The sequence below is a fragment of the Marinobacter sp. L-13 genome, from assembly GCF_056857715.1.
Genome location: NZ_JBSXNQ010000051.1, coordinates 1 through 56767 on the forward strand (window position 1 = coordinate 1; position 56767 = coordinate 56767).

Annotated in this window: 53 protein-coding genes (1 of these 53 cut by a window edge); 21 read left to right on the forward strand and 32 right to left on the reverse strand. The window is 59.4% G+C overall.

From position 1 onward, the window contains the following. Positions 1-336: 336 nt before the first annotated feature. Positions 337-1644, forward strand: coding sequence for an amino-acid N-acetyltransferase (gene argA / locus AC13DD_RS08915; protein WP_008173448.1), 1308 nt, complete (start codon positions 337-339; stop codon positions 1642-1644). Here argA and AC13DD_RS08920 read toward each other — a convergent pair. Then, a complete protein-coding gene (locus AC13DD_RS08920; protein WP_039881999.1) occupies positions 1618-2688 on the reverse strand; it encodes an aminopeptidase in 1071 nt (356 codons plus the stop codon). The two genes, argA and AC13DD_RS08920, sit on opposite strands and share 27 nt — an antisense overlap. A 171-nt stretch (positions 2689-2859) precedes the next feature. Between AC13DD_RS08920 and AC13DD_RS08925 the strand changes: the two genes are divergently transcribed. Together AC13DD_RS08925 and AC13DD_RS08930 are read left to right on the forward strand one after the other, a co-directional pair. Then, positions 2860-6621, forward strand: coding sequence for a DUF1631 family protein (locus AC13DD_RS08925; RefSeq protein ID WP_008173443.1), 3762 nt, complete (start codon positions 2860-2862; stop codon positions 6619-6621). A gap of 18 nt (positions 6622-6639) precedes the next feature. Further along, positions 6640-7506: a phosphoribulokinase gene (locus tag AC13DD_RS08930; RefSeq protein ID WP_008173441.1), complete on the forward strand. Its 867-nt coding sequence runs from the start codon at positions 6640-6642 to the stop codon at positions 7504-7506. A 5-nt stretch (positions 7507-7511) separates the two neighbouring features. On the opposite strand, the gene AC13DD_RS08935 is transcribed toward AC13DD_RS08930, so the two are convergent. The 3 genes from AC13DD_RS08935 to AC13DD_RS08945 form a co-directional block, all read right to left on the reverse strand. Further along, the gene (locus tag AC13DD_RS08935; RefSeq protein ID WP_008173439.1) at positions 7512-8360 is read right to left on the reverse strand and encodes a pirin family protein; all 849 of its coding nucleotides are present in this window, start codon (positions 8358-8360) and stop codon (positions 7512-7514) included. A 135-nt stretch (positions 8361-8495) separates the two neighbouring features. After that, positions 8496-9290: an adenosylmethionine decarboxylase gene (speD, locus tag AC13DD_RS08940; RefSeq protein WP_008173437.1), complete on the reverse strand. Its 795-nt coding sequence runs from the start codon at positions 9288-9290 to the stop codon at positions 8496-8498. 247 nt (positions 9291-9537) lie between these two features. Further along, a complete protein-coding gene (locus AC13DD_RS08945; RefSeq protein ID WP_008173433.1) occupies positions 9538-9960 on the reverse strand; it encodes an OsmC family protein in 423 nt (140 codons plus the stop codon). A 265-nt stretch (positions 9961-10225) separates the two neighbouring features. Here AC13DD_RS08945 and crp point away from each other — a divergent pair, with 265 nt between their 5' ends. Further along, positions 10226-10867, forward strand: coding sequence for a cAMP-activated global transcriptional regulator CRP (crp, locus tag AC13DD_RS08950; RefSeq protein ID WP_482902174.1), 642 nt, complete (start codon positions 10226-10228; stop codon positions 10865-10867). 82 nt (positions 10868-10949) lie between these two features. Here crp and modC read toward each other — a convergent pair whose 3' ends face one another. From modC to AC13DD_RS08980, 6 genes are all read right to left on the reverse strand, one after another. Further along, positions 10950-12032, reverse strand: coding sequence for a molybdenum ABC transporter ATP-binding protein (gene modC, locus AC13DD_RS08955; protein WP_482902175.1), 1083 nt, complete (start codon positions 12030-12032; stop codon positions 10950-10952). Continuing rightward, positions 12029-12709: a molybdate ABC transporter permease subunit gene (modB, locus tag AC13DD_RS08960; RefSeq protein ID WP_439531596.1), complete on the reverse strand. Its 681-nt coding sequence runs from the start codon at positions 12707-12709 to the stop codon at positions 12029-12031. Before modB ends, modC begins: the two co-directional genes overlap by 4 nt. Next, positions 12709-13512, reverse strand: a complete 804-nt coding sequence (modA, locus tag AC13DD_RS08965) for a molybdate ABC transporter substrate-binding protein (RefSeq protein WP_482902176.1) — start codon at positions 13510-13512, stop codon at positions 12709-12711. Before modA ends, modB begins: the two co-directional genes overlap by 1 nt. After that, on the reverse strand, positions 13496-14464 hold the full coding sequence (locus AC13DD_RS08970; protein WP_482902177.1) for a lysophospholipase: 969 nt from the start codon (positions 14462-14464) through the stop codon (positions 13496-13498). Before AC13DD_RS08970 ends, modA begins: the two co-directional genes overlap by 17 nt. Then, on the reverse strand, positions 14424-15410 hold the full coding sequence (locus tag AC13DD_RS08975) for a sterol desaturase family protein (RefSeq protein WP_053113162.1): 987 nt from the start codon (positions 15408-15410) through the stop codon (positions 14424-14426). Before AC13DD_RS08975 ends, AC13DD_RS08970 begins: the two co-directional genes overlap by 41 nt. 108 nt (positions 15411-15518) lie before the next feature. Continuing rightward, on the reverse strand, positions 15519-16265 hold the full coding sequence (locus tag AC13DD_RS08980; protein WP_053113161.1) for a glutathione S-transferase family protein: 747 nt from the start codon (positions 16263-16265) through the stop codon (positions 15519-15521). 140 nt (positions 16266-16405) lie between these two features. Between AC13DD_RS08980 and AC13DD_RS08985 the strand changes: the two genes are divergently transcribed. Continuing rightward, a complete protein-coding gene (locus AC13DD_RS08985) occupies positions 16406-17380 on the forward strand; it encodes an META domain-containing protein (RefSeq protein ID WP_273083404.1) in 975 nt (324 codons plus the stop codon). Here AC13DD_RS08985 and AC13DD_RS08990 read toward each other — a convergent pair. The 4 genes from AC13DD_RS08990 to AC13DD_RS09005 all read right to left on the reverse strand — a co-directional run bounded on the left by AC13DD_RS08990 (position 17356) and on the right by AC13DD_RS09005 (position 21447). Further along, positions 17356-18198 carry a substrate-binding periplasmic protein gene (locus AC13DD_RS08990; RefSeq protein WP_482931069.1) on the reverse strand — a complete coding sequence of 281 codons (843 nt, stop codon included), beginning with the start codon at positions 18196-18198 and terminating at the stop codon, positions 17356-17358. The genes AC13DD_RS08985 and AC13DD_RS08990 overlap by 25 nt on opposite strands. Before the next feature lie 82 nt (positions 18199-18280). Beyond that, on the reverse strand, positions 18281-19339 hold the full coding sequence (locus tag AC13DD_RS08995) for a quaternary amine ABC transporter ATP-binding protein (protein ID WP_482931070.1): 1059 nt from the start codon (positions 19337-19339) through the stop codon (positions 18281-18283). An 11-nt stretch (positions 19340-19350) separates the two neighbouring features. Beyond that, on the reverse strand, positions 19351-20385 hold the full coding sequence (locus AC13DD_RS09000; RefSeq protein WP_008173411.1) for an ABC transporter permease: 1035 nt from the start codon (positions 20383-20385) through the stop codon (positions 19351-19353). 96 nt (positions 20386-20481) lie between these two features. Further along, positions 20482-21447 (reverse strand): ABC transporter substrate-binding protein, encoded by a 966-nt coding sequence (locus AC13DD_RS09005; protein ID WP_008173409.1) that lies wholly within the window; start codon positions 21445-21447, stop codon positions 20482-20484. 299 nt (positions 21448-21746) lie between these two features. On the opposite strand from AC13DD_RS09005, the gene AC13DD_RS09010 reads away from it, so the two are divergent. The 4 genes from AC13DD_RS09010 (at position 21747) to AC13DD_RS09025 (ending at position 24980) form a co-directional block, all read left to right on the forward strand. Next, complete coding sequence (locus AC13DD_RS09010) at positions 21747-22847, forward strand: M14 family zinc carboxypeptidase (RefSeq protein WP_008173407.1); 1101 nt, start codon at positions 21747-21749, stop codon at positions 22845-22847. A 41-nt stretch (positions 22848-22888) separates the two neighbouring features. Continuing rightward, complete coding sequence (locus AC13DD_RS09015) at positions 22889-23623, forward strand: alpha/beta fold hydrolase (RefSeq protein ID WP_104270811.1); 735 nt, start codon at positions 22889-22891, stop codon at positions 23621-23623. A 91-nt stretch (positions 23624-23714) separates the two neighbouring features. Next, positions 23715-24332: a glutathione S-transferase family protein gene (locus AC13DD_RS09020; protein WP_474545921.1), complete on the forward strand. Its 618-nt coding sequence runs from the start codon at positions 23715-23717 to the stop codon at positions 24330-24332. 36 nt (positions 24333-24368) lie between these two features. Next, a complete protein-coding gene (locus AC13DD_RS09025; protein ID WP_424005971.1) occupies positions 24369-24980 on the forward strand; it encodes a DUF4202 domain-containing protein in 612 nt (203 codons plus the stop codon). Positions 24981-25133: 153 nt separating this feature from the next. Here AC13DD_RS09025 and trpC read toward each other — a convergent pair whose 3' ends face one another. From trpC to rpe, 6 genes are all read right to left on the reverse strand, one after another. Beyond that, positions 25134-25955 (reverse strand): indole-3-glycerol phosphate synthase TrpC, encoded by an 822-nt coding sequence (gene trpC, locus AC13DD_RS09030; RefSeq protein ID WP_053113156.1) that lies wholly within the window; start codon positions 25953-25955, stop codon positions 25134-25136. 166 nt (positions 25956-26121) lie between these two features. Next, positions 26122-27150, reverse strand: a complete 1029-nt coding sequence (gene trpD / locus AC13DD_RS09035; RefSeq protein WP_108018454.1) for an anthranilate phosphoribosyltransferase — start codon at positions 27148-27150, stop codon at positions 26122-26124. An 11-nt stretch (positions 27151-27161) separates the two neighbouring features. Further along, positions 27162-27743, reverse strand: a complete 582-nt coding sequence (locus tag AC13DD_RS09040; protein WP_008173393.1) for an aminodeoxychorismate/anthranilate synthase component II — start codon at positions 27741-27743, stop codon at positions 27162-27164. Positions 27744-27759: 16 nt separating this feature from the next. After that, positions 27760-29247 carry an anthranilate synthase component I gene (gene trpE / locus AC13DD_RS09045; RefSeq protein ID WP_039882005.1) on the reverse strand — a complete coding sequence of 496 codons (1488 nt, stop codon included), beginning with the start codon at positions 29245-29247 and terminating at the stop codon, positions 27760-27762. Positions 29248-29479: 232 nt separating this feature from the next. Next, a complete protein-coding gene (locus AC13DD_RS09050; RefSeq protein WP_008173387.1) occupies positions 29480-30169 on the reverse strand; it encodes a phosphoglycolate phosphatase in 690 nt (229 codons plus the stop codon). Then, positions 30166-30852, reverse strand: coding sequence for a ribulose-phosphate 3-epimerase (gene rpe, locus AC13DD_RS09055; protein WP_008173385.1), 687 nt, complete (start codon positions 30850-30852; stop codon positions 30166-30168). Before rpe ends, AC13DD_RS09050 begins: the two co-directional genes overlap by 4 nt. A gap of 117 nt (positions 30853-30969) precedes the next feature. Here rpe and AC13DD_RS09060 point away from each other — a divergent pair, with 117 nt between their 5' ends. After that, entirely contained in the window at positions 30970-31923 is a 954-nt protein-coding gene (locus AC13DD_RS09060; protein WP_008173383.1) for a DUF3530 family protein, read from the forward strand. On the opposite strand, the gene AC13DD_RS09065 is transcribed toward AC13DD_RS09060, so the two are convergent. The 3 genes from AC13DD_RS09065 to AC13DD_RS09075 are packed head-to-tail and all read right to left on the reverse strand — an operon-like array spanning position 31920 to position 34418. Then, positions 31920-32678: a DnaJ domain-containing protein gene (locus AC13DD_RS09065; RefSeq protein WP_039881998.1), complete on the reverse strand. Its 759-nt coding sequence runs from the start codon at positions 32676-32678 to the stop codon at positions 31920-31922. The genes AC13DD_RS09060 and AC13DD_RS09065 overlap by 4 nt on opposite strands. Beyond that, positions 32665-33363 carry an N-acetylmuramate alpha-1-phosphate uridylyltransferase MurU gene (gene murU / locus AC13DD_RS09070; protein ID WP_039881997.1) on the reverse strand — a complete coding sequence of 233 codons (699 nt, stop codon included), beginning with the start codon at positions 33361-33363 and terminating at the stop codon, positions 32665-32667. Before murU ends, AC13DD_RS09065 begins: the two co-directional genes overlap by 14 nt. Further along, entirely contained in the window at positions 33360-34418 is a 1059-nt protein-coding gene (locus AC13DD_RS09075) for an aminoglycoside phosphotransferase family protein (RefSeq protein ID WP_008173378.1), read from the reverse strand. The genes murU and AC13DD_RS09075 overlap by 4 nt, the downstream gene beginning before the upstream one ends. A gap of 243 nt (positions 34419-34661) precedes the next feature. On the opposite strand from AC13DD_RS09075, the gene AC13DD_RS09080 reads away from it, so the two are divergent. From AC13DD_RS09080 to slmA, 9 genes are all read left to right on the forward strand, one after another. Next, a complete protein-coding gene (locus tag AC13DD_RS09080) occupies positions 34662-36983 on the forward strand; it encodes an LPS-assembly protein LptD (RefSeq protein WP_482931082.1) in 2322 nt (773 codons plus the stop codon). Positions 36984-37047: 64 nt separating this feature from the next. Next, on the forward strand, positions 37048-38388 hold the full coding sequence (locus AC13DD_RS09085; protein ID WP_014578479.1) for a peptidylprolyl isomerase: 1341 nt from the start codon (positions 37048-37050) through the stop codon (positions 38386-38388). Beyond that, on the forward strand, positions 38388-39398 hold the full coding sequence (gene pdxA, locus AC13DD_RS09090) for a 4-hydroxythreonine-4-phosphate dehydrogenase PdxA (protein ID WP_104270819.1): 1011 nt from the start codon (positions 38388-38390) through the stop codon (positions 39396-39398). The genes AC13DD_RS09085 and pdxA overlap by 1 nt, the downstream gene beginning before the upstream one ends. Continuing rightward, on the forward strand, positions 39395-40225 hold the full coding sequence (gene rsmA, locus AC13DD_RS09095; protein ID WP_008173367.1) for a 16S rRNA (adenine(1518)-N(6)/adenine(1519)-N(6))-dimethyltransferase RsmA: 831 nt from the start codon (positions 39395-39397) through the stop codon (positions 40223-40225). Before pdxA ends, rsmA begins: the two co-directional genes overlap by 4 nt. Then, entirely contained in the window at positions 40218-41018 is an 801-nt protein-coding gene (locus tag AC13DD_RS09100; protein ID WP_092030489.1) for a symmetrical bis(5'-nucleosyl)-tetraphosphatase, read from the forward strand. Before rsmA ends, AC13DD_RS09100 begins: the two co-directional genes overlap by 8 nt. A 43-nt stretch (positions 41019-41061) precedes the next feature. Further along, on the forward strand, positions 41062-41421 hold the full coding sequence (locus AC13DD_RS09105) for a DUF423 domain-containing protein (RefSeq protein ID WP_092030488.1): 360 nt from the start codon (positions 41062-41064) through the stop codon (positions 41419-41421). Positions 41422-41447: 26 nt separating this feature from the next. Further along, positions 41448-41648, forward strand: coding sequence for a sulfur carrier protein ThiS (gene thiS / locus AC13DD_RS09110; RefSeq protein WP_064229836.1), 201 nt, complete (start codon positions 41448-41450; stop codon positions 41646-41648). A 72-nt stretch (positions 41649-41720) separates the two neighbouring features. Continuing rightward, on the forward strand, positions 41721-42530 hold the full coding sequence (locus tag AC13DD_RS09115; RefSeq protein WP_092030486.1) for a thiazole synthase: 810 nt from the start codon (positions 41721-41723) through the stop codon (positions 42528-42530). Between the two features lie 90 nt (positions 42531-42620). Next, positions 42621-43208 carry a nucleoid occlusion factor SlmA gene (gene slmA, locus AC13DD_RS09120; protein ID WP_008173360.1) on the forward strand — a complete coding sequence of 196 codons (588 nt, stop codon included), beginning with the start codon at positions 42621-42623 and terminating at the stop codon, positions 43206-43208. 407 nt (positions 43209-43615) lie between these two features. Here the strand turns inward: slmA and AC13DD_RS09125 are convergent, their stop codons facing one another. The 3 genes from AC13DD_RS09125 to AC13DD_RS09135 all read right to left on the reverse strand — a co-directional run bounded on the left by AC13DD_RS09125 (position 43616) and on the right by AC13DD_RS09135 (position 47204). After that, positions 43616-44440, reverse strand: a complete 825-nt coding sequence (locus tag AC13DD_RS09125) for an inositol monophosphatase family protein (protein WP_008173359.1) — start codon at positions 44438-44440, stop codon at positions 43616-43618. A 56-nt stretch (positions 44441-44496) separates the two neighbouring features. Beyond that, positions 44497-45792, reverse strand: coding sequence for a pyridoxal phosphate-dependent aminotransferase (locus tag AC13DD_RS09130; protein ID WP_008173357.1), 1296 nt, complete (start codon positions 45790-45792; stop codon positions 44497-44499). 113 nt (positions 45793-45905) lie between these two features. Then, positions 45906-47204, reverse strand: a complete 1299-nt coding sequence (locus tag AC13DD_RS09135) for a substrate-binding domain-containing protein (protein WP_227507831.1) — start codon at positions 47202-47204, stop codon at positions 45906-45908. Positions 47205-47493: 289 nt separating this feature from the next. Here AC13DD_RS09135 and AC13DD_RS09140 point away from each other — a divergent pair, with 289 nt between their 5' ends. Then, the gene (locus AC13DD_RS09140) at positions 47494-48093 is read left to right on the forward strand and encodes a response regulator transcription factor (protein ID WP_482931071.1); all 600 of its coding nucleotides are present in this window, start codon (positions 47494-47496) and stop codon (positions 48091-48093) included. On the opposite strand, the gene AC13DD_RS09145 is transcribed toward AC13DD_RS09140, so the two are convergent. The 6 genes from AC13DD_RS09145 to AC13DD_RS09170 all read right to left on the reverse strand — a co-directional run bounded on the left by AC13DD_RS09145 (position 48026) and on the right by AC13DD_RS09170 (position 56373). Continuing rightward, positions 48026-49420 (reverse strand): sensor histidine kinase, encoded by a 1395-nt coding sequence (locus tag AC13DD_RS09145; RefSeq protein ID WP_482931072.1) that lies wholly within the window; start codon positions 49418-49420, stop codon positions 48026-48028. The two genes, AC13DD_RS09140 and AC13DD_RS09145, sit on opposite strands and share 68 nt — an antisense overlap. A gap of 79 nt (positions 49421-49499) precedes the next feature. Continuing rightward, a complete protein-coding gene (locus tag AC13DD_RS09150) occupies positions 49500-50603 on the reverse strand; it encodes a lipase secretion chaperone (RefSeq protein WP_041646388.1) in 1104 nt (367 codons plus the stop codon). A 7-nt stretch (positions 50604-50610) separates the two neighbouring features. Continuing rightward, a complete protein-coding gene (locus AC13DD_RS09155) occupies positions 50611-51537 on the reverse strand; it encodes an esterase/lipase family protein (RefSeq protein ID WP_008173346.1) in 927 nt (308 codons plus the stop codon). A gap of 129 nt (positions 51538-51666) precedes the next feature. Continuing rightward, entirely contained in the window at positions 51667-51981 is a 315-nt protein-coding gene (locus tag AC13DD_RS09160) for a DUF3301 domain-containing protein (RefSeq protein ID WP_008173344.1), read from the reverse strand. Positions 51982-52183: 202 nt separating this feature from the next. Further along, positions 52184-55273: an efflux RND transporter permease subunit gene (locus AC13DD_RS09165; protein ID WP_482931073.1), complete on the reverse strand. Its 3090-nt coding sequence runs from the start codon at positions 55271-55273 to the stop codon at positions 52184-52186. Beyond that, the gene (locus AC13DD_RS09170; protein WP_008173339.1) at positions 55273-56373 is read right to left on the reverse strand and encodes an efflux RND transporter periplasmic adaptor subunit; all 1101 of its coding nucleotides are present in this window, start codon (positions 56371-56373) and stop codon (positions 55273-55275) included. Before AC13DD_RS09170 ends, AC13DD_RS09165 begins: the two co-directional genes overlap by 1 nt. Positions 56374-56599: 226 nt before the next feature. Between AC13DD_RS09170 and AC13DD_RS09175 the strand changes: the two genes are divergently transcribed. Continuing rightward, positions 56600-56767, forward strand: partial view of a J domain-containing protein gene (locus AC13DD_RS09175; protein WP_008173338.1) — the 5' portion only. Its footprint extends 339 nt past the window's final position; 168 of the gene's 507 nt are visible here — the first part of the coding sequence; the start codon lies at positions 56600-56602; its stop codon lies beyond the right edge, outside the window.

The window sequence follows — 56767 nt, forward strand, 5'->3', positions numbered from 1 at the left end:
GCGTGGAGACTCTTGTTATGGGTCCCGGATCCATCGATCAGGGGGACCAGCCCGATGAATTTATAGAGCTGTCCCAGCTTGATCCAACCGTTAAACTAGTGCGAGGGCTGATCCGACAGTTCTGTCTCTCAGTGTGGCGCAGGCACTTCCGACGCCTGCGGAGAGTCCTCGCGGGCAGGCTGTGCCAAAACCGTGGAGCGCCAGGGATGGCGCGACCGAGCCCTACAGGGACGTATTTACGGGCGTGTTTTGGCACACCCTCCTCGACAGGACTCGGCAAACTCCTCAAGATAAAGTACCTGCCTTTAGAAGATAACGAGAGACCAGGAGAAAGGTTTGAAATCAAACGACTGGCTGCATGGATTCCGCCATTCATCCCCTTACATCAACGCCCATCGCGGGCGGACGGTGGTATTGACCATTCCGGGGGATGCGATTGAACACGGGAATTTCATCAACATCATCCATGACATCGCGCTGCTGAGCAGTCTTGGTGTGCGGCTGGTCGTTGCCTTTGGAGCCCGCCCGCAAATCCAGACGCGGCTGGATGCTGCAGGAATCGAATCGTCGTTTTCAAAAGGTTTGCGGATTACGCCGCAAGAGCACCTCAGCATGGTGATGGAGGCCGTCGGTGGCCTGCGTGCCTACCTGGAGAGCCACCTTTCCATGGGTTTGGTGAATTCGCCGATGCATAATGCCCGTATCAGGGTAAGTGGCGGCAACTATGTGGCTGCCAAGCCCGTGGGTGTGCTCGACGGTATTGATTTTGGCCATACCGGCAAGGTGCGCCGGGTGGATGTGGCCGGGATCGAGAAACTGCTGGAGCTTGGTCACATTGTCCTGTTGCCGCCCATGGGCTATTCGCCCACCGGGGATGCCTTCAACCTCTCCTACGAGGATGTTGGCAGCCAGGTGGCAGCGGCACTGCAGGCCGAGAAGCTGATGGTGTTTATTGATGATCCCGGGTTACAGGAAGAGGACGGTACTTTGATCCGGGAGCTGTCGGCGCGCCAGGCGTCCGATCGTCTGGCGGCCGGTGCGGTGACCGGTCACGATGCCGACTTGCTGCGAGCTGCCTGTGATGCCTGTGTGAAGGGTGTGCGTCGCGCCCACATCATCAGCTATGTGGATGACGGCGCCCTGCTGAAGGAGCTCTTCACGCGGGATGGCGCCGGCACGTTGGTCAGTGGTGATCACTACGAGCAGTTCCGCCAGGCCCGGGTCGAGGACATCGGCGGGATTCTGGAGCTGATCCAGCCGCTGGAAGAGCAGGGCATTCTGGTTCGCCGCTCCCGGGAGATGCTGGAAACCGAGATTGACCGCTTTGTTGTGGCGGAGCGCGACGGCACTATCGTGGGCTGTGCCGCTCTGTACAGCTACCCTGAAGAGGGTGCCGGCGAGTTGTCCTGCTTCGCGGTAGACCCGACCTATCGCCGGGCCGGGCGGGGCGATGAGATTCTGGCAATGGTGGAGAAGCTGGCCAGGGGGCAGGGTATCCAGAAGCTGTTCGTGCTCACCACCCAGACGGAGCACTGGTTCCGGGAGCGGGGCTTCCAGCCTTCGACAGTGCAGGCCCTGCCCGGGCCGAAGCTGGCTGCCTATAACACCCAGCGGAACTCAAAGGTGTTCTTCAAACCGCTCTGACAGGGCGGCCAGATGTTCAGTCCTCTGGGGTTCCGGTTGCTCTGACAGCGTCTTGACGGCCTTGTAAAAGTCCGCAAAGTCGTAGCCTGCATTCCGAAGCATCTGACGGAACGCCGGTACGTGCTGGTTGTACTGACGAAACAGCGCCAGGTTGGCATTGTTCAGGCTGACTGGTACCGGTCCGAACGGGCCCGGTTCGGACCACTCTGCGGAAAGTTCCTGATAGGCAAGAGCCAGCTCTTGGTAAATGGCCGCCTTGCGATTCCGCAGTTGCTGGTCTGGCAAGACGTCCTGCTGAGCATAAAGAACGTCCAGCCGGGCACTGAAGTCTTCGACCAGGGAGAGCGTCTGGTTTCGGCGAGCCAGGCGGTCCAGTGCCTCCTCGAACTGGCCGGGTTTGCCCTGGTCCGATAGCCAGAGCCTGAGCCCTTCCAGCTCCACCGCGGTGGCAAAGCTTTCGTTAAATGCCGTGTCATCGGCGATGTAGACCACCCGGTGTGCCAGCTCATGGAACATCAGGGCGACCATGCGATCCTCCGCCAGTCGGGTAAAGCCGGTGTGCAGGGGGTCATCGAACCAGCCGAGGGTGGAATAGGCCGTCACGCCGCCGATAAACGTGTCGAAGCCCTTGTTGCGAAACTGCGACTCCTCGGCACGCGCATCCGCCAGGCTGTAGTATCCCCGGTAGGCCTGACAGCCGAGCACCGGATAGCACCAGCGGTGCGGTTCCAGGGAGAACTCCGGCACAGCCACCAGGTTCACCACTACCCAGGGTCTGTCGAGATCCACGTAGTCGCTGAAGGCTTCTCCCACCGGCAGGGCCAGTCGTTGACCGGCGAATTCCCGGGCCTGTTGCGCTACCGTGAGTTTTCCCCGAAGGTCCACCGGCGTTGAGGTGTCGGAGAGAATGTCGTCGACCGGTTCCGCCGACATCATCAGGGAGAGATGGCCACTGACAGCCTGCGAATAGTAGCCAATGGTCGAACAGCCGTTAAGCATTGTTACCAGTAGCAAAAGTAGATAGATCTGACTAAGCTGTTTCATGGGTCAGGATGTTATAGTGGATTGGTTTGCCTGTGGGGGCCAGGCCGCTATAGTACAATCATGGTCTCTATAGTAGCAGCCGGTGGCATCCGCCATCGTTTCAGGGACGTGAGCCGGTACCGGGCGCTGTGTTCGGTGATCGTTCCGGCTTTGCGAGATATCAGGTAGTTCATGGATCCGAGAGAACGTCGTAGCAGCCCCCGCCAACCAATCAAGCTTGCCGCCCAGATTGATCTGGGAACCGGTGAAGCCTGGCCGTGTCAGATCGCCGATTTCTGTGCGGAGGGTCTGTTCGTCCGCTATTCGGGTGAAACCTCGAAGAAGCTGGATCGGGCGTTTGCTTCCGGCATACCCCCAGAACTGGTGATACGTTTTCGGGGTCTGGATGGTGCGCGCCGCCACGAGCTTCATGTCAGTATTGTCCGTCGCATCGATGGCGCCATGGGGGTCAATTTCAGCAGGCCCAACCCGGTAGCCGTGGATGCCATGCTGCAGCAATGCGGGGGCTCCCGAAGTCAGGATCGCTCCTCGCTCCGCGCGCCCAGTGACCGCGTACAGTTTGTCCTGCACCAGTCCGCCAAGGCGGTGACCCAGTTTATCGAGCCGTTGATGGACGCCTGTTTCGTGCAAATGGTGGAGGGTCTCAAACTGGCGGCCCAGAGAGCGGTAAATGATCAGCAGGCCAATGAATACATGGATGCTTCGGGCCAGATTCAGGCCCGGCAACGGGTCATCTGGCATCAGATGGCTCGCAGCCTGGAATCACCACTTAAGCCCGCCCCCAAGGGGTTTCCGGGGTCCGAGCTGTCCGTGGTCGACAAGGGCGAATTCGAGGACTGGTTGACGATCCGGGTGATGGTAACTAAGGCGGATACCCAGTATCGGGGCGATCTGCTGCAGCTCAAGCTTCGCCTGGACAAACTTGGCATCGCGAACGCCACGGGACACCACAATCCCCTCGGGCCCTCCCTGGTCTGCGAAGCCTTCCATAATGGCCTCAGCCAGCTCAAGGCGACCCGGGAGGTGGAGAAAGTCTGTCTGCGGGTCTTTGAGCAGACCGTGTTGCAACAGCTGGGACCTCTTTACAAAGAACTCAACGATATTCTGATTCGTCACGGTGTTCTGCCGGACCTGGATCTCAGCAAGTATCTGAGCGAGCAGGCCGGGGCAAAGCCGGAGACACAACAAGAGCCCGCGGAGCCCGAGCCGGTTGCCGCGGAGAGTGCTGCTGCAGAGTCAAAGCCGAAGGCGGGTGCCGAAGACGCCGGACAGCCCCAGTCTCGTCGCAGAGCCGGCATGCTGGGGGGCGAGTTTCGGGGTTATGCCCAGGCGGCCCAGACTGCGTTCGCCACGGTGCGTAACCTGCTGAATACCCTGAGCGCGAGCCGTGTGGCCCGGGGCGATCCGGAGCCTTTGCCGTTCCAGCCCAATGCCAGGCCTCTGTCGTCCGGAGAATTCCAGCGAGAACTCCAGCAGCTGCAATCTCAGCCCGTGGATACTGGCGAGGAGCTGGCTCCCCTGAAGGAGCGGGTGGTAGAGAAAGTAAAGGCAAGCGGTGATAACCGGCTGGATGAAGAACAGCAGGAAACGGTCGATGTGGTCGACCGGTTTTTCAAATCGGTGGTGGAAAGCCCGAAGCTCAGCGAGTATGCCCAGCAGCGCATGCGGCAGCTGGAAGTGCCCGTTCTCAAAGTTGTCATGAGGGACCCTGCGTTCTTTGACGATCAGGATAGCCCGGTACGCGGGGTGATGAACCGTCTGGCCCAGCTAGGGGTAAAGGGCGGGCGCATCAATCCGGTGGTTCAGCGTCGCGTGGATGAGCTGGTAGAGCGCATTACAACGGACTTCGAGCAGGACACCGGGGTATTCGAGCAAACGGTCCAGGAACTGGACACCCTGATTGATCGCCAGAATCTTGTCTATCGCCGGAATGTCGAGCGAGTGACAGCGGCCGCAGAGGGGGCCCAGAAGGTAGCCGAGTCAAAAAAGGCTGTGGCCGATGTTCTGGACAACAAACTGGGTGGGCGCAAGGTGCCAAAGGCGGTAATCAGCCTGTTGGATGGTGGCTGGCGGGATCTGCTTTCGCTGACCTGGATCCGGCAGGGGCCTGACAGCCAGCTGTGGCATGATTACCTGGCCGTTATCGATTCGCTCCTATCCTTCGCTGATGATCCGAACAGCTCCATTAATCTGCCCGAGCTGCTGCGGGTAATCCAGGATGGTCTGGCCTCTATTTCCAGCAACCACATGCCTTCTTCGCAAATCCGGGACGAGCTCAAGCAGTTCCTGGTTCGCAGTCCGCAAAAAAGCCCCGAACTGGTTGAAGTGCCAGTGGCAAAACCGGAGCAACCGGATGCCAGAAAACTGTCCGACCGGGAGCAACGAAGTCTTCAGCGCTGGATCAACCGGGCGCAGAAATTGCGAACCGGCGACTGGCTTCGCGACCAGGAAAAACCGGACGAACCCCAGTACATTCGTCTGGTCTGGGTGGCCCGCGGTTTCAGCCGCTTTGTCTTTGTGAATCACCAGGGCATGCGAGTGGTGGAATTGGAGCTGGAGTCCCTGGCCCGGCAGATGCGAAAAGGCATCATCGTGCCTGATAGCCAGTATGAACGCCCGCTGGTGGACGAGAGTATCGATCGCATGGTCCGCAAGGTCTATGACCAGTTGTCCTGGGCCTCCACCCATGATGAATTGACCGGCCTTCTCGGGCGTCGCGAATTCGAGCGCATGCTCGATCAGCAGTTGGCCCGTCGGGAGGATGAGCGCTCCCTCGTGCGCCTGGATCTCCGCAGGTTCCGCCTGCTGAACGACACCGCCGGCTACCAGGCCGGTGATGAGACCCTGAAGCGGGTTGCCGATATCCTGCGCAGCCACGTCGGTGACGGTATGCCCGTGGCCAGACTTGCGGGCAATGAGTTTGCCATGCTGGTGCCGTCCGAGAGTGCCAGCGACGCGGCAAGAGATCTCATCCGGGCAGTGGAGGCCGCCGAGTTCAGTTTTGGTGGTCGCGACTACCGGCTCTCAGCCAGCGCCGGTGTGGTCCCCACGTTGCCGGCCCTGGTCAGTGCTGAACGCTGGTTACGGGCGTCGGAGCAGGCGCTTGCCGCGTCTCGCCAGCAGGGCCACGGGAAGGTTTCGGAGTATGCCCTGGACGCCGATGATCAGGCCCGTCAGGAGCAGATTGCCGCCAAGGTTGCCAGCCTCAGCGACCTGAACGAGGAGCGCATGCTGCTGCGCTGCCAGAAGATTATCCCTCTGCATGCCAAGTCCTCCATGGCTGCGCAGTATGAGGTGCTGATCAGCATGTACGATGACGAAGGCAACCTCATTACCGGTCGGGACTTCGTGCGCATGGCCGAGCGTTATGACCGAATGCAGGCCGTGGATCGCTGGGTTGTTGGCCACATGCTGGACTGGCTCAGGGAGCAGGCGCCGGACCCGAGGCATTTCGGCGGCGTCTGCATCAACCTGTCCGGCTATTCCATGAATGACCAGTCGCTGCTGGAGTTCATCTACGAAAAGCTGAGTGAGAAAGACGCGCCTATCGAGCGGCTGTGGTTCGAGATTACCGAGGCCTCGGCGATCAACGACGTCCAGTCAGTGGCAGACTTCATCATTGAGATGAAAGAGCTTGGCTGCCGGTTCTGTCTCGGCAACTTTGGCAGTGGCCCCAGTTCGTTCGAGTTCATGCGTTCGTTACCGGTAGACCTGATCAAGATCGACAGCGCCTTTACCGGCCAGCTGTCGACCAGCGAGACTGACCGGGCAATGGTGCGCTCAATGGTGGATATGGCCCACTACATGAACCGGGAAGTGATTGCCTCCCAGGTTGAATCCCGGGACGTTCTGGACATGCTCCGACAGCTGGGTGTGGACTACGCTCAGGGCTTCGTGGTCGAAAAACCCCGTCTGCTCGACAGCCTAACCTGATTCCGGCAACCTGCCTCTATGTCAAAACGTCATCCCATCATCGCGGTTACCGGTTCGTCCGGAGCGGGCACCACGACCACCGGCCAGATTTTCAGCCGGATGTTTGCCAGTGAGGGGCTGAACGCCGCAATGGTCAGCGGTGACAGTTTCCATCGCTACAACCGTGAACAGATGGCCAGGCTTGCGGCCAAGGGCCAGTTCGGTGAGCGCAACCACTTTGCGCTGGCCGCCAATCACATCGACAAGCTGGAAGCACTGTTCTACGACTACGGCCACACCGGCAACGGTCGGTATCGTCAATACGTTCACGATGAGGATCGCAGGCTGGTTGAAGCCGGGCACAAGCCCGGCACCTTCACGCCCTGGGGGCCTTTGCCCGCCGATACCGATCTGCTGTTCTACGAGGGGCTTCATGGGGGTGTGGTCAGCGAAACCTGCAATATTGCCCAGTATGTGGACCTGCTGATCGGTGTGGTTCCGATTGTGAATCTTGAATGGATCCAGAAGATCCACCGGGACACACACAAGCGGGGCTACAGCCAGGAGGCGGTGGTGGAAACCATCATCAACCGCATGGATGACTACGTGCACGACATCGTGCCCCAATTCTCGCACACCCACATCAATTTCCAGCGCATTCCCCTGGTCGATACTTCCAACCCCTTTGTCGTCCGGGAAGTTCCCACTGAGGACGAAAGCATGCTGGTGATCCGGTTCCGGGACCAGTCAGAGGTGGACTTTCCGTATCTGCTGCAGGTGATTGCAGGCAGCAGCCTGTCGCGACACGACACCCTGGTGGTTCCGGGCACAAAAATGCCGCTGGCCATGGACCTGATCGTACGGCCGATGGTGCAGCGGCTGATGGCAAGAAAGCCGTTTGCCTGAGGCCGTCAGGCCGTCAGGCGTCCATCCCGGTAATCCCGGAGCGTCTGTTCGATCTCTTCTCGGGTATTCATCACAAACGGACCATACTGGACCACCGGCTCGCCGATCGGTTTGCCGGCAATCAGCAGGAGTCGCGCTCCGGCTTGCCCGGCATGGAGTTCGATCTGGTCGCCGTCGTCGGAAAGAACGTTGGCGGCGCTTCGCTGCAGCGAGCTTTCCCCCAGGCTCGCGCTACCCTCGTAAAGATAGAGCATGGCGTTGTGGCCTTCCGGAAGGAGCAGTCTCAGGCTCCCATCGGATGCCAGGTGAATATCCGCGTAGATCGGCTGGGTGGTGCGATCGGGCATCGCCCCTGCATGGGCCTGGCCATCGATCTGTAATGAGCCGGCAATGAGCTTCAGTTTGCCACCGTCGAAGGCAAGCTCCGGAATCTCTTCCGGCTGGATGTCCCGGTAGCCGGCCTTCGTCATTTTTTCCGCCGCTGGCAGGTTCAGCCAGAGCTGAAAACCGCGCATCACGCCTTCTTCCTGCTGGGGCATCTCCGAATGGATGATGCCGCGACCGGCGGTCATCCATTGCACACCACCATTGCGCAGGTCGCCCCGGTTTCCGAGATGATCTTCATGCAGCATGTGCCCCTCGATCATATAGGTCACGGTTTCGAACCCCCGATGGGGGTGCGAGGGGAAGCCTGCGATATAGTCGGCGGCCTCGGCGGAACCAAACTCGTCCAGCATCAGGAACGGGTCAAGGCGAATGTTCTGTTGCTGGCCAATGGAACGCTTGATGCGCACGCCGGCACCGTCGGACGTTTCCAGGGCGGGTATGATCTGTTTCAGGGAGCGCAGGGTCATGATGTCCTCCTCTCGTTAGCTCTTGGCTCTATTTAAACGGGATGGGAGGAGAGAATAAAACGCAGAAATCTGGGGGGTGACATCAAAAAAACTGAAGGACCCGTGACGCCCCGGGCGGGGCGCCACAGGAGGCGATCATTCGACGTTGCGGGAATAGAAGATTTCCAGCATTTCCCGACGCAGACGGTCCTCGATGGACTGCGCTTCGGCGGGATCAAGATCACCGGCGTTCACCCCGAACACATAGTTATCGAGGTTGAAGTTCTTCAGCATCATCTTGGTGTGGAACAGGTTCTCCTGGTACACGTTCACATCGATCATCTGATACGCGTTCTGGGTATCTTCGGTCAGGTAGTTCTGGATCGAATTGATATCGTGATCAATGTAGTGCTTGGTGCCGTCCACATCACGGGTAAAGCCGCGAACCCGGTAGTCCACGGTAACGACATCAGAATCAAAGCTGTGGATCAGGTAGTTCAGCACTTTCAGCGGAGAGATCAGGCCACAGGTGGATACGTCGATGTCAGCGCGGAAGGTGCTCACGCCATCGTGGGGATGGCTTTCCGGGTAGGTGTGCACCGTGACGTGACTCTTGTCCAGGTGGGCCACGATGGTATCCGGCAGCGGTCCGGGAGACTCTTCGTTGTCGGGCTCTTCGCCATTGGTGAGCTCGTGCTCGGCGATCAGCATGGTGACAGATGCGCCATGGGGCTCGTAGTCCTGACGCGCGATGTTAAGAACGTTGGCGCCGATAATCTTGACGACGTCGGTCAGAATCTGGGTCAGGCGCTCGGCGTTGTACATCTCGTCGATGTAGTCGATATAGGCCTTGCGTTGTTCTTCGGTCTGCGCATAACAGATGTCGTAGATGTTAAAGCTCAGGGATTTGGTCAGGTTGTTGAAACCATGCAGCTGGAGTTTTGATTCCATGCTCAGCCCCTCCGGATCGTGGAGATGAATGACTGCAGAGCTGCATTGCTGAGCTCTGCCGAGGCCGCCACCGACTACTGACCGGGTTGTTCACCTTTTGCGCAGACCGGCGGAGAGGGTGCGTATTATGCACACCGCAAGTGACGTTGAATAGTATTCGCAATGACATTTTAGCATTCGTGATTTCCCCTGCATCCGGCCCGGGGAATCGGTCCATGAGCGGCCCTGGCGAGATTTCTCACACGTGTTATGACGCCTGGTGAACCTCGTAGCTGTGACTGATCTCGACGCCGGCCTTCTCAAGCATGATAGATGCGGAGCAGTACTTTTCTGCCGACAGGCCTACGGCCCGCTTGACCAGATTGTCTTTCAGGCTGTTTCCGGTTACTACGAAGTGCAGGTGAATGCGTGTAAACACCGCCGGAACCGCGTCGGCCCGCTCTGCTTCGAGCTCGGCGTGGCAAGCGGTCACGTCCTGGCGGCTTTTCTTCAGGATGCTCATGACGTCGAACGCCGAACAGCCTCCGAGCCCCATCAGCAGCATTTCCATGGGGCGCGGGCCCAGGTTCTCACCGCCGTGGTCTGGCGGGCCATCAAGCTGCACGCTGTGGCCACTGCCGCTGGTGGCTTTGAAACTGGCGTTGCCGGTCCAGTCTACGGTTGCTTTCATGGGACGACTCTCCGTTGTGATGACGCGGGACCAACTGGTGTGGTGGCCCCGATAAAGATGACCTGTGGCCGGATGCTAGCACAACCGGCTTCGCCAGGCAGGCCGATCTCGGATACATGTTGTATACTCTTTCCGGTTGCCCGCAACAGACCTTCTTGTTATAAGTTGCGCAGTTTTGCAGTAAAAAAGAACGAACCCGCAAGGAAAGCCGGGTGCATAACAAACATTGGGACCCGCCAGTATCTGAGGAGGCACGACTCGCATTATGGCCACTATCGTCAAGCCGGTTGAGCAGAAAACCAAGCATCTCGACTATTTCCTTTCGCAGTGCCATCGCCGCCGTTACCCAGCCAAGAGCACGATTATCTATGCCGGGGACAAGAGCGATTCCCTGTTCTACATCGTCAAAGGCTCGGTGACGGTTATCATTGAAGACGATGACGGTCGCGAGATGATCATGGCCTACCTGAACGCCGGTGACTTTTTCGGTGAAATGGGACTGTTCGACAGCATGGATTCCCGCAGCGCCTGGGTAAAGGCCAAGACCGAGTGCGAAGTGGCGGAGATCAGCTACACCAAATTCCGTGAGATTGCCCAGCAGGATCCCAGGGTTCTGTATTTCATTGGTGAGCAGATGGCTTCCCGCCTCCGCCAGACCACGCGCAAGGTGGGTGATCTCGCGTTCCTGGATGTGACCGGTCGAGTCGCCCGCACCCTGCTGGATCTCTGCAAGGAACCGGATGCCATGACCCACCCGGACGGCATGCAGATCAAGATTACCCGCCAGGAAATCGGCCGTATCGTGGGTTGTTCCCGGGAGATGGTTGGACGGGTTCTGAAGACCCTGGAAGATCAGGGCCTGGTTCGGGTCAAGGGCAAAACGATGGTGGTGTACGGCACCCGCTGAGTCTCCGGACAGCAGAGCATCGATGTAACCAGAAAGGCCGCTGATATCAGCGGCCTTTCTGGTTGGGGCAGGGGCGCCGGTGTCAGTCGGCCAGGGCCACGGACTTGATCTGCATCCACACCTGCCGGCCGGGTTCCAGAGCCAGCTGGTCAACAGCCCGGGTGGTCAGTCGGGACATGACCGGTGTGGGTCCGGCGAGCAGGCGGACGATACTGACGCCGGGGGTAACGTCCGGCTCAATCCGGTCAATGGTTGCCGGAACCAGGTTCTGGATGCTCTGGTCAGGGTTCTCTTCCAGAGCCAGGCTGATGTCCCGGGACAGCAACTGGATCCGGACCCGATCCCCGATTTTCATGCCGTTGTCCCGGCGCAGCCACAGGGAGCCACCGTCGAACTCAAAGCGCGCCAGGTGCCAGCGCTGATCCAGTTCTCTTATTGTCCCCTCCACAAGCACGCCCGCGTCGTCCTCGAGACGGAACGGGTTATCCATGCGTGCAAGTGTCTCCCGGGTCGGCCCGCTGGCTAACACCTTGCCGTCCTCCATGACCACCAGATGGTCAGCGAGCCTGGCCACCTCTGCGGTGGAGTGGGAGACATATACGATAGGGATGGCCAGGGCGTCCCGAAGACGCTCCAGATAGGGCAGGATGTCGTGTTTGCTGGCTTTGTCCAGGGCCGACATCGGTTCGTCCATAAGTAACAGCCGGGGACTGGTCAGCAGCGCGCGGGCTATCGCTACCCGCTGGCGCTCGCCCCCGGACAGGCCTGCGGGCATACGGTCCAGGTGGCCGCCGAGTCCCAGCCAGTTCACAGCCTCGTCAAACCCGATCTGCCGGTCCGTGGCCGGAATACGCTGGTAGCCGAATTCAAGATTCTTGCGCACGGTCAGATGGGGAAACAGGTGGGTTTCCTGGAATACATAGGCGAGGGGGCGTTTATGAACCGGGAGGAAAGTATCAGCGCTTTGCCAGTGTTCATCGAGAACGGTCATGGCTCCCTCTGCGCGGTGCAGGCCCGCCATACAGCGCAAAACAGTGGTCTTGCCGCAGCCGGAATGCCCGAACAGGGCGGTGATGCCCGTGCCGGGCAAGGTCAGGTCAACGTCCAGACCAAACCCGGGAAATGCGCAACGGAAGCGGGCAGAGATGCTTTTCTTTTCGCTCATCTCAGTGCTCCCGACCGGGCCTTACCGTTCAGTGCGTAGAGGATGACCAGAACCACGAAGGAGAACACCACCATGCCGGCAGAAAGCCAGTGGGCCTCGGTGTATTCGAGGGATTCCACGTGGTCATAGATGGCCACCGACAGGACCTTGGTCTCTCCGGGGATATTGCCCCCGATCATCAGAATCACGCCGAACTCGCCAATGGTATGGGCGAAGGTCAGTACGGCGGCAGTGAGGAACCCGTTGCGGGCAAGGGGCACGGCAACAAACAGGAAGCGATCCCAGGGCGCGGCGCGGAGCGTGGCAGCGACCTCGAGGAAACGGTCGCCAACCGACTCGAAGGCATTCTGCAGCGGTTGCACCGTAAACGGCAGGGAATAGATCACGGAAGCCACCACCAGACCCTCGAAGGTAAAGGGCAACAGCCCGATGCCGAGCGACTGGGTGACCTGGCCAACCCAGCCTTCCGGCCCCATCATCAGCAGCAGGTAAAAGCCAAGGACCGTTGGCGGCAGAACCAGAGGCAGCGCGACCACGGCCGCCACCGGCTGGCGCAGCCAGTGCCGGGTTCTGGCGAGCCACCAAGCGATGGGCGTGCCTATCAGCAACAGCAGCAGAGTGGTTGTCGTGGCCAGTTTCAGGGTCAGCCAGACTGGATCCCAGTAGGTTTCAAACATCAGTTGATCGCGTCATGTCCTTGGTCGTAACCATAGCTCCGGATGATGCCGATGGCCGTATCGGATTTCAGGAAATCCATCCAGGCGCGGGCTGCTTCATTACTGGCGCCCCGGTTCAGCAGGATGGCCTGCTGGTCGATGGGCTGGTAATAGGCCTGAGGGACCTGCCATAGGGTGCCGGCATCCTCGTCCCAGACTTTCACCTGGGAAGCGGCCACGAAACCGGCCTGGGCATTGCGACTGACAACAAACTGGAACGTCTGTGCTATGGAATCACCGCGGACCAGTTTCGGTTGTAACGGTTGCCATTGGCCGATGTGCTCAAGAACCTGCTGGGCAGCCAGGCCATAGGGTGCCGTTTTCGGGTTGGCGATGGCCAGCCTGGCGAAGGGCTGCTGCTCCAGATAGCGCGGGGCATCCTCAAACGCATCGGGCGCCGGGCTCCAGAGCACCAGCTTGCCCCGGGCATAGGTAAAGCGGGTTCCGTTGACCCCGGCCTGCGCCTCTTCTATCAGCTCTGGCCTGAGCACGTCGGCCGCCATGAATACGTCGAAGGGCGCGCCGTTCCTGATCTGGGCGTAAAGTTTGCCGGTTGAGCCAAAGCTGGCGGACACCCGGTGACCGGTTTCCGCTTCAAAGTGCCTAGTCAGTTCCCGAGTGGTGTCGGTGAAGTTTGCGGCCACACCAATACTGACTTCGCCGGCGATGGCTCCGGAAGCAAAACTGAACAACACGCACAGGCAGGCGAAAGCCCGGGTTATTGGGTGGCAGATTCTGGTGCGGCGTTCATGGGGCTCTGGCATGGAGCAGGGCTTTCTGTTCGGCGGTTGATTGGGCAGACGCATTGTCCCTATGCAGGCACAGGGAATGCAAGTATTGCCACACCTCGTCCCGGTTGGTTTCGTTGAGCATCTCATGGCGCCCGCCCTCAAACAACCTCAGGGTCACATGGCCAACGCCCGCCTCTCGAATGGCCTGAAAGTGCTGGCGCACGCCGCGGCCCATTTCACCAACCGCGTCCGCCGTTCCAGAGAACAGGTGCACAGGCAGGTCTTTGCGCCAGGTCGGCGGCTTGATGGCCAGCATGCCGCCGATAAAATCCAGCCAGAGCCCGGTTGAGCATTGAAACCCGCAAAGCGGATCGGCAGCGTAGGCGTCAACCTGGTGCGGATCGCGGCTGAGCCAATCGGCATGGGTCCGGTTGGGGCGGAACCGGCGATTGAACTGCTCAAAGGTCATGCGGGCAATCAACGGGCTGCGGTGCCGCTTGCCCCGGAGCAGCCGGATCAGGCCGATCAGGGTTCGGGATGCCAATAGCCGGCCCCGATCAATCCGGTTGGTGGCGCTCAGGATCAGGGTATCCAGGGAATCACCGTATCTCTGGGCGTAACCCTGGGCAATGAACGAGCCCATGCTGTGGCCCAGCAGGTTGACCGGCAGCCCGGGAAACTGTGAACGGGCGTGCTGGACCACCTGGTGCAGGTCGGCCAATACGCTTGCCCAGCCGTTCTGGTCCGCATAGTGCCCCAGGTTCTCGACTCCTGAATTCGGGCCATGGCCCCGGTGGTGAAAGGTGATAACGGCCATGCCGCGTTCGCAGAGCCAGCGAGCGAGGGACTGGTAACGGTCGCCATGCTCGGCCATGCCGTGGCTGATGATCAGAAGGCCGGTGGGAGCCGTCGGGGTAAAGACTGTTCCGGCTATACTGTGGTCATCACCACTGCTCAGCGTCAGAGGGTGTTCGTTCGTTGTCACGACCCGGTTCCTTGTTGTTTTTCTCCGCAGCCGGGCGTTGCCACTCCGGCGGTTTCCATAGATGGGTAAGGCGAGACAATAATCCGCCGGGCTGTGCCATGTCGCGGAACAGGTCCACGTATTCGTGGGTCCAGAGCACAATCAGGTTACTGGAGCGAACAGGCCGGGTGATGCCGTATTCGGGCGGATCCTGGGCATTTTCATCGACAAACGTGCCGAACAGGCGATCCCACACTATCAGCGTGCCGCCGTAATTACGGTCGATGTAGCCGGGATTTCGGCCATGATGGACGCGGTGATGGCTGGGCGTGTTGAACACCAGTTCGACCCAGTCGGGCAGCTTCCCGACCAGTGTGGTGTGAATAAAGAACTGGTAGACCAGCGACAGGGCATAGGCTACGCCGATCCAGACAGGATTGAGTCCCAGCAGGGCCAGGGGCAGGTAGAACACCCACATGCCGTTGAAAATGTTGGTGGCATTCTGGCGCATGGCAGTGGAGAAGTTCATCCGCTCGGAGGAATGGTGAACCACATGGGCCGCCCAGAACCAGCGCACCCTGTGACTGGCCCTGTGCATCCAGTAGAAACAGAAGTCCACGCCCAGAAAAGCCAGCAGCACGGTGAATCCGTTCAATTCCAGATCAAACAGCCGGTAGTGGTAGCACAGGGCATAGACAGGGAAGGCAATGAGGCCGGCGAAGAGCAGTTCGGTCACCTGATAGCCGGCGCCTAGGGCAAAGTTTCTGACCGCCTCACGGGTATCCATCAGCTGCGGATCGTGGCGAATCTTCAGGTATTCCCACAGGGTAACGCCCACAAAAACCGGTGTTGCAATCACAAAGATCAGTTGGCGTTCATCCAGCGCCAGCCAAGGCGCAGCCATCGCCCAGAGAGAAAGCAGGCCGCTGTCTTCCAGTACGGCCAGTATCATGTCGGTCAAAGCCATCGGGTTTCTGCCGGTTTCCTCATCAAGTCCGTTTATTCTGGCACGTAACCCGGAAACCGGAATGTCGGTTCACGCCAGATTGGCTAACGGATTCCGACAATCCGGTACTCAGCCTGGCCGACGGTTGTCTTCGTACACTTTTTCCAGAGCCCGGATCTGTGGCTGCCACTGGTCCAGCCAATGTTTGATGTCTTTGGGAATTCGCGCAGTTTTCGGCCATGGCACCGGATACTGTGCGGGCTGGAACATGGGTGCAAACAGGGCGGCTGCGGTCAGGTCTGCGCGCGAAAACTGGTCGCCGGCCAGGAAAGGCCTTTCGGCGTAGATGGCAGCCAGCTCGGTGAGCAACTCTTCCATGACCTGGCGGGACTTTTCAGAGGTTTTTTCGTTGATCTTCATCCACTGACGCATGACTTCATCAACCCGGCTGAAAGCAAGGCTGAGCAGTATCCGGTTATAGAAAGGCGTTCCCGCGGCCAGCATGGGCACCACAATTTTGGGGCGCTGCAGGAAGTGGTGGTAGGAATAGCAGCGGATAGCCGGCCCCGCTTCCTCGTCAAGCCGGCGCTCCCAGGCCAGCGCCTGCTCACGAACGTCCGGGTCTGCCGGTGTCAGCGGGTGCTCGGGAAACGTCTGGTCCAGGTAATCCAGAATGGCCGCTGAGCCCTGAACCACGTGGCCGTCATGGTCCAGCACCGGCACAGAGGAGGCTTCACCCGTCAGTTTCCGGATGGTTTTCACATGTTGTCCCGGCAGCAGGTTCACCGTTTCGTAGTTGAGCCCCTTGTAGTCCAGGGCCCAGCGTATTTTTTCGCAGTAGTGGGAAATGGCAAATTGGTAAAGTTTCAGTGCCATGGGGTGTCTCCTTGGTCCAGCGTTCTAGCATACTGCCGGTGGGGCGGTATAAGAAGACCCATCAGATGCCCATGGTGGCCTCATCGGTCGTTGGGTTCTAAACTGTAGGCCGAAAAGACGCTCAAACAAGGGAACTGACCATGCACTCACGACGAGTTTTGATGTTGTCCGTCGTCACTGCGGCGAGCCTTGCCATCTCCGCCTGCTCCTCTCTATCCAAAACCAGTCAGCCGGTTTCCGCGAGCTATGCTTGCGGGCAACTCGATATTGCCGTCTCCGGCACGGACGACAGCGATCTGATCAGCATCGACTATCTGGATCGACGTATTCTGCTCAAGCCGGAGGTAAGTGCCTCGGGCGCATTGTACGTAGCCCCCGGCGACGACCAGACGCGGTTCTGGAGCAAGGGTGAAAAAGCGACCCTGACAGTGAAGGGGCAAACCTATCCGGAGTGTTTGCAGCCAGGCGATCTGGAAATGCCGTTTGAGGCGCGGGGGAATGAGCCTTTCTGGCACGCGACGCTCGAAGGCGGTGAGCTCTTGATAACACGACCTTTCGAGGAACAGGGAACCCGTCGGGTACCGGTTGAAGTCAAAACAGCCAACCGGCATGGGCGGACATTTGTGGCGACGCTGGCAGATCTACCCATTACCCTGACAGTCGCCCGTCAGCTCTGTGACGACAGCATGTCCGGGGCTCAATATCCCGCGCAGGTGCGCCTGCAGGTAGGTGATGATGAGTTCAGGGGGTGTGGTGGTGATCGCCAGCGTCTGTTCCGGGGCGCAATCTGGGTTGTTGAGGATCTTGCGGGCGCAGGCATCATCGATAGGTCCCGGATCACGATCGAGTTTCTTGAGGGCAATCGGATCGCGGGCAGGGCGTCTTGCAACCGATACACTGGCGCCTATGAACTCAGGGGTGAGGGCATGGCTATAGGCCCACTGGCATCAACACGGATGGCCTGTGCGCCCGCGCTGATGAATCAGGAAGAGCGGTTTCTGAACCTGCTGGACCAGGTGAATTCAGTGCGGATCGGACAGCAGGGCCAACTGCTGCTGTCGACACCGGGCGGTGAGTCTATCCGGGCGTTTCAGTCTGACCACGACAGTCCATAGCGCGTCAGGATCTCTGCCACCCGCCCACTGCTTTGCAGGGCTCTCGCTCCCTCTGACAGGAGCGCTGCGAGCTGGGCGGAATCACGGCCGACCGGTGAAAATGCAACGTAGATCGGCGACTCATGGATCACCGAGGCCATTCGCAGGCTTTCCGTGTTGTTCTCCTGCTCCAGTTGCCACTGCATCACATAGCGGTCTTCCGGGAATACGTCAGAGCGCTGCTGGTGCAGGAGTTCGATTGCCCGGCTCAGTGGTGCCGGCCCGGACAGCACCCAGACCCGCTCCGGATCGTCCTGGTACTTCTCGATATAGCTGTCCAGTTCCGGTGAGTAAGCGTAGCCGTTGATCGCCAGCAGCTTGGATTGGCTGAGTGAGTCGATGCCAGCGTACTGCCAGTTGTTGTCAGGGTGGGTATAAAGCGCGATCGTCGAGTAACCAGTAGCGGCGTCCGGAAACACGAAGTCCGGCGCATCCCCCGGAAGGGCTCCTACAACCGCATCAATATACCCGTCCCGGGCCTGTTGCAGGGCCCGTGCCCAGCTCATGTTCACGTACTCGACATCGATACCGGCGAGTCCGAACGCCTCCCTGGCAATATCTATCATATAGCCTTCGTGCTCGGAGCCGGCTTCACAATTGTGAGGACACCAGGGATCAGCGGCAATGACGACGGCATGGCGCGGCTCTGTGGGAGCCGGCGCAGCGGGAGCGGTCTTCGTTGCCTTTGCCGCTGTTTCAGGAACCAGCGGTGGCGGGTCCTCTGGCTGCGAGCAGGCGGCAAGAAAGAGCGCGATGGAAAGAACCAGGGTTTTTGCCATGGTGATAAAACCGGGATGCCGATGACGTCGGCTCTCCCTGAAGCATAGACCCTGGTCGCGGTTTTGTAATGGCTAAAAGCCCCTAGGCTGCGGTTTTGTTCCTGTCAGCCGACGCGGCGGTCGGCACCAGCGCTCGGGCGAGGTCTTTCATGTGCAGGGTGCCCACGTGCTGATCGTCCCGGACTACCCGGAAATTCAGAGACATATCCCCGTCGGATTTCAGCAGTACCGTTTCAAGGTTGTCCTTTTCCGAGATGTCACCGGCGAACGTGGAGTCACCGTCATCCGGGGGACTCATGACCGATCGTACCCTCAGCACCCGTGCCCGATTGATATCGCTGATGAAGTCGACGATGTAGGGATCGCCGGGATTGAGCAGGATTTCCTGGGGATCTCCCTGCTGCACTACTTCGCCATCTTTCAGGATGACCAGGTGGTCGGCCAGTTTCAAGGCCTCATCAAGATCATGGGTGATGAACACGATGGTTTTCTGCAGTTCTTCCTGGAGCTCCAGCAACAGGTCCTGCATATCGGACCGAATCAGCGGATCCAGTGCCGAGAAAGCTTCGTCCATCAACATGATCGGGGCGTCGGACACCAGGGCTCGGGCGATGCCCACCCGCTGTTGCATGCCACCGGACAGCTGGTGTGGATACTGGTATTCGTTACCCTCCAGACCAACCCGCGCGAGCCATTTTCGGGCGTCGGCCTCAAAGTCCGATGTCGTATAGCCGCGAATGTCCTTGGCCATGCCGGCGTTCTCGAGCACGGTTTTGTGGGGCAGCAGGGCAAACTTCTGGAACACCATCGACATCCGCTCGCGGCGAAGCTTTCGCAACTGCTCTTCGCTGTAGCTCATGATGTCTTCGCCATCGATACGGATTTCGCCGGCCGTGGGGTCGATCAGTCGGTTCAGGTGCCGGATGAGTGTGGACTTTCCGGAGCCGGAAAGGCCCATGATGACCGTGATCTCGCCATCGTGGATGTCCACGTTGATATCACGCAGACCGAGTACGTGTCGCTGCTGCTCCAGCAGATCGGCTTTGCCCATGCCCTTGCGAACATACTCCAGGGCAACATCCGGGGTCGGGCCGAAGATCTTGTAGAGGTTCCGGATCGAAATCTTGATGTCTTTTGCCATGGGGGCTTTCCTCACTGCTTCTGGGAGACGTTAATTCGTGCCAGGGACGCCTTGGTTACCCGGTCGAGAATAACCGCCAGGATCACGATGCCAAGGCCGGATACCAGGCCAACACCCAGTTCCAGATTACGGATGCCCCGCAGGACCAGAACGCCAAGCCCGGGCGCGGAAACCAGGGATGCGATAACAACCATGGCAAGACTCATCATGATGGTCTGGTTAACCCCTGCCATGATGTTGGGCAGAGCCAACGGGATCTGCACCTTGTAGAGTTTCTGTCGGGGCGTCATGCCAAAGGCGTCTGCGGCCTCAATCACGTCCTTGTCTACCAGCCGGATGCCCAGGTTCGTCAGCCGGATCACAGGAACAATCGCGTAGAGGATGATGGCGATGCCGTACAGCTTTGATTCGGTAACACTGAACAGGAAGATAAGCGGGATCAGATACACAAAAGGTGGCAGCGTCTGCAGCATGTCCAGCACCGGTATGATCATCCGTTGCAGGGAATTGCTGCGTGCCATGGCGATGCCTATGGGTACCCCCAGCAAGACACAGAGGAAGGCACATACGAAAATGATCGCCAGTGTTTGCATGGCGTAATCGTAATGGTCGATGAAGGCCAGTAGCACGATACTGCCGCCTACAAAGAGCATCAGTTTCCAGGATTTGGTGACCACGTAAACAACCGCCAGTAACAGTGGAATCACGATCCACCAGGGCGTGTTCAGCATGGCGTAAAGTGCTCCATCCAGGAACCAGCTAAGAGGCTGGGTTAATGGATCGAGAACCAGACTCAGGCTGTCCTTTATTGCCAGAAATCCCTGTTCCAGGCCCTTGGTAAGTTCCCGGGACTGGGGGAAGGCGGAGCAGGATTCGTTCAGGGCGTCCATGGACGGAAACGGGAGTTCCCATATAGAGGCCGGTTCGGCGCTCTCTCCCTTGGTTTTATTCAGCAGGTCGGCCATCGACATGGGGCCGCTGCTTTTGCCTTCCGAGCACCATTGCTCAAGGCCGAGCGATGAAAAAAGGGAATCGTAGGTTGCCATGGGCGGTCAGTCTCTCCTGCGCACGTCTGGAATCAGAACGGTTTTCGGGAAACGACCCGGGGCATCCCGAAGGATGCCCCGGGAGGGGCAGGTCAATCAGTTAAGAACGTTGGCCAGACGCTCACGCGCGGAGTCGTTCAGCCAGGTTGACCACTCGTCGCTGTTGTTGCTGAGGTAGTAAACCGCAGCTTCTTCGCCCGAGGCATTGTTGGAGTCCATCCAGGCCAGGATGCTGCTCATGGTCTCGGTCTTGAACGTCAGCTTGCTGAGCATCTCGGCCACTTCCGGCTCGCGCTCTTTGAAGCTGGTAGTGATCGACGTCAGAACCGTTGCCGCCGGGAAGTCGGATACGCCCGGATTGTCGACATCCGGCGTCTGGTTTTTCTGGTGCACGTCCGGCTTGATGTCGCCGAGATCAACCCGGGTCATGTCGTACTTGCCGAGGGGAACGGTCGGACCCCAGTAGTAGCCGAACCAGGGCTCTTTGTTCTGGACAGCGGACGCCATGGAGGACGCCAGGGTCTCACCGGAACCATGGTTGAATACGTCAATGCCGGACTCTTCCAGATCCAGGGCACGAACCAGGTTGTCACTCACAACTCGGCAGCCCCAGCCGTCCGGGCAGTTGTTGAAGGTGCCGCCAACGAGCTCAGGATTGGCCATGATGCCCTCGATGGTCTTCAGCTCCGGATGCTCTTCCGCGAGGTAGGTGGGAATCCACCAGCCTTCAACACCGCCCGGATCCAGAACCTTGCCAAGGCGCTCCACTTTGCCCTGTTCTTCAAGGCGCAGGTAGGCCTCGCCCGCGGAGTTCAGCCACAGCTCGGTGACGATGTCAGGCTCACCGTTTTCGGCAACGGAAGTTACCGCCGGAACGGTATCGGAAGGAACAATGGTGACGTCACAGCCGTAACCCTGCTCCATGATGAAGGTGGCCACGTTGGTGACGACCGTGTTGGACGCCCAGTTCATTTCGGTAATGGATACCTCGCCGCAATTGGCCTGGGCCGCGACGGGTACGGATAGCGCGCAAAGCAGTGCAGCAGACTTAAGCTTTCGCATAGTCACTTCTCCTTTTCAGGGTTTGTGATTTTTGGAGGGTGTTGTCGGTGTTAGTGCCGATACGAGGGGACGGCGATCCATAAGGATCGGGAAAACAGCTCTTTCATGGTCGCTGTTAAGGTCGAACAAATCACGAGGTCTCGGTTAATACTTAACTGTAAGGATAACGAACCTCAGCTCAGTTACAAGGGCGTATTCCAAATGCGTCTTTAAAAGAGACACATTATGCCCCGGGAGAACTGTCAAGAAGGTGTAGTAATCGATGGATACACTCCGGGTACCTGAACCCGGAGAACAGCATGACAGAGCTGCGCGACCTGACACCTCACACATCAATCAGCCACGAGCAGGCCTCCCGGGATGGGCGTCAGCGAAGGTTGCTGAGAACCTTCCTGCCGGAGCTCGTTGGCCTGGAGCGCATCCTGGCGGAAGCGCCGGATTTCATCACAACCGAAGTGGTGGAGCGGGTCGCCCTCAAGGACCTCTCCTTGCCCATCTACCGTGTCGATATCGGATCTTCCCGGCCCGATGTGCCAGCGGTATTGCTTGTTGGCGGCGTGCACGGGCTTGAACGCATTGGAAGCCAGGTAGTGATGGCCTGGCTGAAGTCGCTACTCGCCAGAGTGACCTGGGACGAACATTTGCTGGGGTTGTTGCAGAAGGTTCGAATTACCCTTTTGCCAATCCTTAACCCGGGCGGTATGTACCTGAATCAGCGCAGTAATCCCAACGGCGTGGACCTGATGCGCAATGCGCCGATCCAGGCCCAGGAACGTAGCGCATTCCTGCTCGGCGGCCAGAGAATTTCACCCCGATTGCCGTGGTACACCGGCGACCCTGAACAGGGCATGGAGCCCGAAAACCTGGCTCTTGAGGCGGTCATAAAACAGCTGCTGCCGGGGCGGCCGTTCAGTGTGGCACTGGACTGCCATTCCGGATTCGGGATGCAGGACCAGATCTGGTTTCCCTACGCCTACCGGCGTCGACCCATGCGTCGAGTCGCATCGGTTATGGCGCTGAAGCTTATCTGGGAGCAGTCATACCCAAATCACGACTACCGTTTCGAGCCCCAGTCCCGCCACTATCTCACCCATGGCGACTTGTGGGATTACTTCTACAAACAGGTCAATCGCGAAAATGCCGGTGTTTTCCTGCCCCTGACCCTGGAGATGGGCTCCTGGCGCTGGATTCGCAAGCGGCCCCGTCAGTTGCTGAGACTCGACGGCTTTTTCAATCCCCTGGTTCCGCACCGGCACAAGCGGGTCCTGCGCAGCCATCTGACCTGGATGGACTTCCTGATTAACGCCGCCGCCAGCCACGAAAACTGGTTGCCGGCTCGGGATGAGGAGTCCATGCTGAAAGAAGCCGCGATCATGCACTGGTATCGCGATACTCTCTAGCGATCCAGCCGGACCTGGCATCCATCAATCGGAACTATCGTATGCACTGGATTCTGTTGCGGGGTCTGACTCGGGAACACGCCCACTGGGGCAGCTTCCCGGCTCGCCTTGGGGAGGCATTTCCCGAGCACCAGTTCCATCTGGTCGACCTGCCCGGGACGGGCGTGCGATATCGAGAAGACAGTCCGGCAACGGTAGCGGCGATTCGGGAAGCTGTCTCCAGGCACGTTAGCCATATCCCCGGTCCTTTCAGCATCCTGGCACTTTCCATGGGCGGTATGGTGGCCCTGGACTGGGCCCAGCAGGCTGCGGATGGTCAGATCCAGAACCTGGTCCTGATCAATACCAGTTCCGGCTTCAGCCCGCCCTGGAAACGCATGCGGCCTGGGGTCTGGCCGCGAATTCTGCGGCTGCTGGCCCGTCAGGAGTTGTTTGACCGTGAGCGGGATATTCTCCGGCTCACGTCTAACCGTGAGGTGCCTCTGTCACTGGCAAAACAGTGGTACAGCATACAACGACAACGCCCCGTCAGTACCCGCAATGCGATCAACCAGTTGGCGGCTGCCGCCCGCTACAAACCCGGTGAAAAGCGTCCTGTGCCAGATGCCCTGATTCTCGCCAGCCGCGGCGATCGCATCGTTCACTGGCGCTGCAGTTCTACGCTGGAGGAACGCTGGCAATGGACCATGAAACTGCACCCGGATGCTGGCCATGACCTTCCACTGGACGACCCGGAGTGGATTATCCAGCAGATCCGCAACTGGCTGCCCCGGTAACGCCGGTTGCTTGACGCAACTCTTCTTTCCGGTCAGTCTTCTCGTTTTGAACCGTCAAAGCCGCCATTGATCAGGAACGGAGCCGATAATAATGAAAATCTTCGAAACCAAAACCGCCCCTAACCCCCGCCGCGTGCGCATGTTCATGGCCGAGAAAGGCCTGTTGGACAAGGCTGAATTCATCGAGATTGACCTGCAGAAGGGTGAAAACCTGACACCTGAATTTGTCGCCCGAAATCCGATGAAGAAAGTGCCTGTGATGGAACTGGATGACGGCACCTGTATTGCCGAGACCATGGCAATCTGCCGCTATTTCGAAGAGAGCTACCCGGACACGCCGACCCTGATGGGCGACACCCCGCTTGAAAAAGCCCAGCTTGAGCAGTGGCTCCGGTGGATAGAGTTGTTCTTCTTCATGCCTACTGGCATGTGTTTCCAGCACACCACCGGCTATTTCAAGGACCGGATGAACCCGATCAAGGAGTGGGGCGAGGAGTGCGGCAAGAGCGTTGAGAAGTTCATGCACTTCCTCGACAAGCAGCTCGAAGGCAAGGAATACATCTGCTGCGACCGCTTTACGGCCGCCGATATCAATGCCTTCACAACAGTGGCATTCGCCCGGGTTGTGGGCATCCGGATCAAACCTGAGCAGGCCAATCTGCAGGCCTGGTACGACCGCATCAAGGCCCGTCCTTCGGCCCAGGCCTGAGGTCCGGGCTACCCTGGAACTGGAAGAGAAACGTTAATGACCACAACGGATTCAAGCCTCCAATGCGCATTGGCTGCGATTGACGCGGCGAATAAGGCCGACCCGAACCAGGAGCGGGTCGGTGATGAACTTCTGCCAAAGGAGTATGCCTACAGCCTGCACATGACCCGCTGGCTGTTCGAGCTTGAATCCGATCCTTCCGAACGCATGCAGATCGCCTGCCGCGCCCAGCACATCGAGCGCTGGACTATGCCGCGGAAGGACTATCCGGAAGGTCGTAAAGCCTATTACCAGTGGCGCCAGGCCTGTGGCCGTATGCATGGCCGGCGTGCTGGGGAAATCATGGCGGATTGTGGCTACCCGAAGGAGGAGTGCGATCGGGTGGAGACCATCCTGACCAAGCGGGAACTGAGGCAGGATGCCGACACTCAACTGCTGGAGGACGTGGCCTGCATGGTGTTCCTGGAGCGATACTTCGCAGATTTCTATGAGGAAAAAGCGGACTACGATCGGGAGAAGTGGCTACGCATAGTGCGCCGGACCTGGGGCAAGATGTCGCCCCGTGGGCACGAGGCGGCACTCAAGCTGGCAGAGGGGATGCCGGCGCACCTTCTGGAACTTTTGCAGGAGGCTTTGGCCGACGCCTAGCATCAAATGCCTGTTGCGAACTTTTGTGCACAGTCCAGCGGGTACGACCTGCCAAAATACGCTGTGAATACCTCCCTGTACGCTCGGCTCCGCCATCCATGGCTCCGCACGATTTTGGCAGGTCGTACCCGCCGAACTGTTTAAACTTGTGAGTTAGCCTTTTGGAAAGAACAGTTCTTGAAGTTTCTGGCCAGGCTCTTCCGCCCGCATAAACGATTCCCCCACAAGGAAACCGTAAATCCCGCGAGCAGTCATCGCTTCTACGTCGCTGCGGGTCATGATGCCACTTTCCGTAATGGTCAGCCGGTCCTGGGAGATCCGCTCATGCAGGTCAAACGTGGTGTCCAGCGAAACATCGAAGGTATGCAGATTGCGGTTGTTGATGCCGACCAGAGGCGTCGTCAGCGTCAACGCATCATCCAGTTCCTCGCCATCGTGCACTTCGACCAACACATCCAGCCCGATCTCATGGGCAATACCTTCCAGCTCTTGCATCTGGTCTTTGGTCAGGCAGGCGGCGATCAGAAGGATGCAGTCGGCGCCAATGGCCCGGCTCTCGTAGACCTGATAGGGCGCGACCATGAAGTCCTTGCGGATCACGGGCAGACTGCAGGCATTGCGGGCGGCGACAAGGTAGTCCTCGTGGCCCTGGAAGAAGTCGCGGTCGGTGAGTACCGACAGACAAGCGGCGCCTCCGTTCTCGTAGCTTTCGGCAATGACCGCTGGCTCGAAGGGGTCTCGCAGAATGCCCTTGCTCGGCGAGGCTTTTTTGATCTCGGCGATAACAGCGGGAGTCTGCTTTTCAATTCGGCTGCGCAGAGCGTTGGCGAAGCCTCTGGCTGCTGGTTGGTCCCCAGCCATGGCTTTCAGGTCGGCAACCGAAACCCTTGGTTTCCGCTCGTCAATTTCTTCCCACTTGCGGTCCACGATCTTGCGAAGAATGGTGGGAGTCTTTTCCAAATGTCGTTCAGTCATTAGCGGCCTGCAAGTAGTTAGCGAGAGCCGGTGGGGCAGGGCTTGCCAAAACTGTCGTCAGCCATGGATGGCTGACGCCAAGCCCTACAGGGACGTATTCACGGGCGTGTTTTGGTAAGCCCTGCCCCACCGGGTCGTCCTGCCGAAATCCGGCAGGCTTGGTCGATCAAAAGCACTGAGAAAAATCAGCCAGCTCCGACATCTTGCCGGCAGCGAGGCCAGAGCCCATGGCGTCGAGGGCCATATCCACACCCTCTTTCGGCGTCTTGGCCAAACCAGCGACATAGATCGCTGCGCCAGCATTGAGGGCAATCAGGTCCCGGGCTTTCTCGGCCATTTCATCGTGCCCACGACCGAAAGCTGCTTTGATGAGCTTCAGTGAGTCGTCGGCGGTGTCCACGGTCAGGCCCACCAGAGCCTGGCTCTTGATGCCAAGATCCTCCGGGGTGATGTCGTATTCGGTGACCTTGCCGTCTTTCAGTTCCGCCACGTGGGTGGCGCTTGCCAGACTGATCTCATCCAGGCCGTCTTTGGAGCAAACGACCATGATGTGCTCGGCCCCAAGGCGATGCAGCACCTCCGCCATCGGGCGGCACAGCTCCCGGTTGAACACGCCCACCAGTTGGCGTTTAACGCCCGCCGGGTTGGTCATCGGGCCCAGGATGTTGAAAATGGTCCGGCAGCCCAGCTCCTTGCGGGGGCCAATGGCGTGTTTCATGGCACCGTGGTGGGCCGGAGCGAACATGAAGCCGACACCAATTTCCTCGACGCAGCGGGCCACCTCTTCCGGTTTCATGCTCAGATTGATGCCCAGCTTTTCCAACAGGTCGGCACTGCCGCTCTTGGAGGAAACCGCCCGGTTGCCGTGCTTGGCCACAAAGCCGCCGGCTGCTGCCACCACGAAGGAGGCGGCGGAAGACACGTTGAACAGGTTGGCGCCATCGCCGCCGGTGCCGACGATGTCCACCAGGGGTTCGGCCTTGACCGTAACCTTGGTGGCCAGCTCGCGCATAACCTCGGTGGCGCCGGTGATTTCGTCAATCGTTTCGCTCTTCAGACGCAACCCCATGAGAAAAGCGCCGATCTGGGCGTCTGTGGCCTCGCCGTTCATGACGATACGCATCACGTCCTTCATTTCCTCCCGGGAAAGGTCCAGGTTGGAGGCAATGCGGTTGAGAGCTTCTTTCATGTCCATGTGTCGGCCTCTTATTGTGTTCTCAGAAAGTTGCGCAGCAGCTCGTGGCCCTGTTCCGTCATAATAGACTCCGGATGGAACTGCACGCCTTCGATGGGCAGGGTCTTGTGGCGAACCCCCATGATTTCCTCGATGGAACCGTCGTCGTTGCGGGTCCAGGCGGTCACTTCCAGGCAGTCGGGCAGGGTGGCCTTGTCGATCACCAGGCTGTGGTAGCGGGTCGCCTGCAGCGGGTTGCTCAGGCCCCGGAACACGCCGGTGTCCTTGTGGAATACCGGGGACACCTTGCCATGCATGACCCGGCCGGCGCGGATGACGTCACCACCGTAGACCTGGCCAATTGCTTGATGGCCCAGGCAAATGCCCAGGATCGGAACCTTGCCGGCGAAATGCCGGATGGCCGCCATGGAGATGCCAGCCTCGTTCGGGGTGCAGGGGCCGGGGGAAATCACCAGCCGCTCCGGGTTCAGGGCTTCAATCTGTTCGATGGTAATTTCATCGTTGCGGTGCACCTGCACGTCGGCACCCAGTTCGGCCAGATACTGCACCACGTTGTAGGTGAAGGAATCGTAGTTATCGATCATCAGCAACATAATCTGTTCCTCCGCCTCAGTGGTCGAAATCGTTGTAGGTCATGGCCACCGCGCGGAAAATGGCGCGGCCCTTGTTCATGGTTTCCTTCCACTCGAGGCGGGGCACCGAATCGGCCACCACGCCGGCGCCTGCCTGGATATGCAGGGTGTTGTCCTTGATCACGGCGGTACGGATGGCAATGGCTGTGTCCATGTTGCCGTTGAACGACAGATAGCCCACGGCGCCTCCGTAGACCCCACGCTTGACCGGCTCCAGTTCGTCGATAATCTCCATGGCCCGGATCTTGGGCGCACCGCTAAGGGTGCCGGCGGGCAGGGTGGCGCGCAGCACGTCCAGGCAGCTGGTGTTGTCTTTCAGCCGGCCGGTCACGTTGGAGACGATATGCATCACGTGGGAGTAGCGCTCCACGATCATCTTGTCGGTCAGCCGGACCGTGCCGGTTTCCGACACCCGGCCGGCATCGTTACGGCCCAGGTCGATCAGCATCAGATGCTCGGCAATTTCTTTCGGATCAGCCAGCAGTTCTGCTTCCAGCGCCTTGTCCTCGGCATCGGTGGCGCCGCGCTTGCGGGTGCCGGCGATCGGCCGAACCGTCACTTCCTCGTCTTCCACCCGGGCCAGGATTTCCGGGGAGGAGCCCACGATGTGGAAGTCACCCAAATCCAGGAAATACATGTAAGGGGAAGGATTCAGTACCCTGAGCGAGCGATACAGGTTCAGCGGTGGCGCCTCGAAGGGAATCGACATGCGCTGTGATATCACCGTCTGCATGACATCGCCGTCGAGCACGTAGCCCTTGATCTTGTCTACCGCGGCTTCGAATTTGTCCTGGGTAAAGCCGGAAATAAAGTCGCTCTCGTCCACGGCTTTTCCGCGCAGGTGTTCTGGGGTGCGGGGCGCGTCAGCGGTCTGCCTGTGCAGATGGTTTTCCAGCTGATCAATGCGGCTCTGCGCCTTTTCGAAGGCGCCCTCAATGGCCGGATCGGCATGGACAATCAGATGCAGCTTGCCCCGCAGGTTGTCGAATACCACGATCTCGTTGGACACCATCAGCAGGATGTCCGGCGTGCCGATTTTGTCCGGCGGACAGCTCTTGCGCAGCCGTTTTTCGATGTAGCGCACGGTGTCGTAGCCGAAGTAGCCCACCAGGCCGCCATTAAAGCGGGGCAGCTCATCCAGATCCGGTGCATGGAAGCGTTTCTGATAGGCTTCGACAAAGGTGAGCGGATCGTCCACTTCCTCGGTCTCAACAACCTCGCCGCCGCGGCTGATCTCCACCCGGTGGTCGAAGACCTTCAGTACTTCGTGACTGGGCAGGCCGATGATCGAATACCGGCCCCATTTCTCTCCGCCCTGAACGGATTCGAACAGGTAGGAATAGGGTCCGCTGGCGAGTTTGAGGTAGGTGCTCAGGGGCGTGTCGAGGTCGGCCAGTACCTCACGATACACAGGGATACGGTTAAAGCCGGCGTCGGCGAGCTCGGTGAATTGCTCGGGTGTCATGGTACGGTTTCCTGAAATCTGATCTGCATTGTGGATGAAAGCCTGTGCTTCCATCAGGTGCTGCGGGCTCGACCAGCAGACGCCAGTCAGCCTCCGGGCTTGCTCAGCCGGTGCGCCATCGCCACCATCGTGTTGCGCGGGTTGTCAGGATGCCTCGCGCTGCAGTCAGATTCAGTCCCTGCACGGCAGGAATCTCCCGTAAAGAAGTGCTCAATGTAAGTTCCTTGTGAGATTACAAAAGCTCGGCCAGCGAATCAACAACCGCGTCGGCGCCCAGAGTATCCACCGCAGGCCCGTAGTTATACCCGTACCGCACCGCCACACAGGGAATGCCCGCGGCCAGCGCCGCGTTAATATCCGCTGCGGAGTCGCCTACCATGACTGTGGTTCCGCGGGTGCCCCCCAGGGTTTCCATGGCATGAAGCAGGGGAGCGGGGTCCGGTTTCTTGACCGGCAGGGTGTCACCACCCACGGTCAGGTCGAACCAGTGATCCAGTCCCATTTGCTCAAGCAGCGGTGCCACAAACTGTTCCGGCTTGTTGGTGACGATGCCCAGCCGGCAGCCCTGGTTCTTCAGGTGCGTGAGACAGGCCTCGACTCCGGCGTAGACTACCGAATGCTGTCCGTTGAGCGTGCCGTAGGCGTGATAGAAAATCGCCAGGGCATCCTTGAACAGGGCCTCGTCTTTTGGTCGCGCCGGTTCCCAGTCCACCTGGCCGGCCAGGGCCCGGCGCACCAGAACGCTGGCGCCATTGCCTACCCAGTTCCGTACCCGGTCAATGCCTGCTGGTGAGCGCCCAAGATGCGCCAGCATCTGGTCCACGGCGGCCGCCAGATCCGGTGCACTGTCCACCAGGGTGCCGTCGAGATCAAACAGGGCAATCCCCGGCCAGCGTGGATTGAACAGCCCTGCCAGGCTCATTGGCTGATCACCCTGCGGGCCTGCTCCAGTTCTTCGCGCATGGCATCAATGGTGGTTTTATAGTCGTCGGTGTTAAAGATGGCAGATCCCGCCACGAAGGTGTCGGCACCGGCCTCGGCGATTTCCCGGATGTTCTCGGTCTTCACGCCACCGTCGATTTCCAGGCGGATATTGTAGTTACTGGCATCGATGCGCTTGCGGGCCTCCCGGAGTTTGTCGAGCGTGCCGGGAATGAACTTCTGGCCACCGAAGCCGGGGTTTACCGACATCATCAGCACCATGTCCAGTTTGTCCATCACATGATCCATATAATGCAGCGGCGTGGCCGGGTTGAACACCAGGCCCGCCTGGCAGCCACCGTCGCGGATCAGCTGCAGTGAGCGATCAATGTGGTTGGTCGCTTCCGGGTGGAAGGTAATGTAACTGGCCCCGGCGTCGATAAACATACGGATGAGGTCGTCCACCGGCGACACCATCAGGTGCACATCGATGGGGGCGGTCACGCCGTGCTTGCGCAGCGCCTCGCAGACCATGGGGCCAATGGTGAGGTTGGGTACGTAGTGATTGTCCATCACATCGAAGTGCACCACGTCGGCGCCGGCGGCCAGCACGTTATCGACTTCCTCGCCAAGACGGGCAAAATCGGCGGACAGGATGGATGGGGCAATCAGGTAAGGGTTCATGACGGCTCTCTCACAACAATGGATAATGGCTTGGTCAGCGGTCCCTGCCGCACATTCAGGATGGCTGCTAGTCTAACAGCTCAGTGGCGTTTTTTCGCAGTCAAAGGATCAGTATCTGTGCAGAGATTCGAGATTTACCGGCCCGGCGTGTTCTGGTTTTTTGTCCTGGCGCTGATGTGTGTCGCACCGTCCATCACCCTCGGGCAGGAAGAGAGCGGGACGGCCGGTGAGGCCGAAGGCGTCGAGGCGTCAGAGTCTGCGAGTCGGGCCCTGATCTGGACAGGCACCGGCGAACGCTCCCTGATCCAGCGTTTTCCCGAATCAGCGGTATGGCTGGAGCTTGAGGAGGGTGATAGGGCGCTGGGCCTGTTCTACCCGGAAGCCAGGTTGCCGGCTCGCGGTGCGGTGCTGGTTCTGTCGGAAGAAGGTGAAACTGCCGCTTCCGGGGTAACCGGCTCACTGGCAGCGGGGCTGGCTTCCAGGGGCTGGGCCGTGCTCACCCTTGGCCTGGAGTCGCCCTCACCGGTTCTGAGTGAAATCCTGATGCGGCCGGTGGTAGAAGAACCATCGGCGGAAACGGAGGCGGGTGAGCAGGAAGCACCGGAATCGGTCATGATCGATATCATGGCTTCAGAGAGTGCCGATGATCTTGAGGCGCGCTACCGAAGCCGGATCAGCCAGACGCTCCAGGCAGGGCTGGCCCAGTTGGCTGAGCGGGGCTATGAAACACCGGCTGTTCTGGGAGTCGGGCGAGCCAGCATACACGTGACCAACCAGGTACTGGAGGGGGCTGATGCCGCTGCGCTTATCTGGGTGGCTTCCCAGTTTTACCCCGTTGACCGTCCAGATCTGCCCGAACGTCTGGAGTCGCTGAGCACGAAATTGCTGGAGCTTTATCCGTCCGGAGCCGCTGATGATCAAACGAAATGGAGTATGGGAATGAGGTTGCGCCGGGCCGGGATGAGTGGCTTTGAGCGACAACCGATTCCCTGGCTCACGCCAGCGCCCGGAACCCTGGGCGATGGGATTGCCAGCCGCGTTGCTGCATGGCTGGAGTCCCGCCAGGACTAGCGGACGGTGTTGTGGCGCTTGATCAGTTCCCAGGCCTGCTGATAGTGAAGCAGACGATCCTTGGCCAGTGCATGCTCGCGGGGGCTGACCTGCTGTTGGGCCAGCTTGTCCGGATGGCACTCGGATACCTTCTTGCGGTAGGCCCGCTTGATCACCTCCAGTGAATCCCGCCGGGTGACCCCCAACAGCTCGCAGGCCTGCTGATAACTGGTGGGTCTTGAGAGATTCTCGCTATGCCGGGTCCATACCTTGCTGGCATAGCTGTCGAAGATGTCCTCGCTGATGCTAACCGGTAGGCCAATCTGGTCAATGGCATCCTCGCAGCGATAGCGCCTGGGTTTGGCGGGCCGGCCGTTCAGTTGACTGGCGTGGCACAGACAGATGGCGGTTTTCAGGGCCGGGGAAGGCCATAGCCGGCGGGACAGGCGCATGGCCAACCCGCGGATGAAAGGCAGTTGCCCGGCTGACTTGCCGTCCTGGAACCAGCCAATGGCGCGCCGTCGCTGACGCTTCGACAGCCTCATGGCCTTGATCAGGGATTCTGCATAGCCAATGTCGGCTTCGGTCACTCGCCCCTCTGCTTTGGCGATATAACCGAGGAAGAAGAACAGGGGGCGCCTGCACCAGCGGGGCAGATGGGCGCGCTCGATAAGCGCGGGTGCCTGATGGCCGCAGGCTGAGAGTTCCCGCATCAGGCTGGAAAACTCGGCGTCCATCCGTGCCGGCAGCACCGGTTGTCGTTTACTCCCTGCCATGGCTTTCAGATTCCCTGTTGCCCAGTTGCCTGTCCAGCGCCTGGAGGCGTTCCGGGGTGCCGACGTCCACCCATTGTCCCCGGTGATAAAGGCCTTTCACGCGGCCTTCGCCCATGGCGTTGCGCAGCACAGGCCCGAGCTTTCCGGACCGGTCGGTCAGGCCTTCGAACAGTCGCTGGTGTAACAGGCTAATGCCGGTGAAGGTCAGCTTGTCCGGGCCATCGCTATGGAGTACTCCCTGGTCAGTGAGGTGAAAGTCACCTTCCGGATGGTGTGGCGGATTGCTGGTGACCACCAGCAGGGCGTCTGCGTCAGGCGGCGGTGTCAGTCGAGACAGGTCGAAATCGCTCCAGATATCGCCGTTGATCGCCAGAAACCAGTCAGATTTGTCACCGGCAAGCAGAGGCAGAGCGCGCACGATGCCACCGGCGGTTTCCAGCGGCTCGCCTTCACGGGAATATTGAATGGATAGCCCGAACCCTTCGCCGTTTCCCAGGGTTTCCTCAATCTGGTCGCCCAGCCAGGCATGATTGATCACCACCTCACGGATTCCCGCCCGCCGCAGGTGCTCCAGATGATAGGTGATCAGAGGTTTGCCAGCGGCCCTTAACAGGGGCTTTGGTGTGGCCAGCGTCAGTGGCCGCATGCGTTCACCTTTGCCGGCTGCGAGAATCATAGCCTTCACTGGGGCAAGCGCTCCTGACCCGGGGCCGAGCCGATGCTCGTCTCGATCCGGGGCATAACCGTATCGCTCAGCCATTCGTGGAAGTGTCGCAGGGCTGGCTGTCGACCGCTGGCAACGATCAGGTACTGAACGGTTCGGGGAATGTCCTTGAGATAGCCGTGCTTGCCATCGCGGATCGATAGCCGGGCAAAAATGCCGGCAGCTTTCAGGTGCCGCTGCATGCCCATCAGTTCAAACCACTGGCGGAAGGTCTCCGGGTCCGCACGATGCAGGCCAGCCTCGAGGCTGCTCTGGCGGTAGTCTTCCAGCCACTCGCAGATGCGCTTCTCTGGCCATTGGATGTAGCAGTCTTTCAGCAGCGAGACCACATCGTAAGTGACGGGCCCAGTAACCGCATCCTGGAAATCGATGACACCCGGGCGAGGTTGGTCTTGGCGAACCAGCAGGTTTCGGGAATGGTAGTCCCGATGGACCGTCACTTCGGGTTGAGCCAGGGCGCTTTCCCGCAGCATGGAAAAGGTCGTGTCCAGCAGGGCCCGCTCGCTGTTTTCCAGGTTCATGCCCAGATGCCTCTCCAGAAGCCAGTCCGGGAACAGCGCCATTTCCCGCTCAAGCAGGGTGGCATCGTAAGGCGGTAGCGGGTAATCACTGGGGGAAGTCTGGCTCGCGATCAGGGTCAGCTCTTGCAGGGCGTTCCTGTAGAGCTGGTCTGCGGACTCGGTGTTCAGTCGGCCAAGCATCAGCTGGTCGCCAAAATCCTCCAGTAGCAGGAAGCCCTGCTTCAGATCAGCCTGCACAATGTCCGGCACCGCAATACCTTGGCGGTGCCAGTGCCGGGCGATGGCCACGAAGGGCTCGCAGTCTTCATGTTCCGGGGGCGCATCCATCACGATAAACGGTGCACCGTCCCCGGTAGCGGTCGTCGGATTTGCGTGCTGCCAGACCCGGAAATAACGGCGAAAACTGGCATCGCCGGAAACCGGTTCGGCTTCGCACTGTTCGAAGCCGGGAAATTGTCTGACCCAGTTGGTCAGCAACTGCAGGCGGGTATCCATAGTTCGGGTTGCGATCCTGAAAAAAGTTGTCGCTGACAGCGAAAGTTAGCAGACGAGTATAAAGAGGGTAAATCGGTTTTGCAGCGGAGTTTCCGTTAACAACCCGTCAGGGCACGTGTAAACTAGGCGGCGTTTATTATTGCCCGTCCTCCAATTCACCCGGAACAGGATCCAGCCACCGTGCCATGTCCCGAACGCCCACTGCAATCGCCGGAAACCCGGTGGCAGAGCCGGTATGGCCGTGTGTTGCTGGCCGCGGTTTTTGGGTTAGGCGTTACGGATGGGCATGCCCAGACACCGCCGTCTGCGGCGGAAATAGATTGGCGGCCCAGAGCAGAGCTGCCAGCCGAGGCCCGGGCTTCGTTGCCCCTTTTCTGCGAAGGGGGGTATCTGCCTTCCGGTCGCGCCAATGGCGTTGGCAGTGCGTTTGCCGTTGGCAGCGATTCCGAGCAACCGTTGGAAGCCAGCGGCTTGAACGCCCGCTACGAGATTGACCGGACGCTGTTTCTTCAGGGTGATGTCCGCATTCGCCAGGGCGGTTTTCAGGTAACCGGTTCAGAGGCGCGCTACAGCCAGCAGGAGGGTGCAGTATCGGTGCAGGGGCCGCTGGTCAGTCGCGGCGAGGGTTTCCTTCTCACCGGTGAGAACGCGAACTACGACGTCGATAGCGGACGCCTGGACATCAACACTGCGACATTCCTGCTGCATGGTCCGGAAATGCGCGGTCGTGCAGGCAGCCTGTCGCGCATCAGCGAGGAACAGGTCGTCATTGCAGATGGCTTTCTGACCACCTGTGGCCCCAGCCAGAATGACTGGGCCATCGTTGCCTCGGATATCAGGCTGGATCGGGCGCAAGGATTCGGTACCGCCAAACACGTTCGATTGGAAGTCCTGGATGTGCCGGTGTTCTATTGGCCGTGGGCAAGCTTTCCTATTGATGATCGCCGCAAGTCCGGTTTCCTTTATCCGCAGTTCGGCTCTTCCAGTGCCGGCAGCGGTGGCTTTCTTGCCGTGCCCTACTACTTCAATCTGGCACCCCATTACGACGCGACGCTGACGCCCCAGTACATTCATGGCCGGGGCCTGTTCAACGAAGTCGAGGGCCGGTATCTCAGCTCTCTCGGGGAAACTACCCTGCAGCTCGGGTACATCGGCAACGATTCGGCGTTTCAGGAGGAAAACCCCGGTGAATCCGGTGAGCGCTGGGCCCTGGATGCCACAACCCGGGCTGCCTTTGGCCGTGGGTGGCGGGGCTACGGAGATTTTTCCGTGGTGAGCGATGAGGACTATCTCAGCGATCTGAACCGCAGCCTGGAGATCAATCAGGCCACTCATTTGCAGAGAAAGGGCGGGGTTACCTACCGAAGCGACAAGCAGTATTTCGATGCCTACCTCAACGATTACCAGACCATCAGTGATCGCATTGCCGATGTGGACAAGCCCTATGCCCAGTTGCCGGAAGTGATCTACGCAGGCCAGACCGGCGCAGGGATTGTGGAGGCGAAACTGGAAAGCCAGTACACAGTGTTTTACCGGGACAACGAAGCACTGACCGGTCTGGATCGGGCCAACGGGCAGCGTTTCCGGGCGCGGCCGGAACTGGCGTTGCCCATGCGGGCGTTGTGGGGGTTCAGTCGGCCGTCGGTAAGCGTGGATTACACCCGCTACAACCTGGACGACTACGTGCTGGGGGATGGCAGTTTCGATCGCACCGTGCCGGTTGCCGAGTGGGATAACGGGTTGTATTTCGACCGACAGAGCCGCCTGTTTGATGTGCCCTACAACCAGACTCTGGAGCCCCGGCTCTATTACGCCTGGGCCGATGCCGATCCGGATCAGAACGACATCCCGGATTTTGACACCGACCTCCAGACCTTCCGTTTTGAACAGCTGTTTCGACCGGACCGGTTCACCGGCGGTGACCGGGTAGGCGATGCCAACCAGTTGACCGTTGCCCTGACCAGCCGTTTCAATGACCTCCTCACCGGTGCGGAGCGTGCCCGATTCAGTATTGGACAGGTACAGTATTTCGAGGATCGCGAAGTGACGTTGTTCGGCGAGGGTGCCGGTACCCGGAGCCGTTCACCGCTGGCGGGCGAAGTCGTGCTGAACCCTCTCGATACCCTGGAAATCCGCTCCTCCGGATTGTGGGATCCTGATACCGGGGATACCGAGGAAGGCCGCAGCCAGTTAACCTTTCACTCCACTGACTACCGGTATCTGGCCAGTGTCGGGCACACTTACAGCCGGGGCGAACTGGAACAGTCGGATATCGCGGCGGTTTTCCCGGTCTCGGACCGTGTTAGTCTGATCGGCCGCTGGGTCTACGACTCCGACCTTGATCGAACCGTCGGATCCCTGGCCGGGCTGGAATACAATAACTGCTGCTGGAGTGTTCAGGTGGTTCACCAGAACTATCTGACTGATGACCGGGAGCTCGATAGCCGCATACTGTTCCAGATCCAGCTAAAGGGCCTGGGCGGCAGCGATGGTGCCTCATCGAGTATTTCCGAGGCCATTTACGGTTTTGATGAAAGGGAGCGTCGTCGTTTTGGAACTCCCTGACTGGATCCCGGACTAAGGCCCCCAAAACGCCAGAAAAGCTCAAATTCTATTTGTAGAGGTGATTATGAAGGCGACCCTTCGCCATGGTGTACAAGCGTTACTGGTTCTTCTAGCCGTCCTGGCCCCGTTGTCTGTTCAGGCCGAGCGTAAGTTGCTGGACCAGGTAGTGGCCATCGTCGATGAGGATGTCATCCTTCAGACCGAGTTGGAGGCCCGAATCAACACCATCACCAGTCGCCTTGGTGCACAGGGCACGGCGCTGCCGCCAAGGCAGGTCCTCGAAGAGCGTGTGCTTGACCAGTTGATCACCGAATCGATCCAGATGCAGATGGCAGATCGGGCCGGTATGCGCATCAGCGATAACGAGTTGAACGAAACCATGGCCAACATTGCCGAACGCAATGGCATGAGCCTGCCGCAGTTTGAAAACCAGCTCGAAGCCGAAGGCGTGACTTACAACCAGGCCCGCGAACAGATCCGCAAGGAAATGCTGACCAGCCGGGTTCAGCAGCGCCAGGTCGGCAACCGGGTTCGGGTGACTGATCGGGAAGTTGAAAACTATCTGGAAAGTCTGGAGGCCCGTGGAGGGAATAACGCTCAGTACCGGCTGGCGTACATCTTTGTGAGCGTAGACGACCCCTCTGATGAGGCGGAGGTGGATGCCGCAAGGGAGAAAGCCGAGCGGCTGCGCAGTGAGATCGCCAATGGCCGTGATTTCCGCGAAGTGGCTGTTGCCGAGTCTGATGCCAGTAATGCCCTGGAAGGTGGCGATATGGGCTGGCGTGCCGAGGGTCAGCTGCCGTCTCTGGTTGCTCCGGTCGTGCCGGAGCTGCCGGTGGGTGAGCCCTCAGACGTCCTGGAAAACAACAGCGGCTTCCACCTGGTAATGGTGATGGACAAGCGAGGCGGCGAGCAGCAGCAGATGATCCAGCAGCACCGTGTCCGTCACATTCTGGTTCGGCCTTCCGAAGCCACGACGGACAGCCAGGCTGAAACCGTGATTCGGGATCTGTACCAGCAGCTTCAGAATGGAGCCAGCTTCAGTGCGCTGGCCAGAGAGTACTCCGATGATCCGGTGTCTGGCTCCGATGGCGGTAATCTGGGCTGGGTAAGCCCGGGCCAGATGGTGCCGGCGTTTGAGCAGGCCATGCTCGATGCTGATATTGGGGAGTTGCGCGGGCCGTTCCGTTCCCAGTTTGGCTGGCACATTCTGCAGGTTCAGGAGCGCCGCCAGAAAGACATCAGCGGTGATGTGCGCGACGCCGAGGCCCGCCAGGCCATCTATCGCCGCAAGTTTGAGACCGAACTGCAGAACTGGCTTCAGGAGATCCGCGATGAGGCCTTTGTCGAGTTCAAGGGCGAGTACGCCAAGGACGAACCGGCGGAAGAAGAGCCAGTCTCCTGATGAGTAATCCCGTGGTGCTGGCACTGACGGCCGGCGAACCTGCCGGCATTGGTCCGGAGTTGTGCCTGCAACTGGCTCTTGAGGCCCGGAGTGCAGGTGTGGTGGTGGTTGCCAGCGGGCCATTGCTGGAGGCCCGGGCGAAGCAAATGAACCTGGCGGTTGAACTGCGTGCCTGGCAGCCCGGAGATTCGCCGGAAATGGAGGCAGGCCTGCTGTCGGTTCTGCATGTGGACGGTTGTGCCAATCATGAACCGGGCACACTGGATACCGGCAGCGGTGCTTATGTGCTCAGAACGCTGGAAGTCGCCGCTAACGGCTGCCTCAGCGGCGATTTTGACGGCATGGTGACGGCGCCTGTCCATAAGGGCGTTATCAACGATGCCGGCATCGCGTTCAGCGGCCATACCGAGTTCCTGCAGGAGCTCTGCGGTGTGGATCGTGTGGTCATGATGCTGGCGACCGAAGAGTTGCGGGTTGCGCTTGTTACTACCCACTTACCGCTCAAGGACGTATCCGCCGCCATTACCCCGGAGCGCCTGACTCAGGTAACGCGAATTCTCGATGCTGATCTGAAAAAGTTCTTCGGTGTTGCCCGGCCCAGGATACTGGTGGCCGGCCTGAATCCTCATGCCGGCGAAGGTGGTCACCTTGGTCGGGAGGAAATCGACACCATCGAGCCAACCCTGGAGGCTCTGCGTGCCGAAGGCATTTCTCTGACCGGACCTTTACCTGCGGATACCCTGTTTACTCCGCACTGGCTCGACCAGGCCGATGCGGTTCTGGCCATGTATCATGACCAGGGGCTGCCGGTGCTGAAGTTTCAGGGCTTTGGGCGTGCGGTGAACATTACCCTGGGGCTGCCGATTGTGCGCACGTCCGTGGATCATGGTACGGCTCTGGATCTGGCGGGAACCGGTCGAGCCGATGCCGGCAGTCTGCATACGGCCCTGAAGGTAGGCGAGCAAATGGCTCGTTGTCGAAAATCTGCAATTGAAGAGACCCGTTCGTGAGCAACAAAGCCGGCCATCAGGCCAGAAAACGGTTTGGCCAGAATTTCCTCCATGATCCGGGGGTCATAGAGCAGATCATCCGCGCCATTAACCCGAAACCTGATGACGCCATCGTGGAGATTGGCCCTGGCCTGGGCGCACTGACCGAGGAAATACTGGCGGTGAACCCGAAGCTCCAGGTGGTAGAACTGGATCGGGACCTGATTCCCGTGCTGCGCACCAAGTTCTTCAACTATCCCGAATTCCGGATTCACGAGGCGGACGCACTCAAGTTTGATTTCAGCCAGCTCATGGTGGATCGCCCCCTGCGGATCATCGGTAATTTGCCGTACAACATTTCCACACCGCTGATTTTCCACCTGCTGTCCCAGGCCGGTGTTGTGCAGGATATGCACTTCATGCTGCAGAAAGAGGTGGTTCAACGAATGGCAGCGGTGCCGGGTGACAACAATTACGGGCGTCTTGGCATCATGACCCAGTATTTCTGCCGGGTTCAGCCGCTGTTTGAAGTTGGGCCCGGCGCTTTCCGACCGGCGCCCAAGGTGGATTCGGCGATTGTCCGATTGGTGCCTCACAAGACCCTGCCACACCCGGCGAAGGATTTGACGACACTTCAGGCTGTGGTCCGCACAGCCTTTAACGCCCGGCGGAAAACTCTCCGCAAGGCACTGGGCGGCATGGTGTCGGCCGAACAGCTCCGGAGCCTTGGCATCAATGACGGTCTGCGACCGGAGAACCTCGCGCTGGCCGATTTCGTGGCGATTGCCGACCTGCTTTTTACCGAGAAGGGTGCAGCCAATCCGGCAAACGAGGTAAGTGATGACTGACTACGCGATCGGCGATATTCAGGGCTGTTACGAGCGTCTCAGGGATGTCCTGGAGAAAGTGGATTTCTCTCCCTCCCGTGACCGTCTATGGGTGGCCGGTGATTTGATCAACCGCGGCCCGTCTTCGCTGGAAACCTTGAGATATATCGAGAGCCTTGGGGATTCGGCGGTCGTCGTGCTTGGCAATCACGACCTGCATCTGCTGGCGGTGTCCCTGGGCGGTCATCAGACGCGTCGCAAAGACACCCTGTCCGATATCCTTGACGCTCCGGATCACGAGCGGCTGGTTAACTGGCTCCGGCAGCAGAATCTCTGTGTTCACGACCCGGCCCGGAATCTGGTGATGACCCACGCCGGTTTGCCCCATATCTGGACGGTCAGCCAGGCAATGGAGTGTGCCAGGGAAGTTGAAGCCGTGATCCGGGGCGAAACCGCCGAGGAATACTTTACCCACATGTACGGCAATCAGCCCGAGCGCTGGGACGAGTCCCTGCAGGGAATGGACCGCTGGCGGGTCATTACCAACTATTTCACCCGCATGCGCTTTATTGCCGAGGATGGCTCTCTGGAACTGGCGGCCAAGGAAAGCGTCGACAGCGCGCCGGAAGGTTACCAGCCGTGGTTTCATTTTCCCCGCAATGACGATGTACGGGTGGTGTTTGGCCACTGGGCAGCCCTGGAAGGAAAAACCGGTAGTGACCGTTTTATCGGCCTGGACACCGGGTGTGTCTGGGGTGGCGCACTGACCATGATGAACCTGGATTCGGGAGAAAAGATCCACTGTGACTGCTGAATCCGTACAACCGGCCAGGAGAGGGATTCTTCGGTTACCGCTGTTGGCAGGTGCTTTTCTGGCCCTGGTGGCAGTGATGGCCGGCGCTTTCGGTGCACACGGGCTGCGCAATCTGGTCAGTGAGCGGGGCCTTGAAGTTTTCCAGACCGCCGTCACATATCAAATGTATCATTCCATTGCGCTGGTTCTGCTGGCATTGCTGGCCGGACAGGGCCTGCCCAGGAAATTGCTGGGTTGGTCGGCGGGATTCTTTCTGGCCGGCATCCTGTTATTCAGTGGCAGTCTTTACCTGCTGGTGCTGACAGACATCCGCTGGATCGGCCCGATCACGCCCATCGGCGGGGTGTGTTTCATGGTGGGCTGGGCGCTGTTAATAACCTCCGGTCTCCGCCGGAACAAGTAGATGAATACAGAGGGTCAGGAGTCACGATGCAGGTTCAGGTAAATGGCGATGCAATGGAGCTGCCAAATGGTGCAACCATTGCCACGCTGATTGAGAAGATGGCTCTCGCGGGCAAGCGGCTGGCGGTTGAGGTGAACGAGGATATCGTGCCACGCAGCCGGCACCCGGAATTTACCCTGAGCGATGGCGACCGTGTAGAAGTCGTTCACGCTATTGGCGGCGGCTGAACAGCCCGCTCCGCCTAACCCACCGATCACGTCGGTTTCCATCCTCCCGTATTCAAACGATTCAGGAACACTATGACAGAGACATCCGAACTCCAGCTTCCAGAAGACAGACCCCTCGAAATTGCCGGACGGGTTTACCAGTCCCGTTTGCTCGTCGGTACTGGCAAATATCGTGACATGATGGAAACCGGACATGCCATTGAGTCCAGCGGTGCGGAGATCGTCACCGTTGCGGTTCGTCGTACCAATCTCGGCCAGAATCCGGATGAGCCGAACCTGCTGGATGTGGTTTCCCCGAGCAGTTATACCATTCTGCCCAACACGGCCGGCTGCTATACCGCCAAAGACGCCGTACGCACCTGCAAGCTGGCCCGGGAGCTCCTGGATGGCCATGATCTGGTGAAGCTGGAAGTCCTCGGTGAGGAGAAAACCCTTTATCCGAACATGACCGAGACGCTGGTGGCGGCCGAGGAGCTGATCAAGGATGGCTTCAAGGTCATGGTCTACTGCTCCGACGATCCATTGCTGGCCAAGCGTCTGGAAGAGATGGGCTGTGTGGCCATCATGCCCCTCGGTGCGCCAATAGGTTCCGGCCTGGGGATCCAGAACCGGTACAACATCCGCCTGATTGTCGAGAACGCCAGGGTGCCGGTGCTTGTGGATGCGGGCGTCGGCACAGCGTCGGATGCCACCATCGCCATGGAACTGGGCTGTGATGGCGTATTGATGAACACCGCCATTGCCCAGGCCAGAGATCCCATCAAGATGGCCAATGCCATGCGCCTTGCCATCGAAGCGGGCCGTGAAGCCTACCTGGCAGGCCGGATGCCCAAGAAACTCTATGCCAGTGCATCCTCGCCCATTGATGGCACCTTCTTCTGATCTCGGGCACAATCCTGACTAACGATAACCGAGGGCTGGCATTGAACGACCGGCCCCGACAACGATAAATCAGAGCGCTGCTGTCCTGCCATGACTGATCAGAAACCCAGTCGCCGCGAGGCGATTCTTCATGCTCTTGTGGAACTCCTGGAGACCGATCCGGGTGCCCGAATCACCACCGCCGGCCTCGCCAAATCCGTGGGCGTTACCGAGGCGGCTTTGTATCGCCATTTTCCCAGCAAGCGGAAAATGTTCGAGGCGCTTATCGAGTTCGCTGAAGAGGCCGTGTTCTCTCGCTGTCAGGTGATCCTGCAGGAGCAGGAGGACGTGCGGGTTCGTCTCCAGCAATTGGTGCACCTGGTGCTGGTCTTTGCTGAACGCAATCCGGGGCTGTGTTGTGTGCTGACCGGTGATGCTTTGATGGGCGAGAACGACACCCTGCGCAAGCGTGCCTCCCAGTTCTTCGAGCGCCTGGAAACCCAGGTACGGCAAACCCTCAAAGAAGGCGAAATCCGCCAGGGCCTGCGGCCCCGGACGACGTCTGCTCGCGGCGCGGACTTTGTACTGGTTTTTGTTGAAGGGCGGATCCAGCGGTTTATCCGCTCCTCGTTCTCGCGGTTGCCTTCTACTGACTTCGACGAGAGTTGGGGGTTGGTTGCCGAGGGTGTTTGGGGTTGAGTCTGGAGTCGGCTGCTTTAAATTCTGTAGCCTGAAGGCTTGGGAGTCTGGCGCCGTTGGGTGGGGCTTTTACGGAACCGCTACGAGCACATCCATGTGCGCTTGGCGCCGGCCATCCATGGCCGCCGACATTCCGTAAAAGCCCCACCCAACAGCGCCTCTCCAGCTCTAGAGATATATCTTTCGATTACGCCCTATCCGATCTTTCTTCCAAATTTCTGCGATATCTCACTGCAATGCCGGCAGGGGATGGGAACCTTCTTCCCGGAATGTCGACGGCCAAGGATGGCCGGCGCCAAGCGCACATGGATGTGCTCGTAGCGGTTCCGGGAAGCAGGTTCCCATTCCGTGCCAGCCCCAAAGCTGGAAGGCTACGGCCAAAAATCTACCGGCGAGCACAGGTCTAATCAGTCATACCCCGAGGCCGACCGCAGGATAGACCGAACAGGCTCCCAAAGAGCCGGTGCCGAAATCAGGATATCGCGGCCCCAGAGGTCGGCAGGATAACCGTCGGGCACTTCACTGAAATGGCCAGCGGTGGCGCCTGCTTCCAGGGCGATCAGGCGGGCGGCGGCGAAGTCCCATGGGCTGACGTTTTCATAGTAGATATCCAGTCGGCCACAGGCCACCCAGCAGATATCCAGTGCCGCGGAACCGATGCGCCGCAGGTCGCGGCATTGGTGAATCATTGCATCCAGGCGTTTGACCAGCGGTTCCAGGGCGTCCTTGGTGTAGGGGAAGCCGGTTGCAAACAGGGCATCCCGGGGCACGGTGGCGCCGCTGTGGCGGATCGGATGGTTGTTCAGCGTGGCGCCCTCTGAGCGGGTCGCCCGGAAGGTTTCGCCGGGGAAGGGCGCATGCACCACACCGGCCTGAACCCGACCTTTTTCGGCATAGGCAATGGAGACGGCTACCTGGGGATGGCCATAGGCATAGTTCACGGTGCCATCGATGGGGTCGACGATCCAGAGGGGTGTATCCAGCTCTTCGGCCTGGCTAAGGTCGGGCATGGTCTCTTCCGAGAGAATCCGGTGGCCGGGGAAGCGTTTGCGGATGGCGCCTGTGATGAATTCGTCCGCCATCACGTCGGCGTGGGTTACCAGCTCGGTCTGATGTTTGTAATCGGTGCGCAGGGCGTTGTTGTCCCGCTCGCGGCGAATCAGTTCGCCGGCCTCGCGGGCCAGGTTTTCGGCAAAGTCGGTAATCTCGAGCAGAGAAACTGAATCAGACATGGCGCCCCCGTTGATATCCCGTTAGAGAATGAGGGCGCCAGTCTAACACGGCGGGATCAGAGGCTGTTCAGCCACTGCTCCATCTTGTCCATGGCGGTGACCAGCCGCGGGCAAGCCTGTTTCACGAAGTCGTCGCCCAATTCCTGTTCGGCATAGTCGCCGCCGGCGAGCTCTAACGATTCGGCGCCGTCGAAGTCGACGAAGGCCAGGCGCGCCGCCAGATGATCCGGCACGAAGCCAAAATCGCTGGCCGGCAGGATGGCCACGCCGGTGTTTTCCAGCAGGGCCTGGCAGAGGGCCTGGCTGGTCTTGATGTCTTTACTGGCCAGTTGTTCGCGGAAGCCGGAGAAGTCCGGGAACAGGTAGAACGCGCCTTCCGGTTTCTGGACTACCGCGCCCATGTCGCTCAGTCGACGGTGCATGTACTCGCCAACAACCTTCAGCACCCGACGGGACTGTTTAAGGTATTCGTCGATGTCGTCACCGCCATTGAACGCTGCAATGGCCGCGTGTTGGATCGGCGCGCTCGTCGCGGTGTAGGTTTCACTGGCGATGATGGCCATGGCGTCCTGCAGGGGCCTCAGTTCCCGGGGGAAAATGAATGTGCCAAGGCGCCAGCCGCCGGCACCGGCCCATTTACTGAGGCCGGTACTGATGATGGTGCCTTCCGGGTAATACCGGGCAATGGATTTGTGCCTGCCCTCGAAATGCACCTCACCGTAGATCTCATCGGAGAGCAGGATCAGCCGGTATTTTCGGGCCACATTGGCAATGGCCAGTAGCTGGTCGTCGGTGTAGGTGCAGCCGGTGGGGTTGGACGGGTAGTTCAGGATCAAAATCCGGGGCCGCGAGGGATCATCCCGACAGATGATATCCAGCTCTTCGGCGGTAAGCTGCCAGTTGTTCTCGGCATGGGTTGGCAGCCAGTGAACCGAGCGGCCGATGATCCGGGCTTGCGGGGCATAGGAGACCCAGCTCGGACGCGGGATCAGCAGATCACCATAGTAGGCCAGCTGCAGCATGAACAGCAGTTCCTTGGAGCCCGGGCCAATCAGCACGTCTTCCCAGGTGCAGTGCATGCGCTCACTCCGGCGAATATAGCCGGCGATTGCCTCGCGTAAGCCTTTGAGCCCTTTTACCGGCAAATAGTCCTTTTCGTGGGCGTGCTCCTTGAGCGCCTCCACCACGCGATCGGGAACCGGGAAAGGGGACTGCCCCAGCCCGAGTTTGATAATGTCCTTGCCCTCGGATTTGAGGTGATTGCTCAGCTCATTGATTCGAAGGGTGGCCGAGGGCTGAATACCCCGGACGTTCAGGTTGATCGCGTAACGGTGGTCGTTTTGGATGTCCATTGTCCCTGTCTGTTGGTTGGAAATGACCCCGTCAGTATAGGAAACCCAAACATATCTGTGATGTCGTGGCGGATAGGTGATTGCCGCAGTTTTTCCTCAGACTTTGGTCTCGGCTATCGGGATTTGATCCAGACTTCCACCCGACCATTGCGCGGGCTGCCGCTGCCGCCCACCGGCATGTACTGGCCATAACCCGTGTAGGCAACATCCGGCACGTTCACTTCCTGCAGGGCCTTGCGGACCGACAGGGCCCGGAGCTCGGAAATCATCTGGGCACGTAATTCATGGCTCTGGGTGTCGGCGAACCCGATTAGTAACAGGTCGTCAGCGGATCGGCCGTTCTGGTTCAGATACTGCTGAACTCGCTGCAGGTCCCGGCGGGCCTTGTTGTCGAGCTTGGTCCGGCCTTCGGAGAAACGGAAATTGACCGTCAGGCGATGGTAGTTGCCGGTCAGGCGGCGAAAACTCTCGGGCGTCGATTCGTCGAATTCCGGCTTGACCGCGATGGGGTTCTGGGAGATGAATCCGGATTCTGCAACCAGTGCCTGGCCTTGCTGGCCGAGGGCAAAGCCAATCAGACCTGCGGAAAGTGGCGGGACGTCACTCCCGGGCGTGTACATGAACAGGCGTCGTGATAGCGGATAATCCTCGCTGGCAACGGTGAGCTGGTTGGGGTGAAGCGCCGGGGCATTGCCTTCCGAGATCGCCAGGAGTTTGCTGTTACGCACTGAGGCGAGGCCCGAGAAACCAATACCCGAGGGATCCTTGCTTACGTCATCCGACAGCTGGTCGTTGGATTCGTAGCGCCTGGCGTTGCTGTCCAGTTCGAACTGTTTTCCAAGAACCAGGGATTTGAAGGTGTCCCAGGTTCCGGAACGGTCATCTCTGGCGTAGAGATGAATCGGGCGGTCCGGGCCGCCCAGCTCAGACCAGTTCCGGATCTGCCCGGAGAATACGCGGCCCAGGGTTTCGATGCTCATTTTGCTTACGGGGTTGGACGGGTGCACCAGAATGGCCAGGCCATCAATGGCAATAACGTGCTCGCTCTCGGGCGCAGTGAGGTCCGCCCGGGCGCGAAATTGCTCTGCTTCCTGCGGTTTTACCGGGCGGGAAGAGGCCCAGATGTCGGCCTTGCCTGCGGCCATCGCCTTGAAGCCGGTGCTTGATCCGTGCGCTGCAACCAGCACCTCGGCCGCCCGATTGTTCACAGGCGCTCGCAGGATTTTTTCGTTTTCCACGCCGGTACCCCTGGCTGCAACCTGTCCGCCGCCATGCTCTTCCAGATAGCCGGTAACCAGCATTGGCGCCAGGGTAGCGCCGACGGTATTGGAACCGTGAATTTCCAGGTCATAGGCCTGGGCCTGAAAGGCCATAAGAGCGGGCAGTAGCAGTCCCGGGAGTGTTGCAGTCATCCGTGTGAATCGCGGCATCTTTCGAAAAACCCTTACCAGACAGTTGGTTGAGAAGCTGGAAGGATGCTTCAGAAATATGACATTTGTGTTTCATTGCCTGCACATTGGGACGCAAGGCCGTAGGTCCCTGTAAAAAAATGTTAAGCAGTGCGCGGAGCGCAGCGTTCGGCTGGCCTATAGTGACGCATCCGCCGTAACAAAAATAAACACAGCGGGCAGAGGCACATCCATGGATGCCATATCATCGAAAGCCGGGCAAGCCCCTGCTGCGGGCGCACGACCAGTTCCCATGAAGAAGGTGTTGCTGGTCGATGACCATGCTCTTTTTTCCCAGGGGTTGGCGGGCCTGATCCGTCAGGAAGGCTTGGCCGAATCCGTTGTGATCGCCAGCACCGTTGAGGGCGCCTCGGATTTGTTGGTCCGTCAGGACGATTTTCAGCTGATCCTGCTCGATATCGCTTTGCAGGGCGAAACAGGGTTGGCGTTGTTACCCAGGCTGGCAAGCCACAGGGAGCCACCTCCGGTGGTGATCATTTCCAGCAGTGAAGACGAATCCACGGTAAGAGCTGCGCAGGCAGCCGGTGCCAGTGGCTTTCTGGCGAAATCTGCCGGGCGGTCGGCGCTGGTGAGCATGGTCCGCTCTGTAAGCCGCGGTGAGAGGTATTTTCCTGGCGGTAACGATCCTGTGGCACCGGGGCTGTCGTTGACCCCGAGGCAAATGGACGTGCTCCTGTTGTTGGCCCAGGGCTTTCCCAATAAACGGATTTGCCAGAGCCTGAATTTGACGGAGCACACGGTGAAAACCCATCTCAAGGCGATTTTTACCCAGCTTGGTGTTCACAACCGGACAGAATGCGTGAATCTGGCCCGGGCTCGTGGGTGGTTGTGACGGCCGCGGGAAGCCGGACCCAGAACACAGAACCCCCGCCGGACCTCGACTCGGCGCCGCACTCTCCTCGCATCAGCGCAACAAATTCCTGAACAATGGTCAGGCCAAGTCCCAGGCCCGGATACTCACTGGGGCCTGCGCCCCTCACGTAGGGTGAGAACAGGTTATCCACCAGCCCGGATGGCAGGCCGATGCCGTTATCCGCGACTTCCAGCAACACATGTGAGCCCATGGCTTTTGCTGACAGGGTAACGGCAGTACCGCCGCTGTGTTGCACCGCATTGAATATCAGGTTCTGGAGGATCCGCGACAACAGTGATGGATCCGCCATAACCTGAAGATCACTACCCGGGTGGTCAATCCGAACCTCTATCTTGTTATTGCCAAGCGAGTCCGCCAGCAAATCGTTGAGATCCCGGAATACCGGTGCCAGTGTGGTTGGTCGGATAACGGCTTGCACCATGCCCTCGTTGAGCCTTGCACTGTCGAATACGGTGCCCAGCAGGCGCCGGAGATGACGAATCATGTCCCGCAACTGTTGGGTGGCCGGGTGCGCTGCGGGGCCGTCTTTGCTTGGTGACAGGCTTTCCAGCGTTATGTCGATCACGTTCAGAGGCTGGCGCAGGTCATGGCTGGCTGCGGTGATCAGTTCCGTTTTTCGCCGGCTCTCGTCGCGGGCCGCCTGATGCATGTGATCCAGCAGCTTACGGTCCAGAAAGTGCGCTCGGTGGCGGTATTCACTGGTCCAGGCGCCAACCATGCCGATAAGGTTGGCCGTGGTCAGGAAAAACAGGTTGGTCGCGATGTCGGAGCCGGACATACCGCTCCAGAGTTCGGTCAGAAGGTAGCCGACGATCAGAACAAGCGAGACCATGGACGCGCTGAAGAACGGCAGCCCCATGGCAAAGTATCCGAACATGAGCATCAGGATCATGCCCTCGTAGGGCAGCGGAAAGGCAACCTGTCGCGCGGCGGCTATGATTGCGACCACGCTCAGGCCACCTACCAGGTAGGCCAGTGTATAGATTCGCTCGAAGAGCCTGTCCGAGGGAGACGCGCGGTAGGCGAGCCAGACAACTGATGCAATCACCGGGCAGGTGACGGCGAGCCGGATGGAGACCGTGACCTGAGCCAGGTCGGGCGGCAGGGTCAATGCATCCATAACCGCGTAGATCAAAAAAAGGAACAGGCCGGCCACTGAAACGGGCCGGGCTCGCTGTCGGATCAGTCCGGACCGGGTTCGCTGGTAAGCCTCCTCCAGATCGGGCGCAAAGCGCAGGTTCCGAAATCCGGCGGCCTGTTGTTGTCTGATCTGCTCGGTTGTCATGGCCGTTTCCAGTGTCGGGCAGGTTTCTGGATTGTATCCGCCCCGGCCGACTGGCTTCGCGAACCCGAGCACATTCCGGTCAGCCGTTACCGAGCATCTTCAGCCGTGCCCAGGTTCTGTCCTGCTCATCCGGGAAATGCTGTTCCAGCAGAGCTTCTTGCTGTTCCTGGATGTCGGCCTCGGTCAGACCCGAGGATTCCTCCCGTTCCATCGCGTCCCGGAACGCATCGAAGCGCTGGTCGAAGCGCTTACGCTGCTTGAGATACTTTACGACGCTCTCGACACCGTCCGGACCCACGCCAAGCTCTTCCAGTTGCCTGCCGGCGGCTTCCGGAGACGAGGCAGATTCAATGGCTGCTGTCCGGGCCTGTTGTTGTCGGCTGCTCGCGTGAAGGTGTTTTTCGGTTGTCCTCAATTCCTCGGGCAACTGATTGCGGTGCCACTGTACGAGTGCCTGTTTGCCCTGTTCGCTCAGGTCTGTGCGCTGCTGAATGGCCAGTGTCGCCAGTGTGTATTCGCTGTAAGCCTCCTCAAGCCCGAAGAAAGCCCGGTGGGCATCAGGGCTGAAGGTGCTGGCGCGCAGTTCTTTCAGCTGTGCCAGGGCATCGCCCAGCGCCGTCAGCTGATAGCCCGGATCCTCTGTTCGGGCTGGGTCGAGTCGGGTTTGCAGGACTTGCAGTGACGCCTGTTTATAGGCGAGATACTCATCGAGGAGCGCCAGCGCCTGGGTGGAAGCGGGTTCAGGCAAGTGGTTCCTGGCCATGGTTTCGATCTGTTGAATGGCTGTTTCCGGAGTCACCTCGCCGACCGTGCTGAGGAAGTAATCGAAAAAGTCACGCACCCGGAGATTGATAACCAGCTCGCCGTTGTCATCGGCTGTCAGGGCGCCGTCAATTTGTGTCCCTGATAGCGACGCCGCAAACGGGGTCGGCCCGAGGGAATCAGGAGTTCGGGATTGCTCCTGTCCAGAAGAAGGCTCTTCCGGGACCGCTTTGGCGCTGTGCTCGGATGCTGGCGTTGGCGACTTCGCCGGGGCCGCGGATGATGGTGGCATTGAAGCCGAAATTTCGGCGTTTGTCTGGGCTGTTCCGGCAAGGCCATACCAGAGAGCACCGGCGACCAGGACGGCCGCCAGTGCACCCGGGAACAGCCACCGACGCGCTTCGATGGATGTCCGCTTCATGGTCACCTCACAGACCGCGGTTTTTAAGCCGGTTGGCCTGGGTGCGGTAAAGGGTGACAGGGTTGGTCCACAGAGAACGGGCTCCGAGAAGGTGGTTTATGGCGTCCACGTGGTTCATGTCGTAGTGGGTGCCGATCACCCGGCCCATCATGGTTGAGCAGACGCCTACCAGCCCGTCGTTGGGCTCGCTGCCAAAGGCCAGTGAAGTGATACCCAGGAACGGGTCGGTAATGTCGAACGCATTGGTCCACACGCCCCGGCCGGTCCAGGAAAAGAACTTGATGCGATTGCCGTCTATCCAGACATCCTCGCTGGTTCCGGCGCAGCTATTCCGGTTCACGCCTTTCCAGCCAAGGGCATCGTTCAGGCTGGTTGTGCCAGGTGTGGTGAGGGTCTCCAGCGCCGCCAGCCCGTTCTGAGGGTTGTCTGCTCCGGACAAGGCATTGATCAGATCGCCCAGGGCGTTGGCGATGGCGTTGGCGCCGCCTTCGACATAGCTACCCGGCGGAAGGATTCCCCGGACCACATCGGCCACTTTGGAGCCCTTGTTAACGCCGTCGATGGAGGTGATTGAGGCAATACGGTGAGGAATCAGGGCTGCCGTCACCCGGGAGGTAGGCGCGCCCTGGCTGTGGGCCATCAGGTTGACTTTGGAATGGCCGAGGCTGTTGACGTAGTTCGCCAGTTGCTGGCCCCGCTGCTCACTGCTGTTGACGAAGGACACGCTGGCGGAATAGACCTGTGCGCCACTGCGCTCAAGATTCCAGGGAATGGTATGGAAGTAGTTCACCAGGCCGCCGATGGTGTTGAACCCGGTGACGCCGTGAACCAGGACAATCGGGTGGCGGGTCTGGGTGTAGCCGGCGTGGCTTGAAAATGAGGCGGACAGCAAGGCCAGCCCCAGCACAACTGCTGTGGTAAATCGAATACGCATGTGTGACTCCTGTTGTTTTTGTTGACGGCTGCATCAGGCAGCCGACGGTCGTCGATGCGTTGTCGATTATTGGTATGTCAGGAGCGATCAGGAATCGCCCAAATGGGTGAGGACAGGAAGGCTGCGTATTCAGGAAAACCGGTGGGGTTCCAGCTCCATATGCTGGATGCGCTGGCCCAGCATGATGATACGGCCGGTGTAGCGCTCCTCACCGGTGGATGTGAAATCGAACAGGAAGCGGCGCCAGACTCGGATCCGCCCCTGATCGTCGCGTTTGAACCATAGACCACGGAGGAATACCGCATCATCCAGCAGCATCACGTCCATGCTTTTGCAATAGCGACGCGCTGCCTGGAGCACGAAATCCTTGATGGCTTTGGCGCGCCACCAGTACCAGACAGCGAATCCGGCCACGAATAGCCAGAACAGGGTTCCAAGAGTCACGGTCTCAGCGATCTTCCACGGTTGCTCAGAGGGATGATCGCCAGCCTACCCTATTGCGTCGGCTTGGGGAATCGTTGCTGCTTCTCTGCTGCCGGTGCCGGCAACCGTCACCCGCATGGCATCAGCAGAAAATGGCGGATCAGCACGGCCCAAAAAAGCCCGGCTCACGTTGCCGTGGCCGGACCTGGTGTCTTACACCGGATCAGTGAGACGGAGCCGTCTTTCCTTCAAGTCCCGAGCCGTGGCCCTCTTTATCTTCGCCGGAACCGTGATGATCACGGCCCAGCAGGATATAGAACGCCGGTAAGACAAAGATAGTGAACAGGGTGCCGATACCAAGACCTGCGCTGATGGTCAGGCCGATGGCAAAGCGGCTTTCTGCACCCGGGCCGATGGCAATCAGCAGAGGCACCATGGCAAAGATCAGCGCCAGTGATGTCATGATGATTGGCCGCAGACGAATGGCGGCAGCCTCGATGACCGCGTCCACTTTGTTAAGCCCACGCTCCTTCTGCAACTGGTTGGCGAACTCGACAATCAGGATACCGTTCTTGGACACCACCCCGATCAGCGTGATCAGACCCACCTGGGTATAGATGTTCATGGTGGCAAATCCGAGCACGATGAACGCCATTGCCCCGGCTACCGACATGGGTACCGAAACCAGGATGATGAACGGGTCCCGCCAGCTTTCGAACTGGGCTGCCAGAACCAGGTAGATGACCAGCAGCGACAGGAAGAAGGTCACCATCAATGCGCTGCCCTGGGTGGCCAACTGTCTTGTCTGGCCGGTATAGTCGTAGGTGTAACCCTGCGGGAACACTTCGGCGGCGGTCTGCTCCATGAAATCCATGGCAGTGCCAGCGGCCACCCCGGGCATAACCACACCCTGAAGGGTCAGCGAGTTCTGCTGGTTGAACTGGGTCCGGTTGGATGGCTCAACGTCCTGGGTGAAGCTGACGACGCTGCCCAGCGGCACCAGTTCGCCGTTGTCTGCCCGAATGTAGTACTCATTGAGGGCCTGGGCGTCCAGCCGGAACTGCTGATCTACCTGAGGAATGACCTGGTAGGAACGGCCCTCCATGCTGAACCGGTTGATGTAGCCGCCTCCGAGCATGCTCGACAGGCTCTGGCCGACGTCCTGCATGGACAGGCCAAGGTCCGCCACCCGGTCCCGATCAACGTTGATACGCGTGATCGGACGATCAAAGTTGATGGACTTCTGCAGGAACATGAAGTTACCGCTGCCCATGGCTTTGCCGAGCAGTTCGTCAGCCACCTGGTCCAGCTGTTCATAGTTGTTGCCGGTGGTGATTACGAACTGGAACGGCAAACCGCCGCCGGAGCCCGGCAGTGAGGGGCGCGGGAAGACTGCGGTTTGCAGCCCGGTGACGTTTTTGAGCTCGGCATCAAGTTTGGGCTGGGCCTCAAACTGGCTGATTTCCCGCTCGCTCCAGGGCGCCATCTTGAAACCACCGAATACGGCATTCGGGCCGGTGATCCCGATGATCATGAAGTCTTCGTTGTAGCCCGGAACCGTCGACATACGCTCCTGGATTTCATCGCCGTGCTCCAGCAGGTAATCCAGTGTCGACGTCTGTGGGCCAAGCCCCTGATAGAACAGAATGCCCTGGTCCTCGGTGGGAGCCAGCTCGTTCTGGCTCATGGAGACCATGAAATAGATTGAGCCCAGCACCACGACGGCGAAGAAAACCACGACCGACTTGGTTTGCATCAGTGAGCTCAGGGCCGACTTGTAGGTGGCGGCGAGGCCGTTGAACGTTTTCTCTACCAGGTTTTCGAATTTACCCGGGTTGCCGTGGGGTTTGAGAACCTTGCCCGACAGCATCGGAGAAAGCGTCAGGGCAACAATGCCGGAAATAACCACGGTACCGGCCAGCGTGAAGGCGAACTCCGTAAACAGGGAGCCAACAAGCCCGCCCATGAAGCCGATCGGGGCGTACACCGCCACCAGGGTGGTGGTCATGGCAATGATGGGAACCGCCATTTCCCGCGCACCGTTGATTGCGGCGTCAAAACGGGATTCTCCCTGCTCAATGTGCCGGTGAACGTTCTCTACCATGATAATGGCGTCATCCACAACGAGACCGATGGCGAGAACCATCGACAGCAGGGTAAGCAGGTTCAGCGAGAAACCGAACATCAACATGATGAAGGCGCCGCCAATCAGTGACAGCGGCACCGCAACCGACGGAACAATCGAAGCCCGAACCGAGCCGAGGCAGAGGAACACCACCACCAGAACGATGATCATGGCTTCCAGCAGTGTCTGGATAACCTCGTTGATGGAATCTTCGATAAAGTCTGAGGCGTCGTAAGCCAGGCGAACATCCAGGCCCGAAGGTAGTTGGCTTTCGATGTCCGGCAGCTCGCCCTTCACCAGGCCGGCGACGGTCAGCGGGTTGGCTCCGGGGGCCAGTTCAATCGCCACGTAAGTGGCAGGCTGTCCCTTGTAAAGAGCCAGTTGATCGTAGGTCTCCGAGCCCAGTTCGACTCGGGCGATGTCCTGCAGTCGGATCTGGGTGCCTTCGGACTGTTTGACGACAAGGTTGCGGAACGCATCCGGATCAGCGACGTCGGTGTCGCTGGTCATGCTGATTTCGGTGTAGGTGCCCTTGGTGTTACCTACGGCAGCCTGGTAGTTGTTGGCGCGGAGCTTTGCGACTACCTCCTGCGGTGTCATGTCGACGGCCGCCAGGCGCTCCGGATCCAGCCAAACCCGAAGGGCAAATTTACGCCCCAGCAGTTCGGCCTTGCCGACACCGGAAAGCGCCTGCAGTCGGGGCTGGACAACGCGGGTCAGGTAGTCGGTGATCTCGGGCACCGCCAGCTCGTTACTGTAGAAGGCGATATACATCAGGGCGGTTGAGTCACCGGTGGTGGAGGTGATGACCGGGTCCTGGGCCTCCGCCGGCAGAACGTTGCGCTGGCTCGCCACCTTCGCCTGGATTTCAGCAAGGGCTGCGTTGGCGTCATAGTTCAGCACCATTTTGGCTTCAATGGTGGAAGTGCCCTGCGAGCTTGTGGATGTGAGATAGTCAATGCCACTCGCCTCGGCAATGGCCTGCTGCAGCGGCGTGGTAATAAAGCCTTTGATCAGGTCGGAGCTGGCACCGGGGTAGGCCGTTGTCACGGTCACCGTGGTGCTTTCAAGCTCAGGGTACTGCCGGATTTCCATTTCCATGGCAGCGCGGGCGCCCAGAAGCAGAATCAGCAGGCTGACCACCGTCGCCAGTACGGGACGGTGGATAAAAATGTCGGTGAAGCGCATTACTCAGACGCCCCCTGCTTCTGCTCTTCGTCCTGAATGGCAACTTTCTGACCTGCGCGCAGGCGCAGCAACCCCTTCTCTACAACGGTTTCACCGGCTTCCAGCCCGGACAGAACGGCTACGCGGGTGTTGCGGGTTTCGCCGGTGGTTACCGTGCGACGATTAACCACCAGATTCCCGTCGTCATTCTCTTCAACGACAAACACAAAGTCGCCGTAAGTGTTGTAGGAGATGGCGGTGCGCGGCACCGTGACTACCTCGTTGTCTTCCGGTTGCTGCGTCAATACGGTGGCAAACATGCCAGGGCGTAAGAGGTTGTCCGGGTTAGACAGCGTGGCGCGAACCCGGACAGTCCGGGTCTCCGGGTTAACCGAGGTGTTGATTGCGCTGACGGAACCCTCGAAATCCTGCTCCGGAACAGCTGCGACGGTGGCGACCACCGGATAGCCTGTTGCTACGTTCGGCAGGTTTTTCTCGGACAGGGTATAGTCGACATAAATCGGATCCAGCATGTTGATCTCGACAATTGGGGTGCCGGTGGCAATGTATTCGCCCTGGTCGACCATCCGGATACCGAGCGTGCCATCGAAGGGCGCGCGGATAATTTTCTTGCTCAACTGGGCCTCGGCTTCATTGACCCGCGCGCGGGCGGCGTCGAAATTGGCCTTGGCTTCATCGTATTGGGACTGCGACACTGCGCGCTTGGGTAACAGGTCGGATACCCGTTTGAATTCCTGCTCGGCCAGTTGCGCCTCGGCACGGCGAGTGCGAAGGGCAGCCTCATCAATGGCGGCGTCAATGCGGATCAATACATCGCCCTGTTTGACCACGTCGCCGGATTCGAAATTGATGGCCTCAATCACACCGGGTACCTCATTGGCAACCCGGATGCCGTTAATGGCTTCAACACTGCCCACGGCCTTGATGGCCGGTGTCCAGGCTTCGTTCTGAGCCTCAACGGCGGAAATCTGCGCCGGCGGTTGGGGCTGGGACATCTGCTCTTGCATCTGGCCAAACTGGTAGAATTTGTAGCCGAAGATGCCTCCGAGCACTACGCCGAGAAATATAATGACGATCAGAAAGCGGGAAGCAGTGCGCATGATTCGGGTCCTGAGGATCTGTGTCAGATTTTGGGAAGCATAGCATCCTACAAAACAGGGTCGCTAATGTCACCGGGTTGTAAGTATTTCTATCTAGACTTCGGATTGGTCAGATTTGACAGATATCATGGTCGTTTTCTTGGCGGGGGGTTTTCCGCGCAGGGCACTGGTAATGTAACAGGCGACAGTGACAGAATTACGACGGTATTCAGGGTGAGGATCAACAATGCAGTGGATTCTGGGAATCGCGTTGGCAGCCGCCGTGTTTGTGATTCTGAAACAATGGGGTGCGTTGTCCGCCGAAAAGAAGAAGGCGGCCACCTGGAAAGTTATCCTGGTCGTGGGCGGCGCACTGCTGGTGTTTATGGTGCTAACGGGCCGGATCCATGTGCTT

Coding starts and splice junctions, on each gene's coding strand:
- AC13DD_RS08920 (WP_039881999.1), bottom strand. CDS start 2,688: ATGAAACAGCTTAGTCAGATCTATCTACTTTTGCTACTGGTAACAATG.
- AC13DD_RS08925 (WP_008173443.1), top strand. CDS start 2,860: ATGGATCCGAGAGAACGTCGTAGCAGCCCCCGCCAACCAATCAAGCTT.
- AC13DD_RS08930 (WP_008173441.1), top strand. CDS start 6,640: ATGTCAAAACGTCATCCCATCATCGCGGTTACCGGTTCGTCCGGAGCG.
- AC13DD_RS08935 (WP_008173439.1), bottom strand. CDS start 8,360: ATGACCCTGCGCTCCCTGAAACAGATCATACCCGCCCTGGAAACGTCC.
- speD (WP_008173437.1), bottom strand. CDS start 9,290: ATGGAATCAAAACTCCAGCTGCATGGTTTCAACAACCTGACCAAATCC.
- AC13DD_RS08945 (WP_008173433.1), bottom strand. CDS start 9,960: ATGAAAGCAACCGTAGACTGGACCGGCAACGCCAGTTTCAAAGCCACC.
- crp (WP_482902174.1), top strand. CDS start 10,226: ATGGCCACTATCGTCAAGCCGGTTGAGCAGAAAACCAAGCATCTCGAC.
- modC (WP_482902175.1), bottom strand. CDS start 12,032: ATGAGCGAAAAGAAAAGCATCTCTGCCCGCTTCCGTTGCGCATTTCCC.
- modB (WP_439531596.1), bottom strand. CDS start 12,709: ATGTTTGAAACCTACTGGGATCCAGTCTGGCTGACCCTGAAACTGGCC.
- modA (WP_482902176.1), bottom strand. CDS start 13,512: ATGCCAGAGCCCCATGAACGCCGCACCAGAATCTGCCACCCAATAACC.
- AC13DD_RS08975 (WP_053113162.1), bottom strand. CDS start 15,410: ATGGCTTTGACCGACATGATACTGGCCGTACTGGAAGACAGCGGCCTG.
- AC13DD_RS08980 (WP_053113161.1), bottom strand. CDS start 16,265: ATGGCACTGAAACTTTACCAATTTGCCATTTCCCACTACTGCGAAAAA.
- AC13DD_RS08985 (WP_273083404.1), top strand. CDS start 16,406: ATGCACTCACGACGAGTTTTGATGTTGTCCGTCGTCACTGCGGCGAGC.
- AC13DD_RS08990 (WP_482931069.1), bottom strand. CDS start 18,198: ATGGCAAAAACCCTGGTTCTTTCCATCGCGCTCTTTCTTGCCGCCTGC.
- AC13DD_RS08995 (WP_482931070.1), bottom strand. CDS start 19,339: ATGGCAAAAGACATCAAGATTTCGATCCGGAACCTCTACAAGATCTTC.
- AC13DD_RS09000 (WP_008173411.1), bottom strand. CDS start 20,385: ATGGCAACCTACGATTCCCTTTTTTCATCGCTCGGCCTTGAGCAATGG.
- AC13DD_RS09005 (WP_008173409.1), bottom strand. CDS start 21,447: ATGCGAAAGCTTAAGTCTGCTGCACTGCTTTGCGCGCTATCCGTACCC.
- AC13DD_RS09010 (WP_008173407.1), top strand. CDS start 21,747: ATGACAGAGCTGCGCGACCTGACACCTCACACATCAATCAGCCACGAG.
- AC13DD_RS09015 (WP_104270811.1), top strand. CDS start 22,889: ATGCACTGGATTCTGTTGCGGGGTCTGACTCGGGAACACGCCCACTGG.
- AC13DD_RS09020 (WP_474545921.1), top strand. CDS start 23,715: ATGAAAATCTTCGAAACCAAAACCGCCCCTAACCCCCGCCGCGTGCGC.
- AC13DD_RS09025 (WP_424005971.1), top strand. CDS start 24,369: ATGACCACAACGGATTCAAGCCTCCAATGCGCATTGGCTGCGATTGAC.
- trpC (WP_053113156.1), bottom strand. CDS start 25,955: ATGACTGAACGACATTTGGAAAAGACTCCCACCATTCTTCGCAAGATC.
- trpD (WP_108018454.1), bottom strand. CDS start 27,150: ATGGACATGAAAGAAGCTCTCAACCGCATTGCCTCCAACCTGGACCTT.
- AC13DD_RS09040 (WP_008173393.1), bottom strand. CDS start 27,743: ATGTTGCTGATGATCGATAACTACGATTCCTTCACCTACAACGTGGTG.
- trpE (WP_039882005.1), bottom strand. CDS start 29,247: ATGACACCCGAGCAATTCACCGAGCTCGCCGACGCCGGCTTTAACCGT.
- AC13DD_RS09050 (WP_008173387.1), bottom strand. CDS start 30,169: ATGAGCCTGGCAGGGCTGTTCAATCCACGCTGGCCGGGGATTGCCCTG.
- rpe (WP_008173385.1), bottom strand. CDS start 30,852: ATGAACCCTTACCTGATTGCCCCATCCATCCTGTCCGCCGATTTTGCC.
- AC13DD_RS09065 (WP_039881998.1), bottom strand. CDS start 32,678: ATGGCAGGGAGTAAACGACAACCGGTGCTGCCGGCACGGATGGACGCC.
- AC13DD_RS09075 (WP_008173378.1), bottom strand. CDS start 34,418: ATGGATACCCGCCTGCAGTTGCTGACCAACTGGGTCAGACAATTTCCC.
- AC13DD_RS09085 (WP_014578479.1), top strand. CDS start 37,048: ATGAAGGCGACCCTTCGCCATGGTGTACAAGCGTTACTGGTTCTTCTA.
- pdxA (WP_104270819.1), top strand. CDS start 38,388: ATGAGTAATCCCGTGGTGCTGGCACTGACGGCCGGCGAACCTGCCGGC.
- AC13DD_RS09100 (WP_092030489.1), top strand. CDS start 40,218: ATGACTGACTACGCGATCGGCGATATTCAGGGCTGTTACGAGCGTCTC.
- thiS (WP_064229836.1), top strand. CDS start 41,448: ATGCAGGTTCAGGTAAATGGCGATGCAATGGAGCTGCCAAATGGTGCA.
- AC13DD_RS09115 (WP_092030486.1), top strand. CDS start 41,721: ATGACAGAGACATCCGAACTCCAGCTTCCAGAAGACAGACCCCTCGAA.
- slmA (WP_008173360.1), top strand. CDS start 42,621: ATGACTGATCAGAAACCCAGTCGCCGCGAGGCGATTCTTCATGCTCTT.
- AC13DD_RS09125 (WP_008173359.1), bottom strand. CDS start 44,440: ATGTCTGATTCAGTTTCTCTGCTCGAGATTACCGACTTTGCCGAAAAC.
- AC13DD_RS09130 (WP_008173357.1), bottom strand. CDS start 45,792: ATGGACATCCAAAACGACCACCGTTACGCGATCAACCTGAACGTCCGG.
- AC13DD_RS09135 (WP_227507831.1), bottom strand. CDS start 47,204: ATGACTGCAACACTCCCGGGACTGCTACTGCCCGCTCTTATGGCCTTT.
- AC13DD_RS09140 (WP_482931071.1), top strand. CDS start 47,494: ATGAAGAAGGTGTTGCTGGTCGATGACCATGCTCTTTTTTCCCAGGGG.
- AC13DD_RS09145 (WP_482931072.1), bottom strand. CDS start 49,420: ATGACAACCGAGCAGATCAGACAACAACAGGCCGCCGGATTTCGGAAC.
- AC13DD_RS09150 (WP_041646388.1), bottom strand. CDS start 50,603: ATGAAGCGGACATCCATCGAAGCGCGTCGGTGGCTGTTCCCGGGTGCA.
- AC13DD_RS09155 (WP_008173346.1), bottom strand. CDS start 51,537: ATGCGTATTCGATTTACCACAGCAGTTGTGCTGGGGCTGGCCTTGCTG.
- AC13DD_RS09165 (WP_482931073.1), bottom strand. CDS start 55,273: ATGCGCTTCACCGACATTTTTATCCACCGTCCCGTACTGGCGACGGTG.
- AC13DD_RS09170 (WP_008173339.1), bottom strand. CDS start 56,373: ATGCGCACTGCTTCCCGCTTTCTGATCGTCATTATATTTCTCGGCGTA.